The sequence below is a fragment of the Janthinobacterium sp. GL_088 genome, assembly GCF_057837845.1.
In genome coordinates this window covers 1,025,662-1,083,332 of record NZ_CM174453.1, presented here as the reverse complement: position 1 = coordinate 1,083,332, position 57,671 = coordinate 1,025,662, and the positions used below count along the sequence as shown (strand labels likewise).

Sequence of the window (57,671 nt, the reverse complement as noted above, 5' to 3'; positions counted from 1 at the left end):
GTCGGCCAAGATCCTGCTCGACTTCATCGCCAGCTACAAGGCGCTGCGCGTGCCGCTGATCTTTTCCACGCACCACCTGCACGAGGTGGAAAAGCTGTGCGACCGCGTCTGCATCATCAACCGCGGCACCACCGCCTTCAATGGCACGGTCAACGAACTGCGCCACCTGGGCGGCAGTACCGATCTGTACGACGCCTTTGTCAGCGTCATCAACCAGGGAGCCTGAGCCATGTGGACCATTTATCTGAAAGAGTTGCTGGAACTCACGCGCGACCGCAAGACGCTAATCTTCACCATCCTCATCCCCATCTTTGCCATGCCGCTGATCTTTGGCGGCTTCGCTTATGTTTCAAGCAATATGTTCAAGAACGCGAAGACGGCGGAAATGCGCTACGCGCTGTTCGGCAAGGACCATTCGCCGGGCTTGAGCGGGCGTTTTGCCCAGCAGCACAACCTGCGCGAAGTGCCGCTGGCCAGCGAGGGCGACATCCGCCGCGCCATCGGCGACGACACCATCAAGTTCGCCGTCGTCATTCCGCCCCGGTTTGAAGAGGCGCTGCAGCAACAGCAGCAAGCCAAGGTAGTGCTGCACTACAACAGCGCCAGCACGGTCGATGTGACGCAGCAGCGGGTGCGCGAGATCGTCGAGGCGTATAACGCCAGCCTGCGCGAAAGCGCGCTGTCGGCCCTGAACCTGAGCCCGGCCCAGCTGGCCTTTGCCCTGCACCCCATCGTGCTCGACAAGCAGTCGACGGCCAACGAGCGCGAGCAGATGGGCGCCATCGTCGGCGGCATGCTGCCCTATCTGCTGCTGATGGTGTGCCTGACGGCGGCCATGTATCCGGCCATCGACCTGGGCGCCGGCGAAAAGGAACGGGGTACCCTGGAAACCCTGCTGCTGGCGCCCGTGCCGCGCAGCGCCATCGTGCTGGCCAAGTTCCTCGTGCTGTTTACGGTGGGCATGACCTCGGCCGTGCTGATGGTGGGCAGCATGGGCGCCCTGCTGGCCATCTTCGGCAGTTCGCTCGAAGGCAACATGGCCGTCATGGTGCGCAGCATCGGCTTGCCCGACCTGGCCATGGTGACCCTGATGCTGGTGCCGACGGCCGCCATCTTCGCCTCGCTGCTGCTGTCGATTTCGATCTATGCGAAAAGCTACAAGGAAGCGGCCGGCATGATCACGCCATTGATGCTGTTCGTCATCCTGCCCACGGTGGCGGCCATGCTGCCCGGCGTCGAACTGAACTGGATGTGGGCCATGGTGCCGCTGACCAACGTGTCGCTGGCCATGAAGGAACTGGTCAAGGGCACCATGGATTACCGCATGTTCGGCGTCATCCTGGCCTCGACCACGGTGATCGCGGGCGCCCTGCTGATGCTGTGCCGCTGGTGGTTCAATCGCGAATCCGTACTCTTCCGCAACTAGACCCGCGAACAAGGGCGAAGCGGGGTGCCGTCCACCCCGCTCAGCTGCACTCTGGGCACGCGAAAATGCCGTGTATCGCATGCAACTGCCCAGTACGTCTTAAATTCAATACAATGCCAGCATAGAGAAGCCCTGCACCATCGGGCTGCAACGCATGAGTTAGGAGTTGTATGGAATTGCAGATTCGCAAATTGTCGAAGACCTACGCGAATGGCGTGGTGGCGCTGGATAACGTGTCGCTGACGATACCGCCCGGGATGTTTGGCTTGCTGGGCCCGAATGGCGCCGGCAAGTCGACTTTGATGCGCACCCTGGCCACCTTGCAGGAATGCGATTCCGGCTCCATTTTCTTCGGCGACTACGACGTGCTTGACGACAAGGACGAGATCCGCCGCATGCTGGGCTACCTGCCGCAAGACTTCGGCCTGTACCCGAAAGTGACGGCCTACGAGCTGCTCGACCACTTCGCCACCTTGAAAGGCCTGTCGCAACGGGCGCGCCGGCGCGAGGTCGTCGATGGCCTGTTGCAGCAAACCAATTTGTTCGACGTGCGCCACCAGCGCCTGGGCAGCTTTTCCGGCGGCATGCGCCAGCGCTTCGGCATCGCGCAAGCCCTGCTGGGCGACCCGAAACTGATCATCGTCGACGAGCCGACGGCCGGCCTCGACCCGCAGGAGCGCGTGCGCTTCCATAATCTGCTGTCCGACATCGGCGAAGACAAGACGGTAATCCTGTCGACCCATATCGTCTCCGACGTGGCCGACCTGTGCGCCAACATGGCCATCATCAACAAGGGGCATTTACTGCTGTGCGGCAAGACTCAGGAACTGATCGACGAAGTCAGCTGCAAGATCTGGGCGCGCTTTGTCGAAAAGAAAGAGCTGGCCAGCTTCCAGCAACGCCACGCCGTCATTTCCACGCGCTTGCTGTCGGGCCGCACCTTGATCCACGTCTACAGCGACGACGATCCGGGCGATGGCTTCGAGGAAGCCATCGGCGACCTGGAAGACCTGTATTTCGCCACCATTGCCGGGCGCCACCGCGTCGCCCCGCAATGCGACTGAGGGGGCGGCCATGTTTGCCATCGCCCGCTTTGAAGCGCGACAGCGGCTCAAGCTGCTGTCCACCTGGGTGTATTTCGTCATGTTCCTGGCGCTGGCCATGCTGTGGATGGCTGCGGCCGGCGGCGTCTTCAAGGAAGCGAGCATCAGTTTCGGCGGCAAGTTCCTGATCAACGCGCCCCGCTCGCTGGCATTTACGTGCAGCCTGCTGGGCTGTTTCGGCGCCGTGGTGGTGGCCGCCATGATGGGCCGCTCGGTGCAGCAGGATTTCGAGTACGGCATGCAGCATTTCTTCTTCAGCGCACCGATCAAGAAGTACCAGTACGTATTCGGCCGCTTCCTCGGTGCTTATCTGGTACTGGCCGTGGTGTTTTCCAGCATCGTCATCGGCGCCTGGCTGGGCGCCTGGCTGCCCGGCATCGATCCGGAACGGCTGGGACCGCAACGGGCGCTGGCCTATCTGATGCCCTACGTCTTTACGCTGCTGCCGAACCTGTTCATCTTTGGCGCCATCTTCTTCGTCATCGCGGCCCTGACGCGGCGCATGCTGCCCGTGTACATCAGCTCGGTGGTCATGCTGATCGGCTACCTGGTGGCGCCCTCGCTGGCGCGCGACCTCGACTACAAGACCCTGGCCGCCCTGATCGACCCCTTCGGCACCACGGCACTGATACGCCTGACGGAGTACTGGCCGAATGCGGAGCGCAACACGCGCCTGCTGACCCTGGAGGGCGTGTACCTGCTGAACCGCGCCATCTGGTCCGGCTTCGCCCTGGTGGCCTTGCTGCTCGGCTACTGGCGCTTCCAGTTCCACGCCACGACGGACGCGGGCGCCGGCAAGCGCCGCAGCGAAGGCGACGTGCCGCTGCGCCTGTCGAACGCTTCGCTGTCGACGCAGGAAACACCGGACTTCGCGCAGCGCAACCTGGCCGCCCTGCTCGTCAAGATGAGCTGGCTGAACCTGCGCGAAACCATCAAGAACATCTATTTTGTCGTCATCGTGCTGGCCGGCGTGCTGACCATGTACGCGGGCGCGCTGGACATGGGCTCCATCTACGGCACGAATACATATCCGGTGACGGAAAAGGTGCTGGACATGGTCAGCGCCTCGTTCGCCCTGTTCATGCTGATCATTACCACCTTCTATGCGGGCGAACTGGTGTGGCGCGAACGCGAGGCGGGCACGTACCTGATGCTCGACGCCCTGCCCGTGCCGAACTGGCTGCCCCTGCTGTCGAAACTGTTTGCGCTGATCGGCCTGCAAGCCTTGCTGAGTCTGGTCATCATGCTGTGCGGCATGTCGATCCAGGTCTTCAAGGGCTATTACCGCCTCGACCCCGGCCTGTACCTGGAATCGCTGTTCCTGTCGCACCTGCCGTCCTACGCGCTGATCGCCGTGCTGGCCATCTTCCTGCAGGTATTGATCAATCACAAATACCTGGCGTATTTCGCCATGATTCTGTACCACATCGCCAGCATCAGCTTTTCCTCGCTGGGCCTGGGTGATCCGCTGCTGCTGTACGGCAACACGCCGGGCTTCGTGTATTCGGCCATGAACGACGCCGGCCACTATCTGCTGCGCGAGCGCTGGTACTTGCTGTACTGGAGCGGCGCGGCCGTCATGCTGACGGTGCTGTCGCTGCTGTTCTGGCCCCGCGGCGCTCAGGACAGCTGGCGCATCCGCCTGCGCCTGGCGCGCCACGGCCTGACGCAGGGCGTGCTGGCCAGCTTTGCCGGCGGCGCCCTGCTCTTCGTCGGCGCCGGCGCGGTGCTGTTCTACGTCTTCCACGTGGCCAACGATTACAAATCCGACTACGCCCGCGATGCGGACCGCGCCAGTGTCGAGCGCCAGTACCGCAAGTTTGCCGCCACGCCACAGCCGAGAATCACCGACGTGAAACTCGACGTGGCCATCTACCCGGCGCAGCGCAGCCTCACCGTCACGGGCCGCTATGTGCTGCAAAACAAGACCAGCTTGCCGATCAGCCACATTTTTGTGCAGCAAGACCCGACCGCCACCATGCGCCTGCGTTTCGATGCGCGCGTGCATCCCGGCCTCGATGACGGCAAGCTGGGCTTTTACAGCTACCGCCTGGCCGCGCCGCTGGCGCCGGGCGCCACCCTGGGCCTCGATTTCGACGTCCGCTATGCGCCGTGCGGCATCTTCGGCCTGGGCCAGGATACGCCCGTGGTGGCCAACGGCACCTTCTTCACGAATGCCGTGCTGCCGCACATCGGCTACCAGCCGCAGCAGGAACTGACGGACCCGCGCGACCGCAAGAAACACGGCTTGCCCGCGCGCGAACGGGCCTTGCCGCGCGACGATGCGAAGGGACTGGCCGACAATTACGTCAGCAACGACGCCGACCGCATCAACTTTGACGCCACCGTCAGCACCGTCGACGGCCAGACGGCCATCGCGCCGGGCATGCTCGACAACGACTGGATCGCCAAGGGCCGCCATTACTTCCATTACACGATGGAACAGCCGATCCTGAATTTCTATGCGTTTCAGTCGGCCCGCTACGCCGTCAAGCACGAGCGCTGGCAAGACGTGGCCATCGACGTGTATTACCACCCTGGCCATGAATACAACCTCGATCGCTTCGTGCGCGGCAGCAAGGAAGCGCTCGAGTACTACTCGAAAAACTTCGGCCCCTACCAGCACAAGATCCTGCGCATCGTCGAATTCCCCCGCTACGCCACGTTTGCGCAATCGTTCCCGAACACGATTCCGTATTCGGAAGGGCTGGGCTTCATCGCCAGGGTCGACGACAAGAACCCGAAGGACATCGATTATCCGTTCTACGTCACGGCGCATGAAGTGGCGCACCAATGGTGGGCGCATCAATTGGTGGGCGGCAATACAAGGGGCGCTACCGTGCTCAGCGAAACCCTGGCCGAATATTCGGCCCTGATGGTGATGAAGAAAAGCGTGGGGCCGGCCAAGATGCGCCGCTTCCTGCGCTACGACCTGAATCAATACCTGATGGGACGCAGCGAAGAGCGCAAGAAGGAATTGCCGCTGGCCGAGAATGAAAACCAGGCCTACATCCACTATCACAAGGGCAGCCTGGCCATGTACTTGCTGCAAGACATCATCGGCGAAGACAAGGTCAACGGCGTGCTGCGCGAGCTGCTCAAGACCCATGGCCAGAAAGGCCCGCCGTATGCCAGCGTAACGGCCCTGGTCCAGGGCTTGCGCCAGGTCACGCCGCCCGAGCAGGCTTACCTGATCGATGACCTGTTCGAAAAAATCGTGCTGTTCGACAACCGCGCCCTGTCGGCCACGGCCACCAAACGCAGCGATGGCAAGTACGCCGTCACCGTCAAGGTGCAGGCCAGCAAATTGACGGCTGGCGAACAGGGAGAGGAACACGACGCACCCCTGCACGACTGGATCGAGATCGGCGTCGACGACGCGAATGGCCATCCGCTGCTGCGCGAACGCCTGCGCATGACGGCGCGAGAAGCGAGCTATACCGTCATCGTCGGCAGCCGACCCGGCAAGGCGGGCATCGATCCCGACAACAAGCTGATCGACCGCAAGCCCGATGACAATATGGTCACCGTTGACATCGCCGAACCATGACAAAAAATGGCCACCCTGAACAGGTGGCCATTTTTTCAGTGTCAGGCGTTCATCAAGCCTCGGCGCAGCGCGTCACCAGGCTCAGGCTGATGCCCATTTCCGTCAGGTGCTGCATGTCGGCCAGGGTCAGGTCCAGCGGCGTGTCGACCGTGTCGTCGCCGCTCAGTTCCAGTTGCAGCTCGGCAACGATGCGCGGCATGGTGAAGCTGACGCCACGCGAGCGGCATTCGGCCAGGTAGCTGCGTATGCGCGAGGGCAATACTTGCGATTTGGGCGCCTGCGCGATCAGCACTTCAAAACCGGAATCGAGATGCACGCGGCCCGCGCCCTTCGCCTCGCCCTTGCGCCATTGCCGTTCGGGATCCGTGGGCAAGACTTCGAGGATGGATTTGAGCGTGGGGTCGTCCCCATGCACCGACAGCTTCGCCATATTCATATTGCAAGACTTTCTAGTCAGGACGCCGCCAGGAAGGCGGCGCGATCATCAGACCGACAAGTCTACGCATGGAAGGCAAATATGTCCATACGGCAATATTTGGTATCCCACTCTAATTTGTGCTGCATCAACAGCAGGCGGAACATACTTGTTCCGCCTGCAACATCCACTTACACGGTCACGCCACGCGCCTGCAAGGCGGCACGCACGCCGGCGCCGTAGGCCGCATCGGCCCGCTCGAAATGCCCGAGCTGACGCTGCAAGGTTTCCGTCCGCACCTGGCTCAACGGGCCAGCCAGATTGTCGAACAGGTTTTGCTTCGCCTGGGCGGACATCAAGCGGAACAGATTGCCGGCTTGCGTAAAGTCATCTTCCACGCCGCGACCATCGTAGCGCGCCGCGCCGCCATCGAGCGCCAGCGCCCCCTCGCCGTGGCCCAGCCCTTGCGGCTGCGTGCCTGCCGCCGCCACGTTCGCGTAATTGCGCGCTGCGCCGCCGTTGTGGATCGCCATGCCGCCATCGCGCTGCTGGTTGTGGAAGGGACAGCGGGCCGCATTCACGGGCAGATGCTGGTGGTTGGTGCCGACCCGGTACAGCTGGGCGTCGTGGTAGGCGAACAAGCGACCTTGCAGCATCTTGTCCGGCGAGTAACCCATGCCGGGCACGGCGTTGGCCGGCGAAAAGGCGGCTTGCTCGACTTCCGCGTGGTAGTTGTCCGGGTTGCGGTTCAGCTCGAAAATACCGACCGGCAGCAGCGGGAAGTCCGCGTGCGGCCACACTTTCGTCAGGTCGAACGGGTTCCAGCCCGTGCGCTGCTCCCATGCATCGAGTTGCTCCTGCGTCGCCACCTGCAGCTTGACTTCCCACTGCGGGAAATCGCCGCGCTCGATGGCGCCGAACAGGTCGCGCTGGGCGTAATCGGGATCGGCGCCGGCCAGGCGCCCCGCTTCCGCCGCAGGCAAATTCTTGATGCCCTGGCGCGTCTTGAAGTGCCATTTCACGTACACGCGCTGGCCGTCGGCATTGATCAGGCTATACGTGTGGCTGCCGAAGCCATCCATGTGACGGTAGCCGTCTGGCGTGCCCCGGTCCGAGAACAGCATGGTGACCTGGTGCAGGCTTTCCGGCGCATGGCTCCAGAAATCGAACATCATCTCGGCCGATTTCAAGTTGCTTTGCGGATCGCGCTTTTGCGTGTGGACGAAATCGGGGAACTTGATCGGGTCCTTGATGAAAAACATGGGCGTGTTGTTGCCAACCAAATCCCAGTTGCCCTCTTCCGTATAGAAACGCACGGCAAAGCCGCGCGGATCGCGTTCCGTGTCTGCACTGCCGCGTTCGCCGCCGACGGTGGAGAAACGGGCGAAAGTCGCCGTCTGCTTGCCCACTTCAGCAAACAATTTGGCCTTGGTGTAGCGCGAAATGTCGTGCGTGACGGTAAAGGTGCCGTAGGCGCCCGAACCTTTGGCGTGCACGACGCGCTCGGGGATACGCTCGCGGTTGAAATGCTGGAGTTTTTCGATCAGGTGAAAGTCTTGCAGCAGCAGCGGGCCGCGGGGGCCGGCACTGATGGAATTCTGGTTGTCGGCGACGGGGATGCCCGAGGCGGTACTGAATGGCGGCTGTTGGCTCATGCTGCTTTTCCTTCGTTGTTGACTAATGGAACCAGTGTAACGAGGTCAACAACAAAGTAAAAGTTAATTGATTTTATCGATTCGATAGATATTTACAATGCACAACCTTGGGCATCACACACGCCGCCGAGCTGCGCCTGCAACTTCGCCGGCTGGCCCAAGAAGCCGCCGATGTCGATCACGGACAATTTCCCGCTGCCATCGTCGAGCACGAAGGTGGGAAAGCCCTGCCCACCGACCTGCGCCAGCAAGGCGCGGCTGGCATCGATGTGCTGCTGCGTGGCGGCGCCCGCCTGCCGCGCATACTCGGCCTCGAATGCCGCCCCATCCATGCCCAGCCCTTGCGCCAAGGCCACCAGCACGGGCAGGTCGGCGATACGCAAGCCGTCCACGTAATGGGCGCGCTGCACGCGCTGCAGCATGTCCAGGCCCTTGCCGGCCAGGACTTCCGCCGCCAGGATGGCCGTGATCGGCGGTTCGGAATCCATCATGGCCGTCGTGTCGTTCAGCAAGCCATTGACGTAGGCGTCGCCGAAGGGCTGGCCAGATAATTGCTCGATGCGCCGGTCATGCGGCAGCACATAGCCGCGCCATGCGGGCGTGATCTGGCGGCGATTGCTGCCCGTCATCATGCCGCCGGCGTGAAACGCCACCGTCAGGCCGGGCACGGCGCGCGCCGCCTCGACCAGCGGCGCGGCGCCGTAACACCAGCCGCACAGTGGATCGAAGATGTAGTGCAGTGTGGGCATGAGAGCCTCCTTGTTGCCGCTTACCATTTCATTTCACCTCTTGCCACTTTCGCGCTGGTCTCTAAAGCGCCATCCAGGCCCAGCTTCGGATAGCGCATTTTCATCGCCTCGATCAGCGCGGCTGAATTGGCGGCCTTGGCCGTTTCCGCTTCAAACGTCACCAGGTAGTCGCGCGTAAAACCGATGCTGTCCGGCGTCAGGGGCGAACCGACCTTGAAGTGGCCCGGCACGACGGTGACGGGTTTCAAGGCGGCGATGCCGTCCAGGGTCTTGAGCCAGTCCTGGCGCGATTGCAGGCTTTGCGTATCGGCCGTCCACACGTGCAAGTTGCCAAACAACACCACGCCACCGATGACGGCCTTGATCGATGGAATCCACACATAGGTGCGCGCCGGCGTCGGGCCGGCGATATCCAGCGACTGGCCTTCCAGGCTGATGCGCTTGCCCTTCAATGCTTCCGGAATGACGATGCCGTGCGGCGCATTGTCTTTCAGAATAGGCCCCCAGTAGGCGACTTTGGCGTCGGCCTTGCGGCGGATTTCCGCGACGGTCTCAGGCGTGGCGACGATCTTTGCCTGCGGGAACGCTGCCTTGATCACGTCGAGGCCAAAGTAAAAATCGGGATCGCTGTGGCTGATGTATACCGTCGTCAGTTTCTTGCCGCTGGCGCGGATCTTTTCCACCAGCTTTTGCGCTTCGGCGCGCGAGAATTGCGCATCGATCAGCACGGCGTCATGCTTGCCCGCGACCAGCACGGAAGCGACGGGGAAGATGGCCGCTTCGCCCGGGTTGAAGACTTCCAGGCTCAGGGGAGCGCTGGCGGCGGCCGAGGCGGCGCCGGCGGCAAACACGGTGGAAACGAGAACGCTGCTGATGGATTTGGAGAACATGATGTGCCTTCACAAGATGATTGGGATGCATGCATCTTACGTTGCTCAATTCGGCAGAAAAACCCGTAAAAGCGCAATAGTTTGTTGCTTAATTCGGATGAATCGACAACTGCCGCGCCAATGCATGCAGCCATTGCCCCGCCAGTTCGCCATCCCACACGAGCAGCACCTGCTCGCTGCAATCAACGCTGCCGGCCAGCTCGACCTGCACCAGATCGTGCGCGCGCACGGCGAAGTCGGGCAGGTAGGCCAAGGCCCGACCGGACTGCACATAGCCTAGCAGCAATTGCACGTCGTCGCTCCAGTAGCGGATGGAACGTGCCGCCACGCCGCGCCAGCCATCGGCATGGCGGCCCCGTTCCTCGCCGCACAGCAGGGAGTGCGTCGGGCTGGCAAAGGCGTGCGGCAAGATGTCCTGCATGCCGCAGCGCACGGATGCGCAGGCTGCCGGCACGCCGCGCGCCAGCACATGGCCGCGTCCGGCCGCCAGCAGCATGCGCATGCTGCCCAGCGGCGTGCTGCGCCAGCTGGCAGGCCAGTCGGCGCCGCGCTGGGCGATGGCGTCCTGCGTCACCAGGGCCGCATGGCAGTCGCCGCGCGCCAGGGCCGCCAGCGCCGCATCCTCGAACGCCGGCTGCAGCCGCACACTGGCCTGCGGATAGGCGTCCAGCGCCGCCGCCAGGGCGTCCGCATGGCGCCACAGCAGCAAGGCGGGGCCGGCGATGCGGCCTTCGATGGCGCCCCGCTCACCCATCACGTCCAGGCGTGCCTGTTCGGCCAGCGCCAGCAAGATGCGCGCACGCTCGAGCAGCACACGGCCGCTGTCGTTGAGCAGCAATTGCTTGCCGCTACGGTCAAACAGGGGGGCGCCCATGTCGCCTTCCAGGCGGCGCAAGGCTTTCGACACGGCCGATGGCGTCAGGTGCAATTCCAGCGCCGCCGCACCCAGGGTCGGCTGGCGCGCGGCGCTGCAAAACACGCGCAAGTCGGCAAGGCTCATGTGCATAATGATTTCCAAATGGGACACGAAAAGTGAAAAATGGTTGCTGTACCGTTCATGATACCGCCTCTATCATCCGGGCATTCCCACTCACCGATGAAACCCATGCTGCGCACCCTCTTCCTTTCCCTCTTCCTTTCCCTCTTCCTGCTCGCCTCCAGCCTCGCCCACGCCACGCCCCTGACCTGGGGCTTGCACGGCATGGTGCTGTTTGGCGGCAAGCAAGGGCTGTATGCCTCGCACCTGCCGATGTTCCATGCGCCGCACGATTACCAGGTGGTGCTGCAAGTGCGGCTGGCCGATCCCGCACTCGATGCGCGGCTGCGCCAGCAGCTCGATGGCAAGACCGCCCTGTGGACCCTCGAGCCGGAGCGCTTCGAGCTGGCGCGCCTGCTGCCGGCCGCGCCGCTGCCGCTGCGCCAGTTCCGCGCGACGGTGGTGCGCGGGCATTTCGAGAAAGATGGAAAAGCCGAACCCGGTTACGGCGCCGCCGCCATCATCGTCGAGCGCGTCCTGCTGATGCGCCGGTTGTCGCCGGCGCCAGCCAGCAACGCCAGCGCGCGCTACCTGCAGGTGGGCGACGGCACGCAGCGCTTCCTCGTCAAGCGTATCGACAGCCGCCCCGATTTCGAGCATATCGTCGCCTGGAGCAGTCCTGCTCAGGCGCCGCACGGCGACATCGTGGTGGCCAAGTCCGGCATACGGCAAACCCCGATCGCCGCCCTGCGCGCGCAGCTGGGAAAAACGGCGCGCTTGCGCGGCACGCTGTACTTTTCCACCGAGGACGTGCGCTAAAACAACACGACCGGGGGACGCGTACCGGCGTGGCCAAATGTGTCACAGCGTCATGAGGGTGTCACATTGGATTGTTATCTTGCTAGCTCTTTCAAACCTAGCCGGATGAACCACATGACACGCAGAAAAATTTCCGTCGCTGGCTGCAGCGTCGCCATCACCCTGATGCTGGCCGCCTGCGGCAGCGATGCAAAAAAAGAAGAAGTAGTGGCTGAAGCGCCGCCGAAAAACGTCATCTTCTTCCTCGGCGATGGCATGGGCCTGACCACCATGACGGCCGCGCGCATCTATTCGGTGGGCGAAGAAGGTGCGCTGACCATGGACACCCTGCCGGAAACAGCCTTCGTGAAAACCTTCTCGAACGACGCGCAAGTGACGGACAGCGCGCCGTCGATGGCCGCCTACATGACGGGCGTCAAGATGAACAATGAAGTCATCTCGATGTCGGCCAATACGGTCGCCATCGATCCTGGCACGGATGCGAACGGCAACAAGCTGGTCAACAAATGCGGCACCGGCAACGGCACGCCCGCCACCACCCTGCTGGAACTGGCCAAGGCCAAGGGCTTTGCCGCCGGCGTCGTCAGCACGGCGCGCGTGACGCACGCCACGCCGGCCGCGACCTATTCGCACATCTGCCACCGCGACCTGGAAAACGATATCGCCGCGGCCCTGGTACCGGGCGGCACGGGCTACAACAGCGCGCTGGGCACCACCGGCCTGGACGTGGTCCTCGGCGGCGGCGCACAATTCTTCAAACCGTTCAAGGATGGCGGCAAGCGTTCCGACGGCCGCGACCTGCTGGCCGAACTGAAAGCGAAGAGCTACACGGTGGCCAACACGGGCGCCGACTTCAAGGCCGTCGATGCCGCCAAGACGGAGCGTTTGTTCGGCGTGTTCACGTCCAGCCACATGAGCTACGACCTGGACCGCGATGCAGCCAAGGAACCTAGCCTGGCGGAAATGACCACCAAGGCCATGGACGTATTAGCCAAGAACAAGAAGGGTTACTTCCTGATGGTCGAAGGCGGCCGCATCGACCATGCGCTGCATGAAACGACAGCCAAGAAAGCACTGCAAGACACCGTCGCCTTCGACAACGCCATCAAGGCCGCCATCGAGAAAGCCAAACTGACCGACCCGACCCTGGCCAATACCCTGATCGTCGTCACGGCCGACCATGACCACACCCTGGTGCTGAACGGCTACGCCAAGCGCACGGGCAAGACGGCCGCCGGCAACCCTGGCGTGCTGGGCGTGGTGAAGAACTACGTCACCGGCGCGGTCGAAAAAGACCTCGATGGCGCACCGTATTCGATCATCGGCTTCGGCAACGGCGAAAACCGCACGCAATCGAGCCGCGCCGCCATGGCCAGCCTCGATGAAACCGTCACCAGCGCCAATACCTACCACCAGGAAGCGGTGATACGCACGGCGGCAGGCAACGAAACCCACGGCGGCACCGACGTCTTCCTGGGCGCCATCGGCAAGGGTTCGGAAACCTTCCTGGGCACCATCGACAACACCAAAGTATTCGGCCTGGTCAAGACGGCCGGCGGTCTGTAATCCCCAAGAGACAAGAATTGGACAAGCATATGAAACCAGCATTGAAATCCGCCTTGAAACTGTCGCTGCTGACCACGCTCGTGGCCGCCAGCGTTGCCAGCGCCTACGCCGCCGACGCCAAGAACGTCATCTTCTTCCTCGGCGACGGCATGGGCCCGTCCGTCGTCACGGCGTCGCGCATCTACCAATACGGCGAAAACGGCAGCCTGATGATGGACACGCTGGAGCGCACGGCGCGCATCAAGACGTTCTCGAACGATGCGCAAACGACGGACAGCGCGCCATCGATGGCCGCCTACATGACCGGCGTCAAGATGAACAATGAAGTCATCTCGATGGCGCAGGAGACGATCGCCAAGGAACCGGGCCGCGACGCCAACGGCAACCTGGGCGTGGACAACTGCCCGGCCGGCGGCAAGAGCGTGCCGACCATCCTGGAACTGGCAAAAGCCAAGGGCAAGGCCGTGGGCGCCATCACCACCACGGAACTGACGCACGCCACGCCGGCGACGACGTTCTCGCACATCTGCAACCGCAATGCGCAATACGCGATCGCCGCGCAAACGGCGCCAGGCGGTGTCGGCTACAACACGGCCCTGGGCGACGGTGTCGACGTGCTGATGGGTGGCGGCCGCAACCACTTCACCCCATGGTCGGCAAGCAACAAGTATGGCCGCGCCGATGGCCGCAACCTGTTGACGGAATTTGCCGCCAAGGGCTACACCGTGGCCGCGACGAAAGCGGAAATGGCGGCGGCGCCTAGCGGAAAAAAATTCATCGGTCTGTACAGCACCCGCAGCCACTTGGAATATGAACTGGACCGCACGGCCACGCCACCACTGGGCGAAGGCGCGACCCAGCCTAGCCTGTCGGAAATGACCCTCAAGGCCATCGACTTGCTGTCGAAAAACGCGAGCGGCTATTTCCTGATGGTCGAAGGCGGCCGCATCGACCACGCCTTGCACGGCATCAACGCCAAGCGCGCGCTGACGGACACCATCGCCTTCGACGACGCCATCAAGGCCGCCATCGCCAAGATCAAGGAAACCGATCCGACCCTGGCCAATACCCTGATCGTCGTCACGGCCGACCATGACCACACCCTGGCCTTCAACGGCTATGGCAAGCGCGGCAACAATATCCTCGACATCAACCGCGGCTACAAGGATAACCAGCCGAGCAAGGATGCCGATGGCAATACCTACACCACCCTGGTGTTCGGCAATGGCCCGAACCGTCCTGACCTGCGCAGCAACGTCGACAGCGCCACGGCCCTGAAAGACAATTACCTGCAAGAAACAGGCGTGCGTCTGGCCAGCGAAACCCACGGCGGCGGCGACGTCAAGCTGCTGGCCACGGGCGCCGGCGCGAAACCCTTCAAGGGCACCCTGGACAACACCAAGGTGTTTGACTTGCTGAAGGCAGCGTTCGGCTTCTGATCCACATCAACACGGTAACCCCACCGGGGCGGATGGCGCAAGCCCTCCGCCCCTCTGCACGTAAAGGCAACACCATGAAATCGTCCCTGATCGCCGTCCTCCTCGCCGCCGGCTTTGCCGCCAGCGCGCAAGCCGCCCCTGCCACGCCATCCGCTCCTGCCGACCTGGACCTGGGCATCACCTATTACAGCCGCGTCCTGACGCCGGAAGGCGTGACGCGCGAGAGCCGCTACGAAGAAAAGATGCTGCGCCGCCCAGGCCACGTGTGGGTCGAGCGCGTGCTGGCGCCGTCGACCGATGCGCATGCGGGCCACAACCATGGCGACAACAGGAAAGTGGCACTGAAAGGCACGCAGCATGAACACAAGCACTTCAATCCCGTGCTGATCCCGCGCCACGTGATGCTGGAAAAGAACACCGTGCGCGTGGAATACATCGATGCGCATGACAAGATCGTCGTCGCCATCCCCAAGGCCGAGTACGAAAACGTGAATTTCGACGGCTCCTGGGAAAACAGTTTTTATCTGCTGGACCCGAAACTGGTGGCCGCCATGCCGCTGTCGAAACAGGCATCAACCGTGACGGGCGCGCGCTGGCGCGAAGTGGAAAAGAATGGCGTGTTCCAGCGCATCCTGTGGGATGAGCAAAAGCAGATTCCCCTGGTCATCGAAAGCGGCGACCGCGCGAATACCTTCTATCGCCGGGTCGACGTCAAGCTGCAGCCCACCGTCAGCAAGGCGCAGCCGTGGGCCAACCTGCAGAATTACGCGCAGCGCGAGTATTCCGACTACCTCGACTAAGCGCCAACTAAAATCGGGACGTAAAAAAAGCCAGGGACATCCCTGGCTTTTTTCTGGCTGAGGCTAGATTATTCCGCCGCTGCCGCTTTCTTCGCCGGCGCCTTCTTGGCGGCCGGCTTTTTCACGGCCGTGGCTTTCTTCGCTGGCGCTTTCTTCACGGCAGCCTTTTTGACCGCCGTTTTCTTCGCTGGCGCCGCGCCTTCTTCGCCTTCGGCCTCAACGGCTGCCGCCTTCGTCTTCGCGCCCGGCTTGGCCTTGCGCTCTTCAAACTCGAAGCTCACCTTGCCATCCTTGCCGCGCACGAGGAAAGCCTTGAACGGACGACGGGTACGCTGCGAAACAAAGCCCGGCAGCAAGTCCGTCTTGCCATCGTTGAGCAGTTTTGCCATTTGTTCCGGCAAGATTTCCTGCTGCAAGATGATGCGGCCGCTGCGGAAGTCGCACGTCTTCGGCTTGGCCACGCTGTGTTCGCACACATAGGCCAGGCCCATTTCGTACACGCCGGCATTGCACTTGGGGCAAGGTCCCACGGGCGTCTGGCCCGTGAAATCGACGCCTTCGCCATCTTCGCTCTCGTCGTTCTGGCCGAAATCGAATTCCAGCTTGAAGTTCTTGATCTCTTCATCGCGCACGATGCGCAGGATGGCGGCGAACGGACGGCCCATCTTCGAGCGGAAGCCTTGCAGCGGGCCGATGGTGCGGTCCTTCAGCAATTGCTCCACTTCGGCGATTTCGAACTGGCGCGAACCCGGCGTCTTGCTCATCGAGAATTCGCACTTGGTGCAGGCGAAGCGACGGTAGTTTTCCTTCACCACGCCGCTGCAATTCGGGCATGGCGTTTCCAGCGTCGCGTAGTCGCCGGGGATCGTGTCGTTGTCGTATTCCTTGGCGCGCTTGACGATGATTTGCGTCATCTGCGCGATTTCACGCATGAATTCTTCGCGCGAAATCTTGCCTTTTTCCATCTGCGACAGCTTGTATTCCCACTCGCCCGTCAGCTCCGGCGCCGTCAATTCGTTGACGCCCAGGCCTTTCAACAAGGTCATCAGCTGCGACGCCTTCGCCGTCGGAATCAGTTCGCGGCCTTCGCGGATCAGATAGCGTTCCGTCAGCAAGCCCTCGATGGTGGCCGCGCGCGTCGCTGGCGTGCCGAGGCCCTTGCCAGCCATCGCATCGCGCAGTTCGTCGTCGTCGATCAGCTTGCCGGCGCCTTCCATGGCCGACAGCAAGGTCGCCTCCGTGAAGCGCGCAGGCGGCTTGGTGACCAGGCCGTTGGCGTTGACGCTTTCCGTCTGTACTTTCTCGCCCTTGGCCACTGGCACCAGATTGCCGTTGCCATTGCTTTCCTTGTCGGCGTCCGTCGAGGCTTCCTTGCCATAGATGGCCAGCCAGCCCGGATTGGTCATGACCTTGCCTTCAGTCTTGAACTGATGGCCGGACACTTCCGTGTAGCGCGTGGTGACCTGGAATTCCGCAGGCGGGAAGAACACGGCCATGAAGCGGCGCGTGACCAGGTCGTACAATTTCTGTTCCGGCTCGGACAAATTCTTTGGCGCGATCGTCGTCGGGATGATCGCGAAGTGATCCGAGATCTTGGTATTGTCGAAGATGCGCTTGTTCGGCTTGACCCAGCCCTTGTCGATGATCTGCTTGGCGAACTGGTGGTAATTGCTGTTTTCCTTGACCGTTTCCAGCGCCTGCAGCACGGTCGGCATGTAGTCTTCCGGCAGGTGGCGCGAATCGGTACGCGGATACGTCAATACCTTGTGCTTTTCGTACAGCGCCTGGGCCAGACCCAGGGTATTTTTAGCGGAGAAGCCGAAACGCGAGTTTGCTTCGCGCTGCAGGCTGGTCAGGTCGAACAGGCCCGGCGCCATCGAGGTGGTCGGTTTCGATTCTTCCGTGACGATGCCCTGGCGGCCGCGGCAGGCGGTGGCGATCGAATCGGCAGCCGTCTTGCTCCACAGGCGCTCGGCGCGCTTCTCGGGATCGTTCTCGTCCTTCTTGAATTTCGTGTCCAGCCAGCGGCCTTCATAGATGCCGGCCGCGCAAACGAATTCGGCGCGCACTTCCCAGAAGTCGCGCGGTACGAATTTTTTAATTTTATCTTCGCGTTCGACGACGATGGACAGGGTGGGCGTCTGCACGCGACCCACGGTCGTCAGGTAAAAGCCGCCTTCTTTCGAATTAAACGCCGTCATGGCACGCGTGCCATTGATGCCGATCAACCAATCGGCTTCCGAACGGCAGCGGGCCGCGTCCGCCAGCGGCAGCATTTCTTCGTCGCTGCGCAGGTGCGAGAAACCGTCGCGGATGGCGCCTGGCGTCATCGACTGCAGCCACAGGCGCTTGACCGGTTGCTTGGCTTTCGCGTTTTGCGCGATCAGGCGGAAAATCAGCTCGCCTTCGCGCCCCGCATCGCATGCGTTGATGAGGGTGGTAACGTCTTTGCGTTTGATCAGCTTGTTTAATACTTTGAGGCGCGCTTCCGTCTTGGCGATCGGGTTCAGCGCGAAATACGGTGGAATCATCGGCAAGTGCGCGAAACTCCATTTGCCGCGCTTCACGTCGAATTCTTCCGGTACGGCGATCTCCAGCAAGTGGCCGACCGCCGAGGACAGGACGTATTCATCCGATTCAAAGTACTCATCGTGCTTGGTGAAGCCGCCAAGCGTCTTCGCGATATCGTTCGCGACAGAAGGCTTCTCGGCGATGATGAGGGTTTTTGTCATATTTTTTAGTCTCGAAAAATGCTCTAGGATAGTTTCAGCATGCGCATCATACAGTGCATTGCCAGGCGCCGACGCTTTTGTCTGCGCAAGGCCTTGTGACTTGTGGTCTTGTCAAGCGGCCAATGATAAGCGCCTATTGAAGAATTCGGCAAGTTATCTGCAAGCAAGAATGCGCCAGCGCAAACACAATGGGCTGGCGGGCGCGGTGCCGCAGCATATAGTAAGGGAGATGGCGCGGCAGTGGCGCCAGGTGCGGCCAAGGGCGTTTATATATTAGTGCAGCAGGCGCGGCGGCAGATCTTCATCGTCGACAAACAGGTCGTCGAACATCAGGGCGTCCGGTTCCTTGCCCTGGCTCCACAGCAGCATCAGCACGATGACTTTCAGCTTGCCCAGCGACACGGGCGCCTCGTCGAGCGCCAGCGCCCGTTCGATGACGATTTCGCGCTGCAGCGGCGACAGCACCTTGGCGCTTTCCAGGAACTGGATGAAGCCGATGGCGGCCGTGCCCAGCACGTCGCTTTCCTGCTGCACATAAAAGCGCGTGCCCGTGGAACTGGCCGTCAGCGTGTGTTCGACGCCGGCCATGGCATTTAAATCCGTCAGCCACACGAGCGCTTCGGAAATCTCCACGTCGTCGAAACCGACGGCCGACAGTTTGCGCGCCAGGACTGCCGGCTCGGGGCAGGCATCGGGGCGATAGTAAGTCTCGTAGAGGTACACCAGGATATCGAACATGGCTCTACTCTATCAGCTAAGTTCGCTGCGACACAAGGGTGCGCGCCGACAAAGCGCCGCCGTGCGGCAAGGCCGCCACACAAGTGACAAGCTGTCATTTACAGCGTTGAAACAGTCCCCCGGGCAAGCGTTCCACCCGGCCCGCCAGCTCCAGCGCCAGCAATTCGCCCATCAGCGTGCCCATGGCCAGGCCGCTGCGCGCGGCCAGGGTATCGGCATCGAGGGGATCGTGGCCCAGCGCGGCCAGCAGCGGCGGTTCATATTCCACCGTTGGCGGCTCGTGGGGAGCGCCGCCCAGCCATTCCAGCTCTTGCAGCACGTCATCGGCCGACTCGACCAGCTTGGCGCCTTGCTTGATGAGCGCATGGCAACCCTTGGCCAACGTCGCATGGATGGAGCCGGGCAAGGCATACACATCGCGCCCCTGCTCGCCCGCCAGGCGCGCCGTGATCAATGAACCCGATTGCGCGGCCGCCTCGATCACCAGCACGCCGCGCGCCAGGCCGCTGATCAGGCGATTGCGGCGCGGAAAGTTACCGGGCATGGCGGGTAAGCCCAGTGCGTACTCGCTGACGATGCAACCCTGTTCGGCGATTCTTTGCGCCAGATCAAGGTTACGTCGCGGGTACACCAGATCGGCGCCCGTGCCGATCACGGCCACCGTGCCGCCCGCGCCGCGCAAGCCGCCCTCGTGCGCGTGCGTGTCGATGCCCAGCGCCAGCCCGGAAATGATGGTCAGGCCTGCCGCGCTGAGGGCCTGCGCAAAGGCGGCCGCATTCTGCATGCCTTGCGCGCTGGCATTGCGGCTGCCGATGATGGCCACGCCGGGACGCGACAGCAGTTCCGCCCGCCCCCGTACATATATAACAACAGCGGCGGATCGGCGATTTCCAGCAGCAACCGGGGATACGCGGCATCAGCCAGCGTCAGCACGGCGTTGCCGGGCCGCTGCAGCCATTGCAGGGTGAGATCGAGCTGGCTGTTGGCCACCGGCTTGGGCGGCTGCACGATGGCGCGCGCCACGCTGGCCGGCACCACTTCGCGCAGGGCCTCGAATGATGCGGCGAAGATGGCCGGCGGCAAGCCGAAGCGGGCCAGCAAGGCGCGCGCCGCCACCGGCCCCACGCCGGGCAGATGCTGCAGGCGCAGCCAGCCCGCCAGTTCCGTGGCCGTGTCTGCCATCGTGGCAAGTGCATGCATGACAACCTCACTGTGTACTGTGCCATCCCATGCTAGCGCCATGGCGCGCACGCGATACCGACGCGCGCAAGAATGCGTGCAATGGCCGTGCAAAACGGTCCCGCCTCCACAGGAGCATGGGCGTCTGTGATAAAATTTCCCTTTGCAGCAAACGATTAGCGCACTGGCAAACGCATCTGCCGCGTCGTTGTGCCATGCGCGCCCAAGGCGTACACAAATAAAATAGCCCTGCCATCGTTCGCATGGCCCAGGCATGAATAATCCGGCGCACCGGCGCCCACCTTAACCAGTCGAATCCGTATGTCCATATTAAATATCCTGCGTTACCCCGATCCTCGCCTGCACACGATCGCCAAGCCCGTCACCGAATTTGACGCGCGCCTGCAAACCCTGATCGACGACATGGCTGAAACCATGTACGACGCCCCGGGCGTCGGCCTGGCCGCGTCGCAAGTGGACGAACATATCCAGATGATGGTGATCGACACCACCGAAGAGAAAAACCAGCTGCAAGTGTTCGTCAACCCGGAAATCACCTGGGCCAGCGAGGAAAAGCAGGTCTACGACGAAGGTTGTCTGTCCGTGCCTGGCGTCTACGACGGCGTCGAGCGCCCGGCCCGCATCAAGGTGCGCGCCCAGGACCGCCACGGCAAGCAGTTCGAACTGGAAGCCGATGGCTTGCTGGCCGTCTGCATCCAGCATGAGATGGATCACTTGCTGGGCAAGGTATTCGTCGAATACCTGTCGCCGCTCAAGCGCAACCGCATCAAGACCAAGATGATCAAGGAAATCCGTGGTCTCGAGCGCGAAGCGAGCTTGCGTGCACAGAACCGCCGTTTCTAAGCTACTGCTGATAGACTAAGCAGCAACAGTAGTCGTCTTACCACGCCAGCCTGGCGCCCTCGGGCGCGGGCCTGCGCACCTCACGTCAAGGAACCATATGAAAGTGATCTTCGCAGGCACGCCTGAATTTGCCGCCACGGCCCTGAAAGACTTGCACGAAGCGGGCTTTGAGATTCCGCTGGTGCTGACCCAGCCCGACCGCCCTGCCGGACGCGGCATGCAATTGCACGCCTCGGCCGTCAAGCAGTATGCCCAGCAGCACGGCATCGACGTGCTGCAGCCGCTGTCCCTGCGCATGGACAGCAAGGACCCGCAGCGCGCCGCCGAGGCAAAGGCGGCCCACGAACGCCTGCTGGCCACCGATTACGATGTCATGGTGGTGGCCGCCTATGGCTTGATCTTGCCGCGCAGCACCCTCGACCTCAAACCCTGCATCAATATCCACGGTTCCTTGCTGCCGCGCTGGCGCGGTGCGGCACCGATTCACCGCGCCATCGAAGCGGGCGACGATGAAACGGGCGTGACCATCATGCAGATGGAAGAAGGCCTCGATACGGGCCCCATGCTGGCCATCGAGCGCACGCCCATCGAAGCGGGCGACTCCACTGGCAGCCTGCACGACAAGCTGGCCACCCTGGGCGGCAAGATGATCGTCGAAACCCTGCGCAAGATGCAGCAGCAGCCGCTCGAAGCCGTGCCGCAGCCGGAAGCGGGCGTCACCTATGCGGCAAAAATCGCCAAGGAAGAAGCGGCGCTCGATTTCAGCTTGCCGGCGCTGGAACTGGGCCTGAAAATCCGCGCCTTCAATCCGTTTCCCGGCGCCTGCGGCCAGGTCGATGGCACCACCGTCAAGATCTGGGCCGCCGACGTGCTCGAAGCGGACAGCAAGGAAGCGCCGGGCCAGGTGCTGGCGGCCGACGCCCAGCACGGCATCGTCGTCGCTTGCGGCAATGGTTCCCTGCGCCTGACGGAACTGCAAAAACCGGGCGGCAAGCGCCTGCCTGCGGCCGAGTTCATCAAGGGCTTCCCCCTCGAAGGCAAACGCTTCGTTTAAGCCGGCAATCGCTACCGGCGGCACGCGCCCATGGACCAGCTGACCGCCTTGCGCGCCCTGCGCCGCGTCGTGGAACTGGGCAGTTTCACGGCCGCGGGCGCCGCGCTGGGCATCTCCCACTCCATCGTCTCGCGCCAGATCCGCCAGCTGGAAAGCCAGCTGGGCGCACAGTTGCTCAACCGCACCACGCGCCGCTTCGCCCTGACGGCGGCCGGACAGGAATACTACCTGGCCAGCCGCGACATCCTCGACGCCCTCGATGCGGCCGACCGCGCCGTCGCCATGCACCAGGCGCAGCCGTCCGGCAGCCTGCGCATCAATGCGCCGATGGCTTTCGGCACGCTGGAACTGGCCGCCTGGCTACCCGATTTTTCCCGCCAATACCCGCACATCCACATCGACCTGGTCTGCAATGACCGCATCGTCGACCTGATCGACGATGGCTTCGACGTGGCGTTGCGCCTGGCGCGCGGCTTGCCCGATTCGACCCTGGTGGCGCGCCAGCTGGCCAGCAGCCGCACGCTGGCCGTCGCCTCGCCCGCCTACCTGGCACGCCATGGCCATCCGGCCACGCCGCAAGAGCTGGCGCAGCACAATTGCCTGATGTACACATCCGGCGACAAGCCGGCGGAGTGGTCGTTCACGGATAGCGACGGCGCCGCGCACAAGGTGGCCGTGCGCGGCAGCCTGCAAGCCAATACCAGCGTCGCCCTGCGCGAAGCGGCCGTGGGCGGCATGGGGATTGCCGGCGCGGCCGCCTTTATCGTGCGCGACGCGCTGCGCAGCGGCCAGCTGGTGGAAGTGTTATCCGGCTACACCTTGCGGCCGCGCACCCTGTACGCGCTGTATCCGCACAGCCGCAAGCTGTCGCCGAAGGTCAGGGCCTTCATCGATTTTGCCGTGCAACACTATCAAGATCGCCGCTGGGATTGATCATGGCTGCTGCAGCGCCTTGCGCACGGCGCGGAACTGCTGCGTCAAGCCGCCGTAGCCCCAGGCCGCCTGGCGCGCGTCATGCACGTGGATGTAGCTGACTTCATGCAAGGCGCCGAGATACTCCTGCATGGCGACGAACACGGCGGCGATATACGCGGCTTTTTCCGCGGCCGTATTCGTTTCATCGCTGATCAGAATATCGAGGAAAAAACTGCTCTTGCCCTGGGCTTGCAGCGAGGGGCCGCCGACAAACCAGTGTGCCGCGTCGGCATGGCTGATCGCCACCGACGTCAATTCGGGCGCCTTGTGCAACAGCTGCGCCGTCAATTGGCTCAGGGTGGCGGCGATGGCGGCCGACTGGCGCGCATCGGGCGCGGTGGACAAACGCAGGTTCAGGATGGGCATGGGATGCTCCGCAAGTGGATGAAGACCCATTCTAGGCAGGCGGGATGAGAAATGGCAGCCTCCGTCCGGCACAGGATCTGTGCAGTTTATGCACCAATGCCTGCGCGCATAAACAAAGGGCTTGCCGCGGCAAGCCCTAGTTGCATCCGGCGTGACCGCTTAGCGGCGCTGGACGTTCATCAGGCGCGCGCGGACGGACGACGACAGGCTGACCTCGAAGCGGCCGCCGGCCGGCAAGGCGCTCACGTCGACGCTGGCACTGCCACCCGTCAGGCCGCTGGCGACCACCGTCTTGCGGCCATCGGTCGCCACGTGCAGCACAGCCGCATACGGCTCCGCTTGCGCATCCCAGACCAGCGCCAGCTTGCCGCCGCTTTGCGTTATCTCAAAGCTGCCATCGTTGGCGGCCTTGCTGCGGCGAAGCGGGCGATCCAGGGTGGCCAACGCCTTGCCTTTTGACAATACTTTCACGTCGCTGATATCGCCAGGATTGGCGAAGCTGACGCGGAAGTGGCTCATGGCGCTGCCGCCATGGTCGGCCAGGCTCACGGCATCGAAGGGCAAGTCGATAGTCGCTCCGGACGCCGTCAAAATCCGCAAGGTGTACGCCTGGCCGCTGCCACTGGTGGCCGCGCCAACGCGCGTGGACGAGGCAACGGCCGGGCGCAAGGCCACGCCGCTCGGCGTGATGCGGCCGGAAATGGTCAGATAGCCGTTCTCGGCCACGGACATGCTGGCGGCCAGCACATTGCTGCCCGTAACTTGCGTGCTGCGTTTTTCCAGGAATTGCTGCACCCGCGCATAGCTGTAGTCGGAGAACCAGGCGCCGCTGCAATAGCTCATCACGTCTTTCATCGGCGTGCTGCCATACACTGCCTTGCTCAACTGACCGATGCTGCCTGCATAGTTGCTGTTGTACAGCGGTTGCGGGCCAAGATTGCCATTTGCATACGGGTAATCGGGAGCCGCATTGGCTGGACCGCCGCAGGCAACGTGCTGCAGCGAGTGGTTGTGGCCCAGTTCATGCACCAGCGTGGTCAGCCATTCAGGCCATTGGTTGCCGAAGGGATCGACCGAGGCGATGCTGTTGAACCTGGCATCCAGGCCAATGGCCGACGTGAAGTCGCTGCCGCTGCTGCGCTGGTTGATGTAGGCCAGGCCGGCGGCGCGGCTGGAGGACATTTTCGGCACAAAACCATAATAATAGGCGCCGCTGTCTTCCAGCGCGCGCTGGTTTTCCAGCTTGCCCAGGGTATCGCTCCACCAGCTGTCGGCCGTGCTGCTGCCTGGCATGCTCAGCGCAGCGCGCGTCGTGATGCTGATATTTTCCGTCGCATACGGGTACACGCGCAGCAGCGCGGCACGGATCACCTCGGCGTCAGGCAGTTGCGCCACGCCATCGTCGGTACTCAGGGGCACGAGCACCAGACGGATCCTGGCCAGGCTGGCCACCGTGGGCGCCGCTTCCTGGCTCACTTGCACGCCGTCATTGCCGACGGCCGTCACGCGCACGCGCACGCCGGGCAAGATCCACCCGGAGGGCAGGACGGCACTGAAATTGCCATTGAAACTGTCATCGTTCTTCGTCGTCGGCAAGAGCGCCGGCCCCGTCATCGCAATGCTGCCCAGGTTGCTGCCATTGGCAGACGTCGCATGCAAGGTGACAGCCGGGCTGGCCTGGCCCGCCTGCGTGGCCAGCACGGACACGCGCACGGCGGCCGGCTTGCCGCGCGTCAGGCGCAAGGCCGTATTGCTGGCGTTCAAATTCAATACTTGCGCGAAATCAATGCTGCCCAGGGTAAAGGCCGACACCGTGCCCGCATTCACGGCGATACGCGAAGCGGCCGACAGCATCACGTTGCCCGTTGCCGCGGCTGGCGCGGACAGCAGCAGCTGGCTGGCACTGGCGCTGACGATGACGGCCGGCGTATTGCCCACCGAAGCCGAGCTGACCTGGTCGAGATTGCTGCCCTGCAGCGTCACCGATAAGGTCGCGCCGTTGACGGCCGACGTGATCGACGTCACCGCCACGCTGGCCAGGACCGTGTACGCGTCGCTGCTGGCGACATCGTTGTAGGGACCGCGCACCGTCAGCGCGCCGGTCGCGGCGCCCGCAGGCACTACCACCGTCACGCTGCTGGCCGTCTGGCTTTGCGGCGTTGCCGCCGCACCATTGCCAAACTGCACCGCCGTCACGGCGCCCATGCCGCCGCCCGTGATCGTCACGCTGGAACCGACACCGCCCGTCGCCGGTGCGACGCTGCCCACAGTCAAGGGCAGGTACACATTGACGTTATAGCTGGTGGCCGCCGTGCCGCTGGCGCTGACGAGACTCAAGGCGCCCGATACGGGCACGCCAGGCATGGCCAGCGTGACGCTGGTGTCGCTGGCGGCACTGGCGGTAACGCTCACGCCGCCCACCTGGAAAGCCGTCACGCGGCTCAGATTCGTGCCCGTGAGCACCAGGCTGCCACCGACGGCGACATTCGCCGCCGAGACGGCTGTCACGGCAGGAATCTGGACGGGCGTACCCGAAGTGGTCGCCACCACCGTGTCGCCCCCACCACCGCCGCCCCCGCCGCAAGCGGACAGGCCCAGCATGACAAACAATGCGACTAGCAGATGGTTTTTCATGGCTGGCAACCATGTTGATGCAGCGCGATGCCGGGGAGGACACGGGATAAATGTGACATATTGGTGACTTTTGGTGAGAATTTAATTTCGAAGAACCAATATTATGGGTTAATTCGATTCCCAAAGACAACTATTAATGCTTTTGATTCAATTGGTTTTGATAATAATTAAAATATCTGCTTGGCAAACTTTATTCAGAGCACTATTCCCCTCACTCTGTATCGGCTGAAATCAAAATTACTTTCCTTTGCAGCTATTGCCATTCAATTCATTAAAAAGATGCAGACATGGCGCAAATAATGTGGAAATTTTTCCACAGCCTAGAGGCAATATCTTCCTGCCAACTTTGCTGGAAGAATTAACGTTTTGAGTAAGATTTTCAGGAATGTTATTTTCAGAAGCCGGCGTGGCGGAAGGCGATGTGTTGCAATGTGTTGCAACCACGCCTGCCGTGGGACGAACGGCCGCTTTTGCTTAAAACCAAAGCAGCCTGATGCCGTATAATTTTAGACCCGGTGAAATCAGGCGATTGCCACCTTCTGCCTGCCCTACCCGGCCGGCAACTCTCCGTCAGCTGATCCTGCTGGCCCGCATCCGCCTCGTACTGCCCTGTCGCCGCGCCGCCGCCCGTTTGCCTATTGAAAGCATGAAATGAACGATACCGTGATCCCCGCCATGTCCCCGACCGAAGCCACCTTGCGCGCCATTCTGGCGCAGCGGATCATGATTCTCGACGGCGCCATGGGCACGATCATCCAGCAATACAAGCTCGATGAAGAAGCGTATCGCGGCGGCCCCGCCGGCCGCTTCATCGATTTCACCGCGCCGGCCGACAGCGGCGCACGCGAACTGTTCGTCAAGGGCAATAATGAGTTGCTGACCCTGACGCAGCCGCACATCATCCAGGAAATCCACGAGCGCTACCTGGCGGCCGGCGCCGACCTGATCGAAACGAATACCTTCGGCGCCACGACCATCGCGCAAGACGATTACCACATGGCCCACCTGGCCTATGAAATGAACGTGCAGGCGGCCAAGCTGGCGCGCGCCGCCTGCGATAAATATTCCACCCCGGACAAGCCGCGCTTCGTCGCCGGCGCCCTCGGGCCTACGCCGAAGACGGCGTCGATCTCGCCCGACGTCAACGACCCGGCCGCGCGCAACGTCAGCTTCGACCAGCTGGTGGCCGCCTACCTGCAGCAGACGCAGGGCCTGGTGGAAGGCGGCGCCGACGTGCTGCTGGTGGAAACCATTTTCGATACCTTGAACTGCAAGGCGGCCCTGTTCGCCATTGACCTGTTCTACGAGCAAAATCCTGGCGTGGTGCGCCTGCCTTTGATGATTTCCGGCACCGTCACGGATGCGTCGGGACGCATCTTGTCGGGCCAGACCGTGCCCGCCTTCTGGAATTCCGTGCGCCACGCAAAACCGCTGACCATCGGCCTGAACTGCGCACTGGGCGCCGCCCTGATGCGCCCGTACGCGGAAGAGCTGGCCAAGATCGCCGACACCTTCGTGTGCATCTACCCGAACGCGGGCTTGCCCAACCCCATGAGCGACACGGGCTTTGACGAGTTGCCAGCCGACACGTCCGCCCTGCTGCGCGAATTTGCCGACGCGGGCTTCCTGAACATGGCGGGCGGCTGCTGCGGTACCACGCCCGAGCACATCGCCGCCATCGGCTCATTGCTGTCGAAAAACACCCCGCGCACCGTGCCGGCGCCATCGCACGACTTGCGCCTGGCGGGCCTGGAGCCGTTCGTCGTCAATGACGAGTCGCTGTTCGTCAACGTGGGCGAGCGCACCAACGTCACGGGTTCCAAGGCGTTCGCGCGCATGATTCTCAACGAGCAATACGACGAAGCCTTGTCAGTTGCCCGCCAGCAAGTGGAAAACGGCGCGCAAGTGATCGACATCAACATGGATGAAGCGATGCTCGATTCGCTGGCCGCCATGACGCGCTTTTTGAACCTGATCGCCTCGGAACCCGATATTTCGCGCGTGCCCATCATGGTCGACTCGTCGAAATGGTCGGTCATCGAAGCGGGCCTGAAATGCGTGCAGGGCAAGGCCATCGTCAATTCGATTTCCATGAAGGAAGGCGAAGAAGAATTCCTGCGCCAGGCGAAACTGTGCCGCCGCTATGGCGCGGCCGTGATCGTCATGGCCTTCGATGAAAAGGGCCAGGCCGACACCTTCGAGCGCAAGATCGAGATTTGCGCGCGCGCCTACCATTTATTGATCGATGCGCTGGACTTCCCGCCGGAAGACATCATTTTCGACCCGAACATCTTTGCCGTCGCCACCGGCATCGAAGAGCACAACAACTATGCCGTCGACTTCATCAACGCCACGCGCTGGATCAAGGAAAACTTGCCGTACGCGAAGATCTCGGGCGGCGTGTCGAACGTGTCGTTCAGTTTCCGTGGCAACGATCCCGCCCGCGAAGCCATCCATACCGTTTTCCTGTACCACGCCATCAAGGCTGGCATGACCATGGGCATCGTCAACGCCGGCATGGTGGGCGTGTACGACAACCTGGACCCGGAATTGCGCGAGCGCGTGGAAGACGTGGTGCTGAACCGCCGCGAAGACTCGACCGAGCGCATGATCGAATTTGCCGGCACCCTGAAGGCGGGCGGCAAGGCCGAGGCGCAAACCCTGGCCTGGCGCGAAGGCACGGTGCAGGCGCGCCTGTCGCATGCGCTCGTGCACGGCATTACGCAATTCATCGTGGAAGACACGGAAGAAGCGCGCCAGGAGCTGCTGCACAATGGCGGGCGCCCGATCCACGTGATCGAGGGCCCCTTGATGGCGGGCATGGACGTGGTCGGCGACCTGTTTGGCCAAGGCAAAATGTTCCTGCCGCAAGTGGTGAAATCGGCACGCGTGATGAAACAGGCTGTGGCTCACTTGATTCCGTTTATCGAGGAAGAAAAGCTGCTGGAAGAAAAACGCACGGGCATCGTGGCCAAGCCGAAGGGCAAGATCATCATGGCGACCGTGAAAGGCGACGTGCATGACATCGGCAAGAATATCGTCACGGTAGTCTTGCAATGCAATAACTTCGAAGTGGTGAACATGGGCGTGATGGTGCCGTGCTCGGAAATCCTCGCGCGCGCCAAGGTGGAAAACGCCGACATCATCGGTCTGTCCGGCCTGATCACGCCGTCCCTGGAAGAAATGGCCTATGTCGCCAAGGAAATGCAGCGCGACGAACACTTCCGCATGCTCAAGATTCCCCTGCTGATCGGCGGCGCCACCACCAGCCGCGCCCACACGGCAGTGAAAATCGCGCATAACTACGAAGGCCCCGTCATCTACGTGCCGGACGCCTCGCGTTCCGTGTCCGTGGCGCAGTCGCTCTTGACGCCGGAGCAGCGCGACAAGTACGTGGAAGACATCGAGCTCGACTACGCGCGCATCCGCGAACAGCACGCCAACAAGAAGGCCCTGCCCATCCTGCCGCTGGCGCAGGCCCGCGCCAACAAGATGGTCGTGCCCTTCGACGGCCCCTGCACGCCCGTGAAACCGAAGTTCATCGGCCGCCGCCTGTTTAAAAATGTCGACCTGGCAACGCTGGCCAACTATATCGACTGGGGCCCGTTCTTCCAGACCTGGGACCTGGCCGGCCCCTTCCCCGCCATATTGACGGATGAAGTGGTGGGCGACGCGGCCACCAAGGTGTACGCGGAAGGCCAGGCCTTGCTGAAAAAACTCATCGACGGACGCTGGCTGACGGCCAATGGCGTCGTGTCCTTGCTGCCGGCCAACAGCGTCAATGACGACGATATCGAGGTGTACACGGACGATACGCGCAGTAACGTGGCATTCACCTACTACGGCATGCGCCAGCAGGGCGTGAAACCCGTGGTCGATGGCGTGCAGCGTCCGAACCAGTGCCTGGCCGACTTCATCGCACCGAAGGCATCGGGCGTGAAGGATTACATCGGCATGTTCGCCGTCACGTCCGGCCTCGGCATTGAGAAATACGAAAAACGCTTCGAGGATGCGCACGACGATTACTCGTCCATCATGCTCAAATCGCTGGCCGACCGCCTGGCCGAAGCATTCGCCGAATACCTGCACGAGCGCGTGCGCAAGGATTTGTGGGGCTATGTGCCGGACGAGCACCTGGGCAACGACGACATGATCGCCGAGAAATATGTCGGCATCCGCCCGGCGCCAGGCTACCCGGCCTGCCCCGAGCACACGGTCAAGAAACAGATGTTCGAGATCATGCAGGCCGAGGAAATCGGCATGCAGTTGACGGAATCGTACGCCATGTTCCCCGGCGCGGCCGTGTCCGGCTTCTATTTTGCCCACCCGGAGTCGAAATACTTCGTTGTCGGCAAGATCGGCATGGATCAGGTGGAAGACATGGCCAAGCGCCGTGGCGCCAATATCGAAGACGTGGAACGCTGGCTGGCGCCGAACCTGTCATAATATAAGCACAAGGCGCGCGGAACTTATCGCGCGCCGAAGCGCACTAACGCAGTATGCCGGCCGGCATGCTGCATGCCCGCTCCGGCCCGTTCCCAACTGGCAAGGAGGATATATGGCAACCAATTTCAAACTGAAACGCTGGCAGGATCAGGTGATCCTGTTGCTGGGCCTGTGGCTCGTCGTCTCGCCCTGGGCGTTTTCCTATCCCGAGGGTTCACCGCAGATGCTCAACGCCTTTGTCTCGGGCCTGGTGATCGCCGTGCTGGCTGCCTTCGACCTGTACAAGACCTATTTCTGGGCCGTCGTCGTCAACCTGCTGGTGGGCGTGTGGGTGGCGGCCTCGCCGTGGGTGCTGCGCATCGCCGAACAACGCGTCGTCCTGTGGAACGAGCTGCTCGTCGGTATCGCCGTCGTCGTGCTGGCCCTGTGGGAACTGCGCACCGACCCCGAGCTGCACAAGCACTGGCCGGGCGCTGCGGCGTGATGGCGTTAAAAAGCCCTGTCACGGCGATGCCGTGCAGGGCTTTTAATTCGGTCGGGTGATCTGGTAGGTCGGATTAGCGCTTGCGCGTAATCCGACACCCCCACAGTCACCGCCAACAATGTCGTCGGATTACGCGTGGCCTGGCGGCCGCGCTAATCCGACCTACAGCGCATACCTGACAACGTTATCGCTCCATTCATACGCGGCCATTTCCAGTTCCACCAGGTCGTCCGGCGACATGGCCAGGTCGCGCAAGGTCGGTACGATCTCGCCTTCCATGTCTTCGATGCGCTCGATGCATTCGGCCAGGCGCAGCAGGTCGCCGTAGAAGCCTTCGCGCGACAGCAGCGCTTCGGCCACTTCGTCGATCACTTCGATCTGGCTGAGGATTTCCGACATCGGCACGCCGAACAGGGTATCCATCAGGGACATGATGCCGACCGTAAAGGCGATATCGGCCGAATGGGCGTGATTGGGGCGCAGTTTATGCGCCAGCAATTCCAGCAAACGGCCGCGCGTGGTGGCCAGCATCAGCAGCGGCGTCATGCTATGGCCGCGCTTGCTTGGTTCCGCATACAGCATGATTTGCAGCCAGCGCTGCAACTGGCGGCGGCCCAGCACAGTCACGGCCTGGCTCAGCGAATCGATGCGCTGGCGCGCGCCCACGGCCGGGGTATTGACCAGGCGCAACAGGTTCAAGGCCAGCGACACGTCGCGCTTGATGGCGCGCTCGATGTCCATATTGTCGGCGTCGGACGTCACCAGTGTCATCAGTTCCATGACGGCCAGTTGCGATGGCGACAGCTTCTTGCCCGTCATGATGGCGGGCTTGGCAAAGTAATAACCCTGGAAGTAATCGAAGCCCAGATCCAGGCCCGACTTGAATTCTTCGCGCGTCTCGACCTTTTCCGCCACCAGTTTCTTGTTTTCCTGCTTGAAACGGGGTGCCAGGGCTGCCAGCACTTTCGGATCGACCGTGCTCATGTCCATCTTGACGTATTGCACCAGCGGCAGCAGTTCCTGCACTTGCGCCGTGTCGGAGACGACGTTTTCCAGCGCAAAGGTGAAGCCATGGCCCACCAGTTCGCTGATGCGCGCGCGCACTTCCGGCGTGACGGGCATCGATTCGACGATTTCCAGCACGACTTTTTCACGCGGCAGGAACACGAAGATGTCGCTCATGATCACGTCGGCGTCGACGTTGACGAAACCGAGCGCGTCGCCGATGACCTTTTCCATGCCCAGCTGGGAAGCGTGGGCGATGACGGACGCCGTGGCGGACAGATCGCTGGTAATGTTGGCGGGACCGACCGGAGCGTTGCGGAATAGCAACTCATAGCCAAACAGGGCTTGATTGCGGTCAAGGATAGGTTGTCGCCCCAGATAGAACTCGCGCACGCGCAAGGGTTTCGGGGTGATGTCGTTGCTGGAAATATCGATCATTAACTCTTCATCAATCACGTCGAGTGACACCGGCCGCGCCGCGCCCGCATCAAGGTTCACTATTGACAATACTTTAGCTGAATTCCGCCCGCGCTGTGGGTATTTTGGCAGCAATCCAGTTTATTGTCGTCAACAAATTAGGCCGCTGGCATGTCTTGCACCATCCCGTCGACAAATAATTTCAATTCGCCCGGCGCAAACGCCGTCCATTGTTCATTCGTCGTCAGCGGCTGGGTAACGATCACGGCCACGCGGTCCTGGGGTGTCGTCACCTGGGAAAAGTCCACGCTCAGGTCTTCATCGGAGAGTTTAGCAGTTGGAAACGGATGTTGTCGCACCAGATAGTGCAAACTGGTCGAGCAATGGGCAAACAGCGCCTCGCCGCTCGACAGCATCATGTTGAAGGTGCCGTGGGCCGCGATGCTGGGCAACAACTCCGCCAGGGCGGCATGCAGTTGCGGCAAGGCCGGCGGGGCATCGCCAAAGCGCGCGTGCAGTTCCTGCAGCAGATAGCAGAAAGCCCGTTCGCTGTCCGTGCAGCCGACGGGACGGTAGCTGCCCGTCAGCACGGGATTGAAATCCTTCAAGTCGCCATTGTGGGCAAAGACCCAGTATTGCCCCCACAGTTCACGCACGAAGGGGTGGCAGTTTTCCAGCGCCACCTGGCCTTGCGTGGCCTTGCGGATATGCGCGATGACATTGCGCGACTTGATGGGGTAACGTTTGATCAGTTCGGCCACGGGCGAGGCGATGGCCGCCTGGTGGTCGACGAAATGGCGCACACCGGCGCCTTCGAAAAAGGCGATGCCCCAGCCGTCATGGTGGGTATCGGTATGGCCGCCGCGCATGGCGAAGCCGGTAAAACTAAAGACAATGTCCGTGGGGACATTGCAATTCATTCCGAGAAGTTGGCACATGGTCTGTTTGCAGCTGGATAACACAACCACCATACCATGCCGTCAGACGGATTGGTATGGTGGCGATAGCCATCCGGTCAGTGCAACAGGACAGGCTGGCTCATGAGGGAATCATAGCTGCCCAAAAATTCATCGATCTCTTCCATGCTGGGTTCGCTGGCGATCAGCTCCGTGACGTCGCGGCGGAAGTTTTGCGCCAGGATGCCGGCGATAAACGTCTCGCGTTTGCCCCCCTTGTCGACGATTTCATAGCCGCCAAAACGCAGGGCCTCCAGGTCGCCGTCGATGCCGAATTCCACGACGCTGTATTGTTCGCTGTTATAGATCAGGTTCATTTTGCATCCTTCGCTCAAGCAGGAGAAGCTCCTGCGGTGTCAGAACAGAGGTGGGGTTCACACGGCGCCATTTCAAGCGGCCATGCCACCCTGCGGGCTACAGAGTTGTAACGAGATGCAAACTGCGACTGCGGTAAGTCGATCGAAAAATCGTCAGGCAACGACGATATCTGCTTGCAGCGCCAGCAAGGCATCGTAGGGACTGGCGGTGAGCCAGGTGCGCAATTGTTCGATGTGCGTGGCGTCGGCCAGGCTGATGAACAAGTGCGCGGGTGGATGGCGCAGCAGACGATTCAATGTTACACGCAATACGAGATTGCCGCTGCAGCACAGGCAACCGGGTGCGATGCGCAACAGTTGCAAGGGAAATGATGGAGAAGGGGAAACTTGCTCGGCCAGGTCGGCCAGGATGGCGTTGCCGTCAGCCAATCCTTCCAGGATGACGGCACTCGCTTGCTGCGGCCGCAAGGCTTGCGCGATGGCCGCCTCGCGCCCGGCGGCGCGTCCACCGCTGACCAGGGTCAGCGGCGTCGGACGCCGCACGGCTGCCGTCACAGGCTTTTCTTGGCCAGCTTGCCCGGTTCGACGCCCAGCTGTTTCAGCTTGCGGTACAAATGGGTGCGCTCGAGGCCCGTTTTTTCTGCCACGCGGGTCATGCTGCCGCCTTCGCGTCCCAGGTGGTGTTCGAAATACATGCGCTCGAACGCGTCGCGCGCCTCGCGCAGGGGCAAGTCGAACGACAGGTTGTAGCCATGGCCTTCGGCCACCGCCGGGACGGCGATGCCTGGGCGCACCATCAGCTGTTGCGGCGCGCTGCCGCCAAAGCTGGGCACGGGATGGCTGCTTTCCTCGGCCACCACGGGCGCCACGGGACGCGGCGCCACGCTCGGCGCGCGCACGGTTTCCTGTGCCCGCGTCAAGCCTTGCTGAACCGCTTTCAGCAGTTTTTGCAGGGCAATCGGTTTTTCCAGGAAGTTCATGGCGCCGATGCGCGTCGCCTCGACCGCCGTATCGATGGTGGCATGGCCCGACATCATGATCACGGGCATGGTCAGCAAGCCGTCGCGCTGCCATTCCTTGAGCAAGGTGACGCCATCGGTGTCGGGCATCCAGATATCCAGCAATACCAGATCCGGCGCACCGGCGGCACGCGCTTCGCGCGCCTGCTGCGCATTTTCGGCCAGCTGGATAGCATGTCCTTCGTCGCCCAAAATTTCCGAGAGCAACTCACGGATACCCATTTCATCATCCACTACGAGTATGTTTGCCATTCGTGTCTTGCCTTCCTCATTTCGCCGGCCGTCGCGCACAAGATGCACACGGCGGACAACTATGATTTTATTAGTGTTTTAAATACTAAACCAGACCCTCACGCCAGGAATTCCTGGGCAGGAGTGTCGGGAGCTAACTTTAACAGCAAAATGACCACCGAAGCGCCATTGCCGTCGACCCGGTTCTCGATATCGATGCGTCCGCCGTGTTCATCGATAATTTTCTTGACCATCGCCAGGCCCAATCCCGTGCCGCGCGCCTTCGACGTCACATAGGGCTCGAAGGCCCGCGCCAGGATTTTTGGCGCGAAACCAGGGCCATTGTCGCTGATGGCCAGCCGCACGGCGATATTCACGCCGCCGTCCGCACTGCGATAATGAATTGCTTCCGTCCTTACGTCAATCCGCGGATGCGGCGAGTCCGGCGGCAGGTCGGCCATGGCGTCCTGCGCGTTCTGCAGCAAGTTGTGGATCACCTGGCGCAACTGGGTCGGATCGCCCATCACCATCGGCAGGTTCGGCGCCAGCAGCGGGTGGATGATGTCGCCATCGTCACCGCGCAGGTACAGATTCAGTATCTCTTCGATCAGCTCGTTCAAGCGCAGCGGCGTGAGCACGGCCGGCGGCGTGCGCGCATAGTCACGGAAATCGTCGACCATGCGCTTCATCGCATCGACCTGCTTGACGATGGTGGTGGTGGCGCGGCTGAGCAGGTCGGCGTCCGGCTGCTCCAGCTTGCCTTCGAGCTTCATCTGCAGGCGCTCGGCCGACAGCTGGATCGGCGTGAGCGGATTCTTGATTTCATGCGCCAGACGGCGCGCCACCTCGCCCCAGGCGATCGAGCGCTGCGCGGAAATCACGTCGGAAATATCATCGAAGACGACGATATAGCCGCTGCCGGACTCCAGAGGCAGGCGCGAACCGCGCGCCAGCAAGGTGATGTCATGCTCGTCGGCACTGCTGCCCAGGCGGCGCGGAATCTCGATCTGCCGCTGCCAGTGCAGGCGCTGCTGGTTGCGGCCCGACGCCGATTGCGCGCTTTGCGCCGTGAAGGCACTGATGATGGCGCCGCCAAATTCTTCCATTCCAGCAATATTCGCCAGCGGCTGGCCCACCATGCTCATGCCCGAATGCTGCAGGATGCGCTCGACGGATTCATTGCAGGTCACCAGCTTGAAGTCGCCGTCGAGCACCATCACGCCGGCCGACATGTTCGCCAGCACCGATTCCAGGTGGGCCTTGGCGTTTTGCAAGGCGGCGCGGTTGCTTTCCACGGCTGTGCGCGCATCGAGCAACTGGCGCGTCATGATGTTGAACGACTGCGTCAGGGTGCCCAGTTCATCCTTGGTGGCAACGATGGGACGCGGCGACAGGTCTCCCTCGGCCACGGCGCGCGTGCCTTCGGCCAGCAGCAGCAGGGGCTGGGCCAGGTTGCCCGCGATCAGAAAAGCGCTGCCGATGGCGCCGAAAATGGCCAGCAGCAAGGTCAGGGTGAGGATTTCCATGTACATCTTGCGCAAGCCCACGCGCGCGACGAAACGTTCCTTGTATTCGCTGTAGGCGGCGCGCAGCACTTCGCCATTCGTCGCCAACTTGGGCGGCACGGATTGCAGCAGTTGCAAATAGCGGGGCGAAACGGACGGTCCCGGCACGGCCACCAGCACGCGCAGGCGCAGGCTGGCCGCCGTTTCCAGCGACGCCGGCAGGCCCGAGCGGAAACCGCCGCCGCCCGACTCCGTGCCATCGTCGTGCAACTCCAGTCCGCCCTCGGCGGAGGCATAGCCGGCCGGCAAGGCCGCCTGCACCAGCATGGCTGGGGTCGGCAAGTCGGCCGCGCTGTGCGGCCCGGCGCTGGCCAGCAGCACGCCGTCGCCGCTGACGATCATGACGTTTTGCATACCCTCTTCGCGCAGCAGGCTGGTCAGCACGGCCGGGCCGGCCACCGGATCGGCGCCCAGTTCTTCGACGGCCTTGTGGCCCCGGTGGTCGAGCTCGACCAGGGCCGCATCGAGGCCGGCACGGCCCAGCTCAATCCCCGATTCCAGCGCCGCTTCGATCTTGACGTTGAACCAGGATTCGATCGAGTGGGAAACAAATTGCACTGACACGAGGAAAATCACCAGGCCCGGCAGGATGCCGACGGCAGCGAACAACATCACCAGGCGCGTCATCAGCTTGGAGCCGAACTTGCCGCTCTTGTAGCGCGCGTACAGGCGCGCCAGGGAAATACCCACCAGCGCCAGCAGGGACACGGCGACGGCCGCGTTCAGGCCCAGCAGCCAGGTGTAGTAACGGTCGAAAAAGCCGGAATTATCGGAAGCCGACGCCAGCAGGAACAGCAGGATACTGACAATGCCGCCGCCCACCACCAGCAGATAGCGCAATGCTTGACTCACTACTCCGCCGTATACAAGAAGGTTTTTTTATTCGAAGCCAGGCGCCAGTCGCTGTTATTGAAGGCATTGACCTGTATCGGCTTGGGCAGGTAGTCGCGGTCCATGCCCATGCGCAAGGTGACGTTATACGTCTGCCCCACTTTCAGCTCGCCGCGCCGCGCCACCAGCCAGCGGCTGGGACGGCGGATCAGGAACAGCGCATCGTCGAGCGTGGGGAAGCTCTGCTGCAAGCCGACGCCCGACACATGATACTGGCGCGTGAGCACGTTGTAGGACAGCTTGCTGGTCTGGCGCGCCACGATGGCTTTTTCATCGAACCAGTACCAGCGGGGCCGGGTCAGTTCGATTTCCGTCGTGAAATACAGTGGCACGCCATGCTGTACGGCATCATCGAGGTCGTGATTGAGCTCGAAGGAATACGTGGCGGCCAGCTTGTAGCCCTCTTCGCTCGACTCGATATAGGCACGGGTGATGTCGACCATGTCGGCGGCGTGCGCGCGTGGCATGGCACATGCCAGCATCAGCAGCAGGGCCAGGAGTCGGAAGAGTCGTGTTGTCACAAGTGTGCCGGTGTAGTCCGTAGGATAAGTATCGACGAATCGCTCAAGCCGCATTTTTTTGGAATAGCGCATAGAACAAACCGTCGTGGTCCTGCTCCGCGCTGCCAGTCGGCAACAGCTGGCCAGGCGCTGTCAATCGGGTCGCATTATTGCGTACCGCAAATGCCGCCGCCTGTGCCTCGGATTCTTGCGGCCACAATGAACATGTCACGAACAGCAATTTACCATCGGGGCGCAGCATCTGCCACAGGTTGTCCAGAATTTTGGAGGAAAGTGTTGCAAGTTGGAACGCATCACCCTTGCGGCGCAACCAGCGTATGTCCGGATGGCGGCGCACGATGCCCGAGGCCGTGCACGGCACGTCGGCCAGGATGCGGTCGTACTGCTGGCCATCCCACCATGCGCTCGATTGCGCATCCTGCGCCTTCAGGGTAGCGTCCAGGCCCAGGCGCTCGAGGTTTTCCGCGATGCGCGGCAGGCGCTTGGCGTCCGCATCGATGGCCGTCACGTGCACGTCGGCCAGTTCCAGGATGTGGCACGTCTTGCCGCCGGGCGCCGCGCAGGCGTCCAGCACGCGCATGCCATCGTGCAAATCCAGCAGCGGTGCGGCCAATTGTGCCCCGGCATCTTGCACGGAAACGACGCCCTGCTCGAAGCCGGGAATCAAGGCCACGCCGATCGGCTTGTCCAGGCGCACGGCAAACGGTCCCACCTGGCGCGCGGCAATGCCCGCCTCCGCCAGCACGGCCAGGTACGCTTCGACCGTGCTCTTGCGGCGATTCACGCGCAAGGTCAAGGGCGGCACGGCATTGCCGGCCGTCAGGATGGCTTGCCAGTCGCGCGGATAGGCCAGGCGCAGCGAGTCGATCCACCACTGCGGATAATTCCATTGCGCCAACGGTTGCTGCAGTGCCGCTTCCAGCAAGGATTTGCGCTCGCGCAAGAAACGGCGCAAGACGGCATTGACCATGCCCTTGGCATGCGCCAGGTCAGGGTGCGAGGTGGCCACCGTGACAGCCTGGTCCACAACGGTAAATTCTTCATACGGCTGTTCGCCCGCCTCGGCGGACATCAAGGACATCGCGCAGCACAGCAGGGCAGCGAGCATCGGCGGCTCGGGCGCCTTCGACGTCATCAGGCCGACCAGGGTTTCGCTGCGGCCCAGCTGGCGCATGGTGCGGTAGGAAATATCCTGGATGGCGCCGCGCGCCTGCGGGCTGGCGTTCGATTGCGCAAACACCTTGGCCAGCGCCTGCGGCAAGGCCGTGCCCGTGCGCACTTGCGCCACGGCATTGGCTGCGCCCAGCAGGCAGAATGCCAGCGAGTCGGCGCGCAAATCGGGTTGGAAGCCTGGCTGCAAGACCGGTTTCAGGTCGGGATGGTAGCTGGGACGCAATTTCGGTGCGGCAGGCGCCTGGCCTGGCGCCGGCTTGGTTTTCAATTTCAGCGTGGGGCGCTTGTTCATAGTTATCCGGTGTGGCTGCGCGCGGCGGGCTGCATGGTGGCAAAGTCGCGGCCGCGCGTCATCAATAAAGGGTCGATTGTAGCGTTTGTGGCGCCCTCTGGCCCAAGCGATTGCAGCGATACCTGTAAATTGCGGCAAAAAACTGCATATATACAAGCAGAATGCGCCATGCTGATGTTTTCATGCACCAACATGGGCATGCTGTCCTGATAATATCGTGAAACGCGCCGGCACGGGCACACTGCCTGCCAGCGTATTGTTCCGGGCAGCAAACCAGTATAATTAACGCAGTCTGGGCGGCTTGGGTACTGGCCGTCCGTTTTGCTTTTCGATTCATTCTATTCATTCTTAACGCGGTTCCACCGCCATCCTGCTCATGCTCGCCCAACAGAAACAAGAAATCATCGCCCTGTTCCAGGCCGCCCTCGCTCCCGTCCTGGCCGGCACTACGCTAGCGCCTGTCGTGGTGCTCGAGCGACCACGCGATGCATCGCATGGCGACGTCGCCTGCAATATCGCCATGCAACTGGCCAAGCAGCTGAAACAGAATCCCCGTGAACTGGCGCAAACCATCGTGACGGCCGTGCTGGCCAATCCGGCCGGCAAGGGCCTGGTCGAGGCAGTGGAAATCGCCGGCCCCGGCTTCATCAACGTGCGCGTCTCCGCCGCCGCCAAGCAAGCCGTGGTGAAAACCATCCTGGGCGAGGCCGACGGCTATGGCCGCAGCACGGCAGGCGCCGGCAAGCAAGTCATCCTGGAATTCGTCTCGGCCAATCCGACCGGTCCGCTGCACGTGGGCCACGGCCGCCAGGCGGCGCTGGGCGACGCCCTGTCCTCGCTGTTCGACGCGCAAGGCTATAAAGTCACGCGCGAGTTCTACTACAACGACGCGGGCGTGCAGATCCAGACCCTGGCCAATTCCGTGCAGGCGCGCGCGCGCGGCTTCAAGCCCGGCGACGCCGAATGGCCCGAGTCCGCCTACAACGGCGACTACATCGCCGATATCGCCAACGATTTCAAGGCCGGCAAGACCGTCTCGGCCAGCGATGGCCAGCCAGCTTCGGCCAATGGCAACGTGGAAGACATCGATTCGATACGCCCGTTCGCCGTTACCTACCTGCGCAACGAGCAGGACATCGACTTGCAGGCGTTTGGCGTGAAGTTCGACAATTACTACCTGGAATCGTCGCTGTACGCGGACGGCAAGGTCAATAGCGCGGTGGAAACCCTGATCAAGGCGGGCCACACCTACGAGCAGGATGGCGCGCTGTGGCTGCGTACCACCGACTTCGGCGACGACAAGGACCGCGTCATGCGCAAGACGGATGGCACCTACACGTATTTCGTGCCGGACGTCGCGTATCACCTGGTGAAATGGCAGCGCGGCTTCGTGCAGGCCATCAATATCCAGGGCAGCGACCACCACGGCACCATCGCGCGCGTGCGCGCCGGCCTGCAGGCGGTCGACATGGGCATCCCGCAAGGCTACCCTGACTACGTGCTGCACAAGATGGTCACCGTCATGAAGGACGGCGAAGAAGTCAAGATTTCGAAGCGCGCCGGCTCCTACGTGACCGTGCGCGACCTGATCGAATGGTCGGGCGGCGGCGACATCGCCAAGGGCCGCGACGCCGTGCGCTTCTTCCTGATCTCGCGCAAGGCCGACACGGAATTCGTCTTTGACGTCGACGTGGCGTTGAAAACCACCGATGAAAACCCGGTCTATTACGTGCAGTACGCGCATGCGCGCATCTGCCGCATCCTGGAAAACTGGGGCGGCGATGCAAGCACGGTCGCCAACGTCGACCTTTCCCCACTGACGGCACCGACCGAAGCGACCCTGCTGGCGACCCTGGCCGCCTATCCGGAAATGCTGGCGCGCGCGCAAGCCGAACTGGGACCGCATCAAGTCGCCTTCTACCTGCGCGACCTGGCCGCCAACCTGCACAGCTTCTACTTCGCCGAAAAAGTGCTGGTCGAGGACGAAGCCGTCAAGATGGCCCGCCTTGCCCTCGTCATCGCCGCGCGCCAGGTACTACGCAACGGCCTGGCACTGATCGGCGTGTCCGCGCCAAACAAAATGTAATCGCGAAGGTCAAACCGTCAATGAATCACGCTTCCCGTTTCTCTTCGACCCGGCGCCAGCAGGGCAATACCCTGGTCGGTATCATCATCGGCCTGGTCATCGGCCTGGGCATCGCCGTGGTGGTCGCCCTGGTGATCACCAAGGGCGCCTCGCCCTTCACCGACAAATCGGGCAAGGCCGGCAAATCGGCCGAACCGACGGCCGGCCAGATCGCCGACCCGAACAAGCCGATGTACGGCAACAAGGAAGCGGCCAAGGAAGCGGCGCGCGACTTCTCGAAGGAGCCACGCGAGATCGTCACGCCAACGCAGCCGGCTGCACCGGCACCGGCACCCGCGCAGCAGCCGAAGGCGCCGCCGCCGGACGCGCTGCAGGAATTGATCGGTACATTGAAGGACAAACCGGCGCCGAAAACGCCAGCGGCAACAGCGCCCGCGCCCACGCCGCAAGCCAAGGCCGACGCGAAAGAGGCCAAGGCCGATGCAGCCAGCGACAAATGGATTTATTATCTGCAGGCCGGCGCCTTCCACGACATGTCGGACGCCGAAAGCACGCGCGGCAAACTGGCGCTGCTCGGCTTCGAAGCGGCCATCAGCGACCGCAGCACCGACGCCGGCGTGCTGCACCGCGTGCGCATCGGGCCGTTCAACCAGCTCGAAGCGATGAACCGCGCGCGCACCAAACTGTCTGAAAACGGCATCGATGTCGCCGTCGTCCGCAACCAAAAATAAGGAACCAGCATGCGTTTTCTGAAGAATATCCTGATCGCCGCCGCCCTGTGCACCGCCGCCATGGGCGTATCGGCCTCGCCGGCCGAGCCGAAAAACGGCGTCGAATACGAAACCCTGCCCACGCCGCAGGCGACGGAAGCGGGCAAGAAAATCGAAGTGACGGAATTCTTCGCCTATTACTGCCCGCATTGCAACGTGCTCGAACCGCAACTGGCGGCCTGGGTCAAGAAACAGGGCGACAACATCGTCTTCAAGCGCGTGCACGTGTCGCGCGATGATAGCGTGGCGCCGCAGCAGCGCTTGTTCTTCACCCTGCAGGCCATGGGCCTGGTCGACAAGCTGCACACCAACGTCTTCCACGCCATGCACGTGGAACGCAACCGCCTGAACACCGATGACGCCGTCTTCGACTTCGTCGCCAAGCAGGGCGTGGACCGCCAGAAATTCATCGACACCTACCGTTCGATGGGGGTCTCGGCCCGCGTGCGCCGCGCAGACGCCATGATGCAAGGCTATAACGTGACGTTCTGGCCCATGATCGCCATCGATGGCCGCTACATCACTTCCCCTTCGCAGGCCGATCAGGGCAGCAAGTCGGCCAAGAACGAAGAGCAGCTGAACGCCCAGGCGCTCAGCGTGATGGACGTGCTGGTCGCGAAAGCCAAAGCGGAAAAGAAATAAGCATGGCCACTTCCCTGGCGCGCCCGGGCATCGCCTGATGCAACGCGTGCTTTACAGCGTATTCATCACGGGCGCGTCGAGCGGACTGGGCGCCGCTCTAGCGCTGCAGTACGCGCGCCAGGGCGCCCATCTGGGCTTGCTGGCCCGCCGCGGCGACACCCTGCAGCAACTGATCGCCTCCCTGCCCCACCCTGAACGCCACCGCGCCTACGCCGTCGATGTGTGCGACCACGCCGCCCTGAAAAGCGCGGCCGGCGACTTCATCGCCCATGCCGGCGGCATCGATGTCGTCATCGCCAGCGCCGGCGTGTCGTACGGTACCCTGAGCGAACACGCGGAAGACCTCGACGCCTTCGCGCGCCTCATCGCCATCAACGTCACGGCCACCGTCGCCACCTTCGCGCCCTTCATCGCCGCCATGAAAAGCCAGGGCAGCGGACGCCTGGTGGGCATCGGCAGCGTGGCCGGCATCCGCGGCCTGCCCGGCGCCGAAGCCTACAGCGCCTCGAAGGCGGCCGTCATCAGCTACTGCGAATCGCTGCGCCTGGAACTGAAACCGGCTGGTATCAAGGTCGTCACCATCACGCCCGGCTACATCGACACGCCGATGACGCGCCACAATGCCTACCGCATGCCCTTCCTGATGCCGGCCGAAAAATTCGCCGTGCGCGCCGCGCGCGCCATCGCCGACGGCGACAGCTATCGCGTGATCCCGTGGCAGATGGGCGTCGTCGCCAAGCTGCTGCGCGCGCTGCCCAATGCCGTCTACGACCGGGCCTTCGCGAATGCGCCGCACAAGGCGCGCAACTGAACCGACCACCATGACGAAGCACTCAGACTTGAACAGCGCGGCCATCGCCGCCCATTGCGCCACGGGCGCCTCCCACGTGGCCATCGAAGTGATCGATGAAACTGGATCGACCAATGCCGACCTGCTGGCGCGCTGCGCCACCCTGGCCGGCCCCACCCTGCGCATCGCCGGCCAGCAGACGGCCGGACGGGGGCGCGCCGGGCGGCCGTGGGTATCGCAGCCGGACGCCAGCCTGATGTTCTCGCTGGCCTGGCGCTTCAAGGGACCGCTGCATCAGCTGGTGGGATTGCCGCTGGCCGTCGGCGTGGCGCTGGCCGAGACCATGACGGCGCTGGGCGTGCCGGTGCAGCTGAAGTGGCCGAACGATATGCTCAAGGATGGCCATAAACTGGCCGGCATCCTCGTCGAGACGCAGCAGGCACAGGGCAACGATAGCGGCGGCGTGTGGGCCGTGATCGGCTGCGGCATCAATCTGCTGATGCCCGATGCACTGGAACGGCAGATCGGCCGCAGCGTCTCGGCCGTGCCCTGGCTGGCACAGATGGAGCGCAATACCCTGGTGGCGGCCCTGCTCAGCCGCCTGGCCGGCGTGCTGGCCGAATTCGACGACACGGGCTTTGCGCCGTTTGCCGAACGCTGGAACGCATTGCACGCCTGGCAGGGCCAGCACGTGAAAATCCTCGACAACGGCCAGCTGCTGCAGCAAGGCGTGGCGGCCGGCGTGGACCACCTGGGCCGCCTGCTGCTGCGCAGCGATGACGGGCTGCAGGAAGTCATGTCCGGCGACGTGTCCTTGCGCCTGATTGGGGAGTAAGCGCATGCTGCTGCTGATCGACGCCGGTAATACGCGCATCAAATGGGCGCTCGTGGCTGCCGACAGTGCCGCCGGCGGCTGGCTGGCCAGCGGCGCCGTCGCGCATGCGCAGATCGACACCCTGGCCGCGCAGTGGGCGACACTCGCCATCCATGAGGTGCTGCTGTCGAACGTGGCCGGCACCGTCATCGGCACGCGCCTGCGCGCCATGCTGCCGGTCGTGGCCCGCGACTTTGTCTCGCTGCCGCAGCTGGCAGGACTGACGAACGGCTACCGCGCGCCATCGCAGCTGGGCTGCGACCGCTTTGCCGCCGCCATCGGCGCGCACGCGCTGGCAACCGGCCAGGCCGTCATCGTCGCCAATTGCGGCACCGCCACCACCATCGACGCCATCACGGCCGACGGCGTTTTCCTTGGCGGGATGATCTTGCCGGGACTGGGATTGATGGCCAGCTCGCTGGCGCGCAATACGGCGCAACTGCCGCAAATCGCCAGCGACGCCGCGCTGCCGGCCGGCTTTGCCGACAACACGGACGACGCCATCCTCTCCGGCTGCCTGGCGGCCCAGGCGGGCGCCATCGAACGGGCCGTGCGCATGCACGGTGCCAGCGCCTGTCTGTTGTCGGGCGGCGCAGCAGCACGCATCGCACCGGCCCTGGCGCTGGCCGTGCCGCTGCACCTGGTGGATAACATCGTCATGCTCGGCCTGCAGGCCGCGGCGCGCGCCGGGGCCGCAGGAACACAAGGAAACCACGTATGCTGAAATTCGTCTTCTGGCTGCTGGCCGGCGTCAACCTGCTGGTGCTGGCCATCGGCCAGGGCTATCTGGGCAGTTTTCGCACGGAGACGCGCGAACCGGCGCGCCTGAAAAACCAGCTGCAGGCGAATAAACTCACCTTGCTGACGCAGGCGCAGGCCACGGCGCCCGCGGCGCCGCCAGCCTCCGAAGAAGCCGCGACGCCGGCGGCACCGGCTGCGGCACCGGCACCGCCGACATCGTATGCCTGTACGGAAGTGGGCAATTTCCTGCTGGCGGACGGGCGCCGCTTCGAGGCGCAAGTGGCGGCGCTGGACCTGGGCGACCGCCAGTCGCGCCGCAACGTGGCCGGCCAGGACATTTCCAGCTATATGGTGTACATCCCGCCACAGGGCAGCAAGGAAGGCGCCGACCGCAAGGCCGGCGAATTGAAGCAGCTGGGCGTGACGAATTACTTCATCATGAACGAAAGCAGCCCACTACGCTGGGGCATTTCACTGGGCGTGTTCAAGTCGGAAACCAGCGCGCAAAGCCAGCTGGCATCGCTCAACAAACAGGGCGTGCACAGCGCCCGCGTCGCACCGCGCTACAGCGCCAGCAAGCAACTCGCTTACCAGTTCCGCGACCTCGACGCCGCCACGCGCGCCCGGCTGGAGAAGATCAAAACGCAATTCCCAGAGCAGGAACTGCGAAATTGCAAATAAGCACCTCCAGGTGCGTCTGACAAAATGTTCAGGGCTAGGCGCCGTGCCGCAGGCAGTACGAATGTACGACAAGGCACGGCAACAACGCCATAGACTTTTTTCAGACGTGCCTACCGTTGGATGACGATAGGCTTGATGCCCGTCGATTCCGGCAAATTCGCCGCCGCGCGTGCCGCGTCGGCGCGGCTGGAGAATGGTCCGCCGTACAGGCGGAACAGGTTACCGGCCTGCACCACACCCAGGGTACCCAGGGCTGCCGCATACGGCGCCAGGCGCGAACGTCCCGATTCCGCATTGTCGGCGCGCGAGTAGGCGCCCAGCTGCAAATAGAAGCCGCTGGCCAGCGCCGCCGGTGCCGGCATGGCGACCGTCGCATCGACGGGCAGCATCTGCGACGACACTTCCGGCTGCACCACGGCACCCGTTTCCACCGGCGTATCGATGGAGATGGCCACCACGGAAGGTACCGGCTTCGGCGCCGCGCGGGCCGCCAGGATGGCGTCGATATCGGCCGGCAGCAGGCGTTCGACGACCACCTGGTGGCTGCCCTTGCCGAGGAAGCCCAGTTTCAGCGCCGCCGTATAGGACACGTCGATGACGCGCGTGGCGTGGAACGGACCGCGGTCGTTGATGCGCACGATCACCTGCTCGCCGCTGTCGATGCTCGTCACGCGCGCATACGACGGAATCGGCAAGGTCGGATGGGCCGCCGTCATCTTGTACATATCGTAGATTTCACCCGACGAAGTGCGCTGGCCATGGAATTTCTTGCCATACCAGGTGCCCGTGCCCTTCTGCTTGAAGGGTTCGTTGTCGGTGATCGGCGTGTACGTCTTGCCGAAGACGACATAGGGGCGGTTCGAGCGCGTCGAATACGGCTCGTTGCGCACTTCCGCGTCGGGCACGTCGCGCAGGTTGGCCGGCGGATTGTCGCCCGGGCCGTCATCCTTGTAGTAGCCGCCGCGCCCGGAGCCGGCCGCCGGCAATACGGGCAGGGTGGGATCCTGGCGCACGGGCACCTTGACCTTGCCGCCGGACGGCAACGGCACGTTATTCGATGCGGGCTTTTGCGGCGTCGTGCCGCAAGCGGCCAGGGTCAGCAAGACCGTCAGGCTCAGTCCGCGCATGGCGAAGGTATCGAAAGGCGCGCGCATCAGGTCTGCACCAGCTTGCGGTGGCGCTGAATACTCATCAGGATACCGGTGGCCACGCCCAGGGTCAGCAGCGCGGTGCCGCCATAGCTGAGGAATGGAAGGGGAACGCCGACCACCGGCACGATGCCGCTGACCATGCCCATGTTGACGAAGGCGTAAGTAAAGAAAATCATAGTGATCGCTCCTGCCAGCAGGCGAGTGAAAAAACTGGGGGCGTTGGCGGCGATCATCAGCCCCCGTCCCACCAGCAGCAAATACATCAGCATCAGGATCAAGTTACCGACCAGGCCGAATTCCTCGGAATATACGGCAAAAATAAAATCGGTCGTGCGTTCCGGAACAAACTCCAGGTGGGCTTGCGTGCCGTGTGTCCAGCCCTTGCCCGTCATGCCGCCGGAACCGATGGCAATGATGGACTGGATGATATGGAAGCCCTTGCCCAGAGGGTCCTTGGTCGGATCGATCAGCATCATCACGCGGTCGCGCTGGTAATCATGCAGGTGCGACCAGGCGATCGGCAGGCAGGAAACAAAGGTGATCAGCAAGCCAGCCAGCACCTTCCACGACAGGCCTGCCAGGAAGATGACGGTAAAGCCGGCCGCCACCACCAGCAGCGCCGTACCCAGGTCGGGCTGGCGCGCGATCAGGTAGACAGGTGCCAGTAGCAGCACGGCCGCCATCAGGAACGATTTCCAGCGCAGGGCGCCCGCATTGTGCTGGAAGAACCAGGCCAGCATCAGCGGCGTGGCGATCTTCAGGAATTCGGAGGGCTGGATGTCGATCACGCCAATATGCAGCCAGCGCCGCGCACCAAGCTTGATGGTGCCGAACAGCGCCACGGCCACCAGCAAGATCACCGATACCGTATATGCGGGTACGGCGATGCGCATCATCATCTGCGGCGTGACATTGGCCGCCACCCACATGACGAAAAAGCACAGCAGGATATTGCGCAAATGGTCCTCGATCTTGCCGGGGATGCCGATGCTGGCCGAATACAGGGTCAGCAGGCTGGTGCTGAGCAGCATCAGGATGATGATCATCAGCGGCGGATCGAACACCGCCAGATAGGGTTTGGCGCGCCGCCACAGCGAGCGCCTCTCGTTAATGGGCATGTGCTTCCTTATTGCCTGGCAGGTGCCGCCGGGGCGGCCTGCTCGTCAGTGATTTCTTCCAGGGTGCGCACTTCGTCGACATCTTCCTTGGGCACCTTGGTGGTGTCCTTTTCCTTGTCGCTCGGGCGCTTGCCCAGCAGGTAGTAGTCGAGCGCCTTGCGCGCGATCGGGGCGGCCACGCCGGCGCCGAAGCCCGCATTTTCCACCACGATGGCGATCGCGATGCGCGGCTTGTCGGCCGGCGCGAAGGCCGTAAACAGGGCGTTGTCGCGCAGGCGTTCGGCCAGCAGCTTGGCATTGTACTTCTCGTTTTTCTTGATGCCCACCACCTGCGCCGTCCCCGTCTTGCCGCCCACCGTGTACTGCACGCCGGTGAAGATACGCGCTGCCGTGCCGCCCTGCTCGCTGGTCACACCGACCATGGCGCGCTTGATGACGTCGATGTTTTCCTGTTTGAGAGCGATGCGGTAGCTTTCCTTGGGCACCGTCAGGGTGCGCGCACGCGTGGCCGCGTCTTCGATGATCTTCACCAGATGCGGCTTCATCACCACACCGTTATTGGCCAGGTTGGCCGTCGCGTGGGCGATCTGCAGCGGCGTATACGAGTTGTAGCCGGAGCCGTTACTCACCGAAATCGTGTCGCCGCCCACCCATTTTTTCTGCTGCGGCGTCTTGAAGCGGTTGCGCTTCCATTCCGTCGACGGCAGCACGCCCGTCTTTTCGTTATTCAGGTCAATGCCCGTCAGCTGGCCGAAACCGAACGGCTTCATGAAGTCGTGGATGGCGTCGATGCCCATGTCGCGGCCCAGCTGATAGTAATAGGTATTGCACGAGACGACGATGGACTTGTGCATGTCCACCGTGCCATGGCCGCCCACCTTGTCGTCGCGGAAGGTGTGGCCGCCGAGGATAAAGAAACCGGGATCGGAAATCGACTGGCTCGGCGTGCGTTTGCCCAGTTCCAGCGCCGCCAGCGCCATGAAGGGCTTGAAGGTCGAGCCGGGCGCATAGGTGCCGGACAGGGGCCGGTTGACCATCGGCCGGTCCAGCGAGGTATTGAGTTCGTTCCAGCTTTGCTGGTCGATGCCGTCGACGAACAGGTTGGGGTCGTAGCCTGGCTTGGAGACATAGGCGAGGATGTCGCCCGTGGCCGGGTCGATGGCCACGGCCGCGCCGCGCCATTCGCCGAACGCTTCCTCGACCACCTTCTGCAGTTCGATGTCGATCGACAGGATCAGGTTATTGCCGGGGGTGGCCGCCGTGCGCGACAAGGTGCGCATGGCGCGCCCGCCGGCCGACACTTCCACCTCTTCGTAGCCGGTGGTGCCATGCAGCTGCTTCTCGTAGCTTTTTTCCAGGCCTTCCTTGCCGATATGGTCGGTGCCATTGTAGTTGGCCGCGTCCTCGCCCTCTTCCAGTGCCTTGGCTTCATTGCGGTTGATGCGGCCGATGAAGCCCACCACGTGCGACGCCACCTCGCCCATCGGATACTGGCGGAACAATCGCGCCTGCACCTCGACGCCGGGGAAGCGGAAACGCTGCGCCGTGAAGCGCGCCACTTCCTCGTCCGTCAATCGCGTGCGCAGCGGCACGCTGACGAAGTTCTTCGATTCTTCCAGCAGCTTCTTGAAGCGGCGACGGTCCTTGATGTCGATTTGCACCAGTGTCGACAGCTCGTCGATCACCGAATCGAGGCTGGCGCTCAGTTTCGACGGCGTGATTTCCAAGGTGTAGGCCGAGTAATTGCGCGCCAGGACCACGCCGTTGCGGTCGAGGATCAGGCCGCGCGTGGGCACGATGGGCACCACGGCGATGCGGTTGTCCTCGGCCTTGGTCGCATAGTCCTCGTGCTTGATCACCTGCAGCCAGATGAAGCGCGCCAGCAGCAGCGAAAAGCAGACGAAGACGAGCGCGCCCAGGATGGTCAGGCGCATGCGGAAGAAATGCAGTTCGCGCTCGGTGTTCTTGAGTTCAGTCATGGCAGGCGCTCGTCAGATCGGCCGGTTATGGTCGCGGTCCACGGCGCGGCGCTGCGGTGCCAGCAAGATCCACGTGACGATGGGCCACAGGGCGACGGCAACGAAGCTCTCGATGAAATTGAGCCAGCCGGGGAAGCGGCCCGAAACGATCAGCCGCGTCAGCAATTGCAGCGCCTGCGTCAGCAGCAGCAGCGGCAGCACGTGCAGCGCCTGCGTCAGGATGGGGAACCACAGCACGCGGCGGTGCATCATGATGGCGAAGTACGACAGCAAGGTATAGGCCAGCGCATTCTCGCCCAGCAGGGTCGAGTCGTGCACGTCCATCATCAGGCCCATGAAAAACGCCACGCCGATACCGACCTTGCGCGGCTGGTGGATGCCCCAGAAGACCAGCACCAGGGCGACGAAATCGGGCACGCCGACGAACTGCCCCCACGGCAGCAGATTCAGCAAAAAAGCGCACAGCAGGGAAAAGCCGATAAACAGGGGGCTGACCGGCAGCAGGATGTAATGCGGGCGGTTCATCGTGTCGCTTCCTTCGGTGGCACGGCGGCGGGTGCGGGCGCTGGCGTCGCAGGTTTTGCGGGCGCGGGCGCAGCCGCGTTGGCGGCCGGCGCGGCGGCTGGCACCGCAGCGGCGGCCTCCTTGGCCGGGTCCTTGATCGGCGCCATCTTGCCGGCGATCTTGCGGCCCGTCTTGACATCTTCAGCGGGCGGACGCGGTGGAATCTCGGGCGATGTCATCAGGATGAGCAGCTGGGTGTTGCGTTCGATGCCGGCCAGCGGCTGGCACACGACGCGGCCGAACGGGCCATGCGCATTGCGCTCGACCAGGGTCACGCGTGCCACGGCCAGACCAGCCGGGTACAGGCCGTCGAGGCCCGAGGTAATGACGATGTCGCCGATCTGGATGTCGGCGCTGGGGGCCGTGAAGCGCAGTTCCATGGTGCCGGACTTGCCGCGGCCGATGGCCACGCTGCGCACGCCGTTGCGCAGCAGTTGCACGGGAATGGCCTGCTCTTCATCCGTCAGCAAGGTCACTTCGGAGGTGAACGGGAACACGCGCGTGACTTGTCCCACCACGCCCAGGTTGTCGATCACGGGGCGGCCCAGTTCCACACCATGCTGGATACCGCGATCGAGCACGATCTTGCGCGTGGCCGAATCGCGCGTGTCGTACAGCACTTCGGCCATCATGGTCTTGACGGGAACGCGCTCGCGCGCTTCCATCAATTTGCGCAAGTGGTTGTTTTCAACGATGTTGAGCTGCGCCTGCTGCAGTATCTGCGCCGAGGCGATTTGCTCGTGTTTCAGGTCGCGCACCTGTTTTTCCAGGGCGGACAGCGAAGAAAAGTAATTGCCGACACCAACCGCCACATCGCGCGGCACCAGCGCCGCCATCTGCACCGGATACAGCACGGTGCCAACGGCCTGGCGCACTGCCGTCAGCGCGTGCATGCGCGAATCGACCAGCAACAGGGCGATAGAAATGCCGGCGAACACCATCATCTTGACGCGGGCGGAGGCGCCTTGTTTGAAAAGTGGCGGAGGACTGTATTCCATGACTTCCAATAATCAGGCCAGGCGCAGTGCGCCAACGTGCAGGCCCCGGTCAGACGCCGGCGCCAAAACCAAAGCCGGAGACCCGCTCTCCGGCCCGTTGATCCGATTATTCGTAGGAGAAGATCGAGCCGAGCTTGTCCATACGTTCCAGTGCCATCCCGGAGCCGCGCACCACGCAGGTGAGCGGGTCCTCGGCCACCAGCACCGGCAGGCCGGTTTCCTCCATCAGCAGGCGGTCCAGGTCGCGCAGCAGTGCGCCGCCGCCCGTCAGCATCATGCCTTTTTCGGCGATGTCGGCGCCCAGTTCCGGCGGCGTCTGTTCCAGCGCGTTCTTCACGGCCGAGACGATGTTGTTCAACGGGTCGGTGAGCGCTTCGAGGATCTCGTTGCTGGAGATGGTGAACGAACGCGGGATGCCTTCGGACAGGTTGCGGCCCTTGACTTCCATTTCCTTCACTTCCGAACCCGGGAAAGCCGAACCGATGGCCTTCTTGATGGCTTCGGCCGTTTGTTCGCCGATCAGCATGCCGTAGTTGCGGCGGATGTAGTTGACGATGGCTTCATCGAACTTGTCGCCGCCGACGCGCACGGAACCCTTGTAGACCATGCCGCCCAGCGAAATGATGCCCACTTCGGTGGTGCCGCCGCCGATGTCGACCACCATCGAGCCGGTCGCTTCGGACACGGGCAAGCCCGCGCCGATAGCCGCTGCCATCGGTTCTTCGATCAGGTACACCTGCGAGGCGCCGGCGCCCAGGGCCGATTCGCGGATGGCGCGGCGCTCGACCTGGGTCGAACCGCACGGTACGCAAATGATGATGCGCGGCGATGGACGGAAGAATTTCGAGTCGTGCACCATGCGGATGAATTGCTTGAGCATCTGCTCGGTCACGGTGAAGTCGGCGATCACGCCATCTTTCATCGGACGAATCGCTTCGATATTGCCCGGCACTTTGCCCAGCATCTGCTTGGCTTCCTTGCCGACTGCCTGAATGGTCTTCTTGCCATTCGGACCGCCTTCCTGGCGGATGGCGACAACGGATGGCTCGTCCAGGACGATACCGAGGCCGCGTACATAAATAAGGGTGTTGGCCGTGCCCAAGTCAATGGCCAGATCGGTGGAGATATACCTGCGTAAAAAACCAAACATGAGTGTCCTGTAGCGCATCGAGCTGCGCAAAAGCTGTTTATGGGGAGTTTCAAAGCGGGCGCTTTCAGGCACCCTGAAAATCCAAAAGGCGATTTTTCCGGGTTTCGCTTGGCGCTTGCGCAATCTTTTCTATGCTGCGGCAGCAGTCCATCAGCGCCGGCAACGCATTAACCCGCCATTCTACCTTATAATTTGAATGCGATTTGCTCAAAAACCATGGAAAAGTGCGACTCTTGCAGCCGCGAGTTACGCGGCATTCCTCGATTTTTGTGAGCAAAATAGCAGTAAATACCCGCGTTTTATCAAAACGCCAACTTAATACTAATGCGCGGCACTCCGCGCCATTCGCCATGTCCCTGACACTCTCCGACGTAAAACGCATCGCCCACCTGGCCCAACTTGAAATGGCCGACGACCAGGCCGTCACGTCTTTGGCCCAATTGAACAAGATTTTTGCACTCGCGGAACAAATGCAAGCTGTCAATACCGATGGCGTGGCGCCCCTGAGCCACCCGCTGGCCGCCCACATGGACAATATCGCCCTGCGCCTGCGCGAAGACATCGCCACGGAACAAAACCGCCGCGACGCCTACCAGGCCGTGGCGCCAAAGGTACAGGATGGCCTGTATCTCGTCCCCAAGGTCATCGAGTAAACACGCTGTTGCGCCGTTCCCGCCTTTTTGCCGAATATCAAAATAGAAACGCCATGCATACAAAATCCATCAAACAGCTGTCCACGCTCTTGCAGAACAAGGAAATTTCCGCCGTTGCGCTGGCGACGCATTTCCTCGACCGCATCGAAGCGGACAACTCGAACGCCTTTTTGCACGTCGACCGTGCCCTGACCCTGGCGCAAGCTGCCGAAGCGGATGCACGCATCGCCGCCGGCACGGCCACGCCCCTGACGGGCGTGCCGATCGCGCACAAGGATTTGTTCGTCACCAAAGGCTGGCGCACGACGGCCGGCTCGAAAATGCTGGCCGACTACGCCAGCCCGTTTGACGCTACCGTGGTGGAGAAATTCCGCGCGGCCGGCATGGTCACCCTGGGCAAGGTCAATTGCGATGAATTCGCCATGGGTTCCGGCAACGAGAATTCGGCCTTCGGCGCCGTGCAGAACCCGTGGGACAAGAATGCCGTGCCGGGCGGCTCGTCCGGCGGCTCGGCCGCCGCCGTGGCGGCTGGCCTTACGCCGGCAGCCACCGGCACCGACACGGGCGGCTCGATCCGCCAGCCAGCCGCGTTTTGCGGCATCACCGGCATCAAGCCGACGTATGGCCGCGTCTCGCGCTTCGGCATGATCGCCTTTGCCTCGTCGCTGGACCAGGGCGGCCCGATGGCCCGCTCGGCCGAAGACTGCGCTCTGCTCTTGAGCGCCATGGCCGGCTTCGACGAACGCGATTCGACCAGCCTGTCGCCGGAACAGGGCGGCGTGGCGGAAGATTTTTCGCGCAGCCTTGATGAACCCCTGACTGGCCTGCGCATCGGCGTGCCGCGCGAATACTTTGGCGAGGGCCTGGCCAAGGACGTGGAAGCAGCCGTGCGCGGCGCGCTGGCGCAGTATGAAAAGCTGGGCGCCACCCTGGTCGACATCTCGCTGCCGAACACCGCCCTGTCGATTCCCGCCTACTACATGATCGCGCCGGCCGAAGCGTCGTCGAACCTGTCACGCTACGACGGCGTGCGCTACGGCCACCGCGCGGCCGAATACAAGGATTTGCAGGACATGTACAAGAAGTCGCGCGCGCAGGGCTTCGGCCCGGAAGTACAGCGCCGCATCATGGTCGGCACCTATGTGCTGTGCCACGGCTACTACGACGCCTACTACCTGAAAGCGCAAAAGATCCGCCGCCTGATCGCGCAGGATTTCGACGCCGTGCTGAATGGCCCGAACGCCGTCTGCGACGTCATCATGGGACCGGTCGCGCCGACCGTCGCCTGGGACCTGGGCGACAAGACGGACGACCCGGTGGCGAACTACCTGGCCGACATCTACACCCTGTCGACCAGCCTGGCCGGCCTGCCCGGCATGTCGATCCCTTGCGGCTTTGGCGAAGGCGAGAAAAACGGCAAGCGCCCCGTCGGCCTGCAAATCATCGGGAATTACTTTGGCGAAGCCAGGCTGCTGAACGTCGCCCACCAGTTCCAGCAAGTGACGGACTGGCATACGCGCAGCCCTGCAGGCATTTAAGAAAAAATTCGCGCCGCCCAGGTGGCGCCACCAAAAAATAAGCGAGAACACTATGCAATGGGAAGTCGTCATCGGTCTTGAGAACCACGTGCAGCTCACGACCGAATCCAAAATTTTCAGCGGTTCGCCGATCAAGTACGGCGCCGAAGCCAACACGCAAGCGAGCCCAGTCGACCTGGCGCTGCCAGGCGTGCTGCCGGTGATGAACAAGCAGGCCGTCGACCGCGCGATCCGTTTTGGTTTGGCCGTGGGCGCCACCGTGGCGCCGCACTCGGTCTTCGCGCGCAAAAACTATTTTTATCCGGATTCGCCCAAGGGTTACCAGATCAGCCAGTTCGAGGACCCCGTCGTCATCGGCGGCGCCCTGACCTTCGGCTATGAAAAGGATGGCGAATTCGTCACCAAGACGGTGAACCTGACGCGCGCCCACCTGGAAGAAGACGCCGGCAAGTCCCTGCACGAAGACTACGCGGGCATGAGCGGCATCGACTTGAACCGCGCCGGCACGCCGCTGCTGGAAATCGTCTCGGAACCGGAAATTCGCAGCGCCGCCGAAGCCGTGGCCTACGCCAAGGCGCTGCACTCGCTGGTCATGTGGCTGGGCGTTTGCGACGGCAACATGCAGGAAGGCTCGTTCCGCTGCGACGTCAACGTCTCCGTGCGCCCCGTCGGCCAGAAGGAATTCGGCACCCGCTGCGAAATCAAGAACCTGAACTCCTTCCGCTTCATCGAAGAAGCCGTGCACGTCGAAGTGCGCCGCCAGATCGAACTGATCGAAGAAGGCGGCAAGGTCGTGCAGGCGACGCGCCTGTATGATCCGGACCGCAAGGAAACGCGCGAAATGCGCAGCAAGGAAGACGCGCAGGATTACCGCTACTTCCCGGACCCGGACTTGCCACCGCTGGTCATCTCGCAAGCGTGGATCGACACCGTCAAGGCATCGATGCCGGAACTGCCGGCCGCCATGCGCGCGCGTTTCATCAGCGAATATGCGCTGCCGGAATACGATGCGCTGGTGCTGACGCAATCGAAAGCCATGGCCACCTATTTCGTCGCCGTGGTCGACAAGGCCGGCAAGGAAAACGCCAAGGCCGCCGCCAACTGGCTGATGGGCGACGTATCGTCGACCCTGAACCGCGAAGGCGTGGACCTGGATGACGCGCCCGTCTCCGCCGCGCAGCTGGCCGCCATGCTCAAGCGCATCGCCGACGGCACGATCTCGAACAAGGCGGCGAAAGAAGTCTTCGTTGGCATGTGGGAAGCGAAGTCGGACGACGAGCACCTGGTCGACGCCATCATCGATGCCAAGGATCTGAGACAAATTTCAGACTCCGGCGCGCTGGAAGCCATCGTCGACGCAGTGCTGGCGGCCAACGCCAAGTCGGTGGAGCAATACCGCGCCGGCAAGGAGGCAGCCATCAACGCACTGATCGGCCAGTCCATGAAGGCGTCCAAGGGCAAGGCCGACCCGGCGCAGCTGACGGAACTGCTGAAGGCCAAGCTGGCGGGCTAACTCTCCCCCATCCCCAAAAAAGACGCTGCGGCGTCTTTTTTTTCGCTTGTACGCATCGTTTATAAACAGCCTTGTCTAGACTTTTTCTCCGCACCGAAAGGCGTTTGAAGGCCCATTAAAATTAAAGTATACATTTTTGTCTACACGGTTTAATCTAGCCATATTGAATTTCAGGCAAGAGGAAAACCGCATGGCCAAGACGCACGACATCCCGAAACCGACGGCGGCCGAACTCGATCTGCTGCAGGCACTGTGGCCGCTGGGCGCCGCCACGGCCAAGCAGGTGCACGAGGCGATGGCGCTGGCCAAGCCAGCCATCACGTATGGCACCGTGCTGCGCCTGATGCAGATCATGCACACCAAAGGCTTGCTGATCCGCGACGAAAGCCAGCGCTCGCACGTGTATGCGCCGGCGCAGGCGCAGGACAGCCTGCAGACGAATTTGCTCAAGGAATTGATGCAGAAAGCCTTTTCCGGTTCGGCCAAGGCGCTGGTGCTGGCGGCGCTGCGCACGGGCGTGTCGCGCGCCGAACGCGAGGAAATCGAAAAAATGCTCAGGGACGATCAGTCATGAGCGGCTTCGTGCCAGCGCTGGGCTGGACCCTGCTGCACTTCCTGTGGCAAGGCTTGCTGATCGGCTGCGCCACGGCGCTGGCGTGGGCGGCCCTGCGCAACGCGCGTCCCGAGGCGCGCTACGCCGTCGGTTGCGGCGCCCTGCTGGCCTGCCTGGCATGGCCGGCGGCGGGCTTGTATCTGCGCCTGGCCGGCGGCGATGCCACGGGCGCCCTGTACTCCAGCGCCTTGCTGCCGGCCGCCCTGCTGGCGCCCGACAGCCTGCCCGACCTGGACTTGCTGCTGCGCGCCATCGTCGGCGTGTGGGCCTTGTGCGCCGCCGTACTGGCCGTGCGCATGGCGCTGGGCATGCTGTGGGTAGAGCGCAACGCCAGGAACACGGGCGCCGCGCATGGACAGCTGCAGACCAGGCTGTCGCGCATGGCGCACGATGCCGGCGTGACGCGGCCCGTGCGGCTGCGCGTGCTCGACAACATCACCAGCCCGCTCACTGCCGGCATCTGGCGCCCCATGGTGCTGGTGCCCGCCGCACTGTTGACCGGCATGCCGCCGCACCTGCTCGACGCGCTGCTGGCGCACGAACTGGCGCACATCCGGCGCCAC

General features: G+C 62.8%; 48 protein-coding genes and 1 pseudogene (2 of these 49 only partly in view). 25 read left to right on the top strand and 24 right to left on the bottom strand.

All coding sequences use genetic code 11. The annotated features are described in order from the left end of the window. The 4 genes from AC3IQ7_RS04870 to AC3IQ7_RS04855 all read left to right on the top strand — a co-directional run. Positions 1 to 226 carry the final stretch of an ABC transporter ATP-binding protein gene (locus AC3IQ7_RS04870; RefSeq protein ID WP_322429288.1) on the top strand. It extends 554 nt beyond the left edge of the window, so the window shows 226 of its 780 coding nt (coding positions 555–780); its start codon lies off the left edge, out of view; the stop codon is at positions 224 to 226. 3 nt (positions 227 to 229) lie between these two features. Next, complete coding sequence (locus AC3IQ7_RS04865) at positions 230 to 1,426, top strand: ABC transporter permease (protein WP_489208500.1); 1,197 nt, start codon at positions 230 to 232, stop codon at positions 1,424 to 1,426. Positions 1,427 to 1,596: 170 nt separating this feature from the next. Further along, positions 1,597 to 2,490 carry an ABC transporter ATP-binding protein gene (locus tag AC3IQ7_RS04860; RefSeq protein ID WP_035824559.1) on the top strand — a complete coding sequence of 298 codons (894 nt, stop codon included), beginning with the start codon at positions 1,597 to 1,599 and terminating at the stop codon, positions 2,488 to 2,490. 10 nt (positions 2,491 to 2,500) lie between these two features. Continuing rightward, the gene (locus tag AC3IQ7_RS04855) at positions 2,501 to 6,079 is read left to right on the top strand and encodes an ABC transporter permease/M1 family aminopeptidase (RefSeq protein WP_489208499.1); all 3,579 of its coding nucleotides are present in this window, start codon (positions 2,501 to 2,503) and stop codon (positions 6,077 to 6,079) included. Between the two features lie 52 nt (positions 6,080 to 6,131). On the opposite strand, the gene AC3IQ7_RS04850 is transcribed toward AC3IQ7_RS04855, so the two are convergent. The 5 genes from AC3IQ7_RS04850 to AC3IQ7_RS04830 form a co-directional block, all read right to left on the bottom strand. Further along, positions 6,132 to 6,515: a hypothetical protein gene (locus AC3IQ7_RS04850; protein WP_099379952.1), complete on the bottom strand. Its 384-nt coding sequence runs from the start codon at positions 6,513 to 6,515 to the stop codon at positions 6,132 to 6,134. Between the two features lie 170 nt (positions 6,516 to 6,685). Next, positions 6,686 to 8,149 (bottom strand): catalase, encoded by a 1,464-nt coding sequence (locus AC3IQ7_RS04845; RefSeq protein WP_099379953.1) that lies wholly within the window; start codon positions 8,147 to 8,149, stop codon positions 6,686 to 6,688. Positions 8,150 to 8,241: 92 nt separating this feature from the next. Beyond that, positions 8,242 to 8,898, bottom strand: a complete 657-nt coding sequence (locus AC3IQ7_RS04840) for a DsbA family protein (protein ID WP_489208498.1) — start codon at positions 8,896 to 8,898, stop codon at positions 8,242 to 8,244. Between the two features lie 20 nt (positions 8,899 to 8,918). After that, positions 8,919 to 9,788 carry an MBL fold metallo-hydrolase gene (locus AC3IQ7_RS04835; protein ID WP_489208497.1) on the bottom strand — a complete coding sequence of 290 codons (870 nt, stop codon included), beginning with the start codon at positions 9,786 to 9,788 and terminating at the stop codon, positions 8,919 to 8,921. A gap of 88 nt (positions 9,789 to 9,876) precedes the next feature. Next, positions 9,877 to 10,794, bottom strand: a complete 918-nt coding sequence (locus AC3IQ7_RS04830; RefSeq protein ID WP_489208496.1) for a LysR family transcriptional regulator — start codon at positions 10,792 to 10,794, stop codon at positions 9,877 to 9,879. Positions 10,795 to 10,893: 99 nt separating this feature from the next. Between AC3IQ7_RS04830 and AC3IQ7_RS04825 the strand changes: the two genes are divergently transcribed. The 4 genes from AC3IQ7_RS04825 (at position 10,894) to AC3IQ7_RS04810 (ending at position 15,388) form a co-directional block, all read left to right on the top strand. After that, the gene (locus AC3IQ7_RS04825; protein WP_489208495.1) at positions 10,894 to 11,583 is read left to right on the top strand and encodes a hypothetical protein; all 690 of its coding nucleotides are present in this window, start codon (positions 10,894 to 10,896) and stop codon (positions 11,581 to 11,583) included. Between the two features lie 114 nt (positions 11,584 to 11,697). Then, positions 11,698 to 13,149 carry an alkaline phosphatase gene (locus tag AC3IQ7_RS04820; protein WP_099379956.1) on the top strand — a complete coding sequence of 484 codons (1,452 nt, stop codon included), beginning with the start codon at positions 11,698 to 11,700 and terminating at the stop codon, positions 13,147 to 13,149. A gap of 29 nt (positions 13,150 to 13,178) precedes the next feature. Beyond that, on the top strand, positions 13,179 to 14,588 hold the full coding sequence (locus AC3IQ7_RS04815) for an alkaline phosphatase (protein WP_489208494.1): 1,410 nt from the start codon (positions 13,179 to 13,181) through the stop codon (positions 14,586 to 14,588). 74 nt (positions 14,589 to 14,662) lie between these two features. After that, a complete protein-coding gene (locus AC3IQ7_RS04810) occupies positions 14,663 to 15,388 on the top strand; it encodes a hypothetical protein (protein WP_489208493.1) in 726 nt (241 codons plus the stop codon). Between the two features lie 68 nt (positions 15,389 to 15,456). On the opposite strand, the gene AC3IQ7_RS04805 is transcribed toward AC3IQ7_RS04810, so the two are convergent. The 3 genes and pseudogenes from AC3IQ7_RS04805 to dprA all read right to left on the bottom strand — a co-directional run bounded on the left by AC3IQ7_RS04805 (position 15,457) and on the right by dprA (position 20,058). Next, positions 15,457 to 18,120, bottom strand: coding sequence for a DNA topoisomerase III (locus tag AC3IQ7_RS04805; protein WP_099379959.1), 2,664 nt, complete (start codon positions 18,118 to 18,120; stop codon positions 15,457 to 15,459). 273 nt (positions 18,121 to 18,393) lie between these two features. Next, positions 18,394 to 18,858, bottom strand: a complete 465-nt coding sequence (locus tag AC3IQ7_RS04800; protein WP_099379960.1) for a Smg family protein — start codon at positions 18,856 to 18,858, stop codon at positions 18,394 to 18,396. 94 nt (positions 18,859 to 18,952) lie between these two features. Further along, positions 18,953 to 20,058 (bottom strand): annotated as a pseudogene (gene dprA, locus AC3IQ7_RS04795) (DNA-processing protein DprA). A 300-nt stretch (positions 20,059 to 20,358) separates the two neighbouring features. On the opposite strand from dprA, the gene def reads away from it, so the two are divergent. The 3 genes from def to AC3IQ7_RS04780 all read left to right on the top strand — a co-directional run bounded on the left by def (position 20,359) and on the right by AC3IQ7_RS04780 (position 22,888). Beyond that, positions 20,359 to 20,901: a peptide deformylase gene (def, locus tag AC3IQ7_RS04790; RefSeq protein ID WP_099379962.1), complete on the top strand. Its 543-nt coding sequence runs from the start codon at positions 20,359 to 20,361 to the stop codon at positions 20,899 to 20,901. A gap of 97 nt (positions 20,902 to 20,998) precedes the next feature. Next, positions 20,999 to 21,955 carry a methionyl-tRNA formyltransferase gene (gene fmt, locus AC3IQ7_RS04785; RefSeq protein ID WP_489208492.1) on the top strand — a complete coding sequence of 319 codons (957 nt, stop codon included), beginning with the start codon at positions 20,999 to 21,001 and terminating at the stop codon, positions 21,953 to 21,955. A 30-nt stretch (positions 21,956 to 21,985) separates the two neighbouring features. Then, positions 21,986 to 22,888: a LysR family transcriptional regulator gene (locus tag AC3IQ7_RS04780; RefSeq protein WP_489208491.1), complete on the top strand. Its 903-nt coding sequence runs from the start codon at positions 21,986 to 21,988 to the stop codon at positions 22,886 to 22,888. On the opposite strand, the gene AC3IQ7_RS04775 is transcribed toward AC3IQ7_RS04780, so the two are convergent. Together AC3IQ7_RS04775 and AC3IQ7_RS04770 are read right to left on the bottom strand one after the other, a co-directional pair. Beyond that, positions 22,889 to 23,296 carry a tautomerase family protein gene (locus AC3IQ7_RS04775; protein ID WP_489208490.1) on the bottom strand — a complete coding sequence of 136 codons (408 nt, stop codon included), beginning with the start codon at positions 23,294 to 23,296 and terminating at the stop codon, positions 22,889 to 22,891. A 159-nt stretch (positions 23,297 to 23,455) separates the two neighbouring features. After that, a complete protein-coding gene (locus tag AC3IQ7_RS04770; RefSeq protein WP_489208489.1) occupies positions 23,456 to 25,930 on the bottom strand; it encodes an IPT/TIG domain-containing protein in 2,475 nt (824 codons plus the stop codon). Between the two features lie 651 nt (positions 25,931 to 26,581). Here AC3IQ7_RS04770 and metH point away from each other — a divergent pair. Together metH and AC3IQ7_RS04760 are read left to right on the top strand one after the other, a co-directional pair. Continuing rightward, positions 26,582 to 30,376 carry a methionine synthase gene (gene metH, locus AC3IQ7_RS04765; RefSeq protein WP_489208488.1) on the top strand — a complete coding sequence of 1,265 codons (3,795 nt, stop codon included), beginning with the start codon at positions 26,582 to 26,584 and terminating at the stop codon, positions 30,374 to 30,376. Positions 30,377 to 30,488: 112 nt separating this feature from the next. Next, positions 30,489 to 30,860 carry an SPW repeat protein gene (locus AC3IQ7_RS04760; RefSeq protein WP_322429274.1) on the top strand — a complete coding sequence of 124 codons (372 nt, stop codon included), beginning with the start codon at positions 30,489 to 30,491 and terminating at the stop codon, positions 30,858 to 30,860. Positions 30,861 to 31,022: 162 nt separating this feature from the next. Here AC3IQ7_RS04760 and AC3IQ7_RS04755 read toward each other — a convergent pair whose 3' ends face one another. The 8 genes from AC3IQ7_RS04755 to rsmB all read right to left on the bottom strand — a co-directional run bounded on the left by AC3IQ7_RS04755 (position 31,023) and on the right by rsmB (position 39,247). Then, positions 31,023 to 32,303: an EAL and HDOD domain-containing protein gene (locus AC3IQ7_RS04755; RefSeq protein WP_035824533.1), complete on the bottom strand. Its 1,281-nt coding sequence runs from the start codon at positions 32,301 to 32,303 to the stop codon at positions 31,023 to 31,025. Between the two features lie 137 nt (positions 32,304 to 32,440). Next, positions 32,441 to 33,220, bottom strand: coding sequence for a class II glutamine amidotransferase (locus AC3IQ7_RS04750; RefSeq protein ID WP_489208487.1), 780 nt, complete (start codon positions 33,218 to 33,220; stop codon positions 32,441 to 32,443). 77 nt (positions 33,221 to 33,297) lie between these two features. Further along, entirely contained in the window at positions 33,298 to 33,555 is a 258-nt protein-coding gene (locus AC3IQ7_RS04745) for a BTH_I0359 family protein (protein WP_035824528.1), read from the bottom strand. Positions 33,556 to 33,708: 153 nt separating this feature from the next. Next, positions 33,709 to 34,110 carry a GTPase gene (locus AC3IQ7_RS04740; protein WP_489208486.1) on the bottom strand — a complete coding sequence of 134 codons (402 nt, stop codon included), beginning with the start codon at positions 34,108 to 34,110 and terminating at the stop codon, positions 33,709 to 33,711. Then, a complete protein-coding gene (locus tag AC3IQ7_RS04735) occupies positions 34,107 to 34,826 on the bottom strand; it encodes a response regulator (RefSeq protein ID WP_034784724.1) in 720 nt (239 codons plus the stop codon). Before AC3IQ7_RS04735 ends, AC3IQ7_RS04740 begins: the two co-directional genes overlap by 4 nt. Before the next feature lie 98 nt (positions 34,827 to 34,924). Continuing rightward, complete coding sequence (locus AC3IQ7_RS04730; protein ID WP_099379971.1) at positions 34,925 to 37,222, bottom strand: sensor histidine kinase; 2,298 nt, start codon at positions 37,220 to 37,222, stop codon at positions 34,925 to 34,927. Further along, on the bottom strand, positions 37,222 to 37,728 hold the full coding sequence (locus AC3IQ7_RS04725) for a DUF4390 domain-containing protein (RefSeq protein WP_233516302.1): 507 nt from the start codon (positions 37,726 to 37,728) through the stop codon (positions 37,222 to 37,224). Before AC3IQ7_RS04725 ends, AC3IQ7_RS04730 begins: the two co-directional genes overlap by 1 nt. 97 nt (positions 37,729 to 37,825) lie before the next feature. Next, positions 37,826 to 39,247 (bottom strand): 16S rRNA (cytosine(967)-C(5))-methyltransferase RsmB, encoded by a 1,422-nt coding sequence (gene rsmB / locus AC3IQ7_RS04720; RefSeq protein WP_489208485.1) that lies wholly within the window; start codon positions 39,245 to 39,247, stop codon positions 37,826 to 37,828. A gap of 376 nt (positions 39,248 to 39,623) precedes the next feature. Between rsmB and argS the strand changes: the two genes are divergently transcribed. The 7 genes from argS to AC3IQ7_RS04685 are packed head-to-tail and all read left to right on the top strand — an operon-like array spanning position 39,624 to position 45,831. Then, positions 39,624 to 41,333: an arginine--tRNA ligase gene (gene argS, locus AC3IQ7_RS04715; RefSeq protein ID WP_489208484.1), complete on the top strand. Its 1,710-nt coding sequence runs from the start codon at positions 39,624 to 39,626 to the stop codon at positions 41,331 to 41,333. Between the two features lie 20 nt (positions 41,334 to 41,353). Further along, entirely contained in the window at positions 41,354 to 42,064 is a 711-nt protein-coding gene (locus AC3IQ7_RS04710; protein WP_489208483.1) for an SPOR domain-containing protein, read from the top strand. A 9-nt stretch (positions 42,065 to 42,073) separates the two neighbouring features. Then, on the top strand, positions 42,074 to 42,745 hold the full coding sequence (locus tag AC3IQ7_RS04705; protein WP_322429269.1) for a thiol:disulfide interchange protein DsbA/DsbL: 672 nt from the start codon (positions 42,074 to 42,076) through the stop codon (positions 42,743 to 42,745). 37 nt (positions 42,746 to 42,782) lie between these two features. Continuing rightward, complete coding sequence (locus tag AC3IQ7_RS04700; RefSeq protein WP_099379977.1) at positions 42,783 to 43,556, top strand: SDR family oxidoreductase; 774 nt, start codon at positions 42,783 to 42,785, stop codon at positions 43,554 to 43,556. 10 nt (positions 43,557 to 43,566) lie between these two features. Beyond that, on the top strand, positions 43,567 to 44,370 hold the full coding sequence (locus tag AC3IQ7_RS04695; RefSeq protein ID WP_489208482.1) for a biotin--[acetyl-CoA-carboxylase] ligase: 804 nt from the start codon (positions 43,567 to 43,569) through the stop codon (positions 44,368 to 44,370). Positions 44,371 to 44,374: 4 nt separating this feature from the next. Beyond that, entirely contained in the window at positions 44,375 to 45,133 is a 759-nt protein-coding gene (locus AC3IQ7_RS04690; RefSeq protein ID WP_489208481.1) for a type III pantothenate kinase, read from the top strand. After that, positions 45,127 to 45,831 (top strand): SPOR domain-containing protein, encoded by a 705-nt coding sequence (locus AC3IQ7_RS04685; RefSeq protein ID WP_489208480.1) that lies wholly within the window; start codon positions 45,127 to 45,129, stop codon positions 45,829 to 45,831. Before AC3IQ7_RS04690 ends, AC3IQ7_RS04685 begins: the two co-directional genes overlap by 7 nt. A gap of 110 nt (positions 45,832 to 45,941) precedes the next feature. Here the strand turns inward: AC3IQ7_RS04685 and AC3IQ7_RS04680 are convergent, their stop codons facing one another. From AC3IQ7_RS04680 to AC3IQ7_RS04655, 6 genes are all read right to left on the bottom strand, one after another. Further along, positions 45,942 to 46,985 (bottom strand): septal ring lytic transglycosylase RlpA family protein, encoded by a 1,044-nt coding sequence (locus AC3IQ7_RS04680; protein ID WP_489208479.1) that lies wholly within the window; start codon positions 46,983 to 46,985, stop codon positions 45,942 to 45,944. Beyond that, positions 46,985 to 48,100, bottom strand: a complete 1,116-nt coding sequence (gene rodA, locus AC3IQ7_RS04675) for a rod shape-determining protein RodA (RefSeq protein WP_099379982.1) — start codon at positions 48,098 to 48,100, stop codon at positions 46,985 to 46,987. Before rodA ends, AC3IQ7_RS04680 begins: the two co-directional genes overlap by 1 nt. 8 nt (positions 48,101 to 48,108) lie before the next feature. After that, entirely contained in the window at positions 48,109 to 50,079 is a 1,971-nt protein-coding gene (gene mrdA, locus AC3IQ7_RS04670; RefSeq protein ID WP_099379983.1) for a penicillin-binding protein 2, read from the bottom strand. A gap of 12 nt (positions 50,080 to 50,091) precedes the next feature. Beyond that, on the bottom strand, positions 50,092 to 50,604 hold the full coding sequence (gene mreD / locus AC3IQ7_RS04665; protein WP_099379984.1) for a rod shape-determining protein MreD: 513 nt from the start codon (positions 50,602 to 50,604) through the stop codon (positions 50,092 to 50,094). Continuing rightward, a complete protein-coding gene (gene mreC / locus AC3IQ7_RS04660; protein ID WP_489208478.1) occupies positions 50,601 to 51,641 on the bottom strand; it encodes a rod shape-determining protein MreC in 1,041 nt (346 codons plus the stop codon). The genes mreD and mreC overlap by 4 nt, the downstream gene beginning before the upstream one ends. A 106-nt stretch (positions 51,642 to 51,747) precedes the next feature. Next, a complete protein-coding gene (locus tag AC3IQ7_RS04655) occupies positions 51,748 to 52,791 on the bottom strand; it encodes a rod shape-determining protein (RefSeq protein ID WP_010393186.1) in 1,044 nt (347 codons plus the stop codon). Between the two features lie 350 nt (positions 52,792 to 53,141). Between AC3IQ7_RS04655 and gatC the strand changes: the two genes are divergently transcribed. From gatC to AC3IQ7_RS04630, 5 genes are all read left to right on the top strand, one after another. Beyond that, the gene (gatC, locus tag AC3IQ7_RS04650) at positions 53,142 to 53,444 is read left to right on the top strand and encodes an Asp-tRNA(Asn)/Glu-tRNA(Gln) amidotransferase subunit GatC (protein WP_034784699.1); all 303 of its coding nucleotides are present in this window, start codon (positions 53,142 to 53,144) and stop codon (positions 53,442 to 53,444) included. A gap of 53 nt (positions 53,445 to 53,497) precedes the next feature. After that, entirely contained in the window at positions 53,498 to 54,982 is a 1,485-nt protein-coding gene (gene gatA / locus AC3IQ7_RS04645) for an Asp-tRNA(Asn)/Glu-tRNA(Gln) amidotransferase subunit GatA (protein ID WP_489208477.1), read from the top strand. Between the two features lie 37 nt (positions 54,983 to 55,019). Beyond that, positions 55,020 to 56,495: an Asp-tRNA(Asn)/Glu-tRNA(Gln) amidotransferase subunit GatB gene (gene gatB / locus AC3IQ7_RS04640; protein ID WP_489210389.1), complete on the top strand. Its 1,476-nt coding sequence runs from the start codon at positions 55,020 to 55,022 to the stop codon at positions 56,493 to 56,495. A gap of 190 nt (positions 56,496 to 56,685) precedes the next feature. Further along, on the top strand, positions 56,686 to 57,069 hold the full coding sequence (locus AC3IQ7_RS04635; protein ID WP_489208476.1) for a BlaI/MecI/CopY family transcriptional regulator: 384 nt from the start codon (positions 56,686 to 56,688) through the stop codon (positions 57,067 to 57,069). Then, positions 57,066 to 57,671, top strand: the 5' portion of a protein-coding gene (locus AC3IQ7_RS04630) for a TonB family protein (RefSeq protein ID WP_489208475.1). Its footprint extends 642 nt past the window's final position; only the first 606 of its 1,248 coding nucleotides appear in the window; its start codon is at positions 57,066 to 57,068; the stop codon falls past the right edge of the window. The genes AC3IQ7_RS04635 and AC3IQ7_RS04630 overlap by 4 nt, the downstream gene beginning before the upstream one ends.

Bases quoted from the DNA above. Each gene is read 5' to 3' on its own strand.
- AC3IQ7_RS04865 (WP_489208500.1), top strand. From the start codon at position 230: ATGTGGACCATTTATCTGAAAGAGTTGCTGGAACTCACGCGCGACCGC.
- AC3IQ7_RS04860 (WP_035824559.1), top strand. From the start codon at position 1,597: ATGGAATTGCAGATTCGCAAATTGTCGAAGACCTACGCGAATGGCGTG.
- AC3IQ7_RS04855 (WP_489208499.1), top strand. From the start codon at position 2,501: ATGTTTGCCATCGCCCGCTTTGAAGCGCGACAGCGGCTCAAGCTGCTG.
- AC3IQ7_RS04850 (WP_099379952.1), bottom strand. From the start codon at position 6,515: ATGAATATGGCGAAGCTGTCGGTGCATGGGGACGACCCCACGCTCAAA.
- AC3IQ7_RS04845 (WP_099379953.1), bottom strand. From the start codon at position 8,149: ATGAGCCAACAGCCGCCATTCAGTACCGCCTCGGGCATCCCCGTCGCC.
- AC3IQ7_RS04840 (WP_489208498.1), bottom strand. From the start codon at position 8,898: ATGCCCACACTGCACTACATCTTCGATCCACTGTGCGGCTGGTGTTAC.
- AC3IQ7_RS04835 (WP_489208497.1), bottom strand. From the start codon at position 9,788: ATGTTCTCCAAATCCATCAGCAGCGTTCTCGTTTCCACCGTGTTTGCC.
- AC3IQ7_RS04830 (WP_489208496.1), bottom strand. From the start codon at position 10,794: ATGCACATGAGCCTTGCCGACTTGCGCGTGTTTTGCAGCGCCGCGCGC.
- AC3IQ7_RS04825 (WP_489208495.1), top strand. From the start codon at position 10,894: ATGCTGCGCACCCTCTTCCTTTCCCTCTTCCTTTCCCTCTTCCTGCTC.
- AC3IQ7_RS04820 (WP_099379956.1), top strand. From the start codon at position 11,698: ATGACACGCAGAAAAATTTCCGTCGCTGGCTGCAGCGTCGCCATCACC.
- AC3IQ7_RS04815 (WP_489208494.1), top strand. From the start codon at position 13,179: ATGAAACCAGCATTGAAATCCGCCTTGAAACTGTCGCTGCTGACCACG.
- AC3IQ7_RS04810 (WP_489208493.1), top strand. From the start codon at position 14,663: ATGAAATCGTCCCTGATCGCCGTCCTCCTCGCCGCCGGCTTTGCCGCC.
- AC3IQ7_RS04805 (WP_099379959.1), bottom strand. From the start codon at position 18,120: ATGACAAAAACCCTCATCATCGCCGAGAAGCCTTCTGTCGCGAACGAT.
- AC3IQ7_RS04800 (WP_099379960.1), bottom strand. From the start codon at position 18,858: ATGTTCGATATCCTGGTGTACCTCTACGAGACTTACTATCGCCCCGAT.
- def (WP_099379962.1), top strand. From the start codon at position 20,359: ATGTCCATATTAAATATCCTGCGTTACCCCGATCCTCGCCTGCACACG.
- fmt (WP_489208492.1), top strand. From the start codon at position 20,999: ATGAAAGTGATCTTCGCAGGCACGCCTGAATTTGCCGCCACGGCCCTG.
- AC3IQ7_RS04780 (WP_489208491.1), top strand. From the start codon at position 21,986: ATGGACCAGCTGACCGCCTTGCGCGCCCTGCGCCGCGTCGTGGAACTG.
- AC3IQ7_RS04775 (WP_489208490.1), bottom strand. From the start codon at position 23,296: ATGCCCATCCTGAACCTGCGTTTGTCCACCGCGCCCGATGCGCGCCAG.
- AC3IQ7_RS04770 (WP_489208489.1), bottom strand. From the start codon at position 25,930: ATGAAAAACCATCTGCTAGTCGCATTGTTTGTCATGCTGGGCCTGTCC.
- metH (WP_489208488.1), top strand. From the start codon at position 26,582: ATGAACGATACCGTGATCCCCGCCATGTCCCCGACCGAAGCCACCTTG.
- AC3IQ7_RS04760 (WP_322429274.1), top strand. From the start codon at position 30,489: ATGGCAACCAATTTCAAACTGAAACGCTGGCAGGATCAGGTGATCCTG.
- AC3IQ7_RS04755 (WP_035824533.1), bottom strand. From the start codon at position 32,303: ATGATCGATATTTCCAGCAACGACATCACCCCGAAACCCTTGCGCGTG.
- AC3IQ7_RS04750 (WP_489208487.1), bottom strand. From the start codon at position 33,220: ATGTGCCAACTTCTCGGAATGAATTGCAATGTCCCCACGGACATTGTC.
- AC3IQ7_RS04745 (WP_035824528.1), bottom strand. From the start codon at position 33,555: ATGAACCTGATCTATAACAGCGAACAATACAGCGTCGTGGAATTCGGC.
- AC3IQ7_RS04735 (WP_034784724.1), bottom strand. From the start codon at position 34,826: ATGGCAAACATACTCGTAGTGGATGATGAAATGGGTATCCGTGAGTTG.
- AC3IQ7_RS04725 (WP_233516302.1), bottom strand. From the start codon at position 37,728: ATGCCACGCGCGCACGCCGCCGACATGGTCGACATCACCCGTGCCTAT.
- rsmB (WP_489208485.1), bottom strand. From the start codon at position 39,247: ATGAACAAGCGCCCCACGCTGAAATTGAAAACCAAGCCGGCGCCAGGC.
- argS (WP_489208484.1), top strand. From the start codon at position 39,624: ATGCTCGCCCAACAGAAACAAGAAATCATCGCCCTGTTCCAGGCCGCC.
- AC3IQ7_RS04710 (WP_489208483.1), top strand. From the start codon at position 41,354: ATGAATCACGCTTCCCGTTTCTCTTCGACCCGGCGCCAGCAGGGCAAT.
- AC3IQ7_RS04705 (WP_322429269.1), top strand. From the start codon at position 42,074: ATGCGTTTTCTGAAGAATATCCTGATCGCCGCCGCCCTGTGCACCGCC.
- AC3IQ7_RS04700 (WP_099379977.1), top strand. From the start codon at position 42,783: ATGCAACGCGTGCTTTACAGCGTATTCATCACGGGCGCGTCGAGCGGA.
- AC3IQ7_RS04695 (WP_489208482.1), top strand. From the start codon at position 43,567: ATGACGAAGCACTCAGACTTGAACAGCGCGGCCATCGCCGCCCATTGC.
- AC3IQ7_RS04690 (WP_489208481.1), top strand. From the start codon at position 44,375: ATGCTGCTGCTGATCGACGCCGGTAATACGCGCATCAAATGGGCGCTC.
- AC3IQ7_RS04685 (WP_489208480.1), top strand. From the start codon at position 45,127: ATGCTGAAATTCGTCTTCTGGCTGCTGGCCGGCGTCAACCTGCTGGTG.
- AC3IQ7_RS04680 (WP_489208479.1), bottom strand. From the start codon at position 46,985: ATGCGCGCGCCTTTCGATACCTTCGCCATGCGCGGACTGAGCCTGACG.
- rodA (WP_099379982.1), bottom strand. From the start codon at position 48,100: ATGCCCATTAACGAGAGGCGCTCGCTGTGGCGGCGCGCCAAACCCTAT.
- mrdA (WP_099379983.1), bottom strand. From the start codon at position 50,079: ATGACTGAACTCAAGAACACCGAGCGCGAACTGCATTTCTTCCGCATG.
- mreD (WP_099379984.1), bottom strand. From the start codon at position 50,604: ATGAACCGCCCGCATTACATCCTGCTGCCGGTCAGCCCCCTGTTTATC.
- mreC (WP_489208478.1), bottom strand. From the start codon at position 51,641: ATGGAATACAGTCCTCCGCCACTTTTCAAACAAGGCGCCTCCGCCCGC.
- AC3IQ7_RS04655 (WP_010393186.1), bottom strand. From the start codon at position 52,791: ATGTTTGGTTTTTTACGCAGGTATATCTCCACCGATCTGGCCATTGAC.
- gatC (WP_034784699.1), top strand. From the start codon at position 53,142: ATGTCCCTGACACTCTCCGACGTAAAACGCATCGCCCACCTGGCCCAA.
- gatA (WP_489208477.1), top strand. From the start codon at position 53,498: ATGCATACAAAATCCATCAAACAGCTGTCCACGCTCTTGCAGAACAAG.
- AC3IQ7_RS04635 (WP_489208476.1), top strand. From the start codon at position 56,686: ATGGCCAAGACGCACGACATCCCGAAACCGACGGCGGCCGAACTCGAT.